Origin of the sequence: Paucihalobacter ruber, assembly GCF_006494535.1 — a bacterium.
GTDB classification, from domain to species: domain Bacteria; phylum Bacteroidota; class Bacteroidia; order Flavobacteriales; family Flavobacteriaceae; genus Paucihalobacter; species Paucihalobacter ruber.
The window spans coordinates 57672-115342 of record NZ_VHIQ01000007.1 but is presented as its reverse complement, the minus strand read 5'-3'; the positions used below and the strand labels follow the sequence as shown (position 1 = coordinate 115342).

At 37.7% G+C, this 57671-nt stretch carries 37 protein-coding genes (2 of these 37 cut by a window edge); 8 read left to right on the top strand and 29 right to left on the bottom strand.

The window, feature by feature from the left end; genetic code table 11:
• The 3 genes in view from FJ651_RS13730 to FJ651_RS13720 are tightly spaced (each overlapping or abutting the next) and all read right to left on the bottom strand, a layout consistent with a single transcriptional unit that may run on beyond the window.
• Positions 1–876: the 5' portion of a deoxyhypusine synthase family protein gene (locus FJ651_RS13730; RefSeq protein WP_140991354.1), read on the bottom strand. The gene continues 102 nt to the left of window position 1, outside the view; only the first 876 of its 978 coding nucleotides appear in the window; the start codon lies at positions 874–876; its stop codon lies off the left edge, out of view.
• Positions 863–1804 (bottom strand): agmatinase, encoded by a 942-nt coding sequence (gene speB, locus FJ651_RS13725; RefSeq protein ID WP_140991113.1) that lies wholly within the window; start codon positions 1802–1804, stop codon positions 863–865. The genes FJ651_RS13730 and speB overlap by 14 nt, the downstream gene beginning before the upstream one ends.
• Complete coding sequence (locus tag FJ651_RS13720) at positions 1794–3194, bottom strand: type III PLP-dependent enzyme domain-containing protein (protein ID WP_140991112.1); 1401 nt, start codon at positions 3192–3194, stop codon at positions 1794–1796. The genes speB and FJ651_RS13720 overlap by 11 nt, the downstream gene beginning before the upstream one ends.
• Positions 3195–3742: 548 nt before the next feature.
• Between FJ651_RS13720 and FJ651_RS13715 the strand changes: the two genes are divergently transcribed.
• Entirely contained in the window at positions 3743–4174 is a 432-nt protein-coding gene (locus tag FJ651_RS13715; RefSeq protein ID WP_140991111.1) for a carboxypeptidase-like regulatory domain-containing protein, read from the top strand.
• On the top strand, positions 4174–5187 hold the full coding sequence (locus FJ651_RS13710; protein WP_140991110.1) for a transglutaminase domain-containing protein: 1014 nt from the start codon (positions 4174–4176) through the stop codon (positions 5185–5187). The genes FJ651_RS13715 and FJ651_RS13710 overlap by 1 nt, the downstream gene beginning before the upstream one ends.
• Before the next feature lie 4 nt (positions 5188–5191).
• On the opposite strand, the gene FJ651_RS13705 is transcribed toward FJ651_RS13710, so the two are convergent.
• The 11 genes from FJ651_RS13705 to FJ651_RS13655 all read right to left on the bottom strand — a co-directional run bounded on the left by FJ651_RS13705 (position 5192) and on the right by FJ651_RS13655 (position 15452).
• Complete coding sequence (locus tag FJ651_RS13705; RefSeq protein WP_140991109.1) at positions 5192–6040, bottom strand: pseudouridine synthase; 849 nt, start codon at positions 6038–6040, stop codon at positions 5192–5194.
• A gap of 63 nt (positions 6041–6103) precedes the next feature.
• Positions 6104–7006, bottom strand: coding sequence for a hypothetical protein (locus FJ651_RS13700; RefSeq protein ID WP_140991108.1), 903 nt, complete (start codon positions 7004–7006; stop codon positions 6104–6106).
• 7 nt (positions 7007–7013) lie between these two features.
• Positions 7014–7829, bottom strand: coding sequence for a DUF2490 domain-containing protein (locus FJ651_RS13695; RefSeq protein WP_216746156.1), 816 nt, complete (start codon positions 7827–7829; stop codon positions 7014–7016).
• Between the two features lie 17 nt (positions 7830–7846).
• The gene (locus tag FJ651_RS13690) at positions 7847–9820 is read right to left on the bottom strand and encodes a hypothetical protein (protein WP_140991106.1); all 1974 of its coding nucleotides are present in this window, start codon (positions 9818–9820) and stop codon (positions 7847–7849) included.
• Positions 9821–9827: 7 nt separating this feature from the next.
• On the bottom strand, positions 9828–10415 hold the full coding sequence (locus FJ651_RS13685; RefSeq protein ID WP_216746155.1) for a porin family protein: 588 nt from the start codon (positions 10413–10415) through the stop codon (positions 9828–9830).
• Positions 10416–10598: 183 nt separating this feature from the next.
• The gene (locus tag FJ651_RS13680) at positions 10599–11504 is read right to left on the bottom strand and encodes a geranylgeranylglycerol-phosphate geranylgeranyltransferase (RefSeq protein ID WP_140991104.1); all 906 of its coding nucleotides are present in this window, start codon (positions 11502–11504) and stop codon (positions 10599–10601) included.
• A gap of 52 nt (positions 11505–11556) precedes the next feature.
• Complete coding sequence (locus tag FJ651_RS13675; RefSeq protein ID WP_140991352.1) at positions 11557–12486, bottom strand: mevalonate kinase family protein; 930 nt, start codon at positions 12484–12486, stop codon at positions 11557–11559.
• Between the two features lie 83 nt (positions 12487–12569).
• Positions 12570–13649, bottom strand: a complete 1080-nt coding sequence (locus FJ651_RS13670) for a diphosphomevalonate/mevalonate 3,5-bisphosphate decarboxylase family protein (protein ID WP_140991103.1) — start codon at positions 13647–13649, stop codon at positions 12570–12572.
• A gap of 41 nt (positions 13650–13690) precedes the next feature.
• Positions 13691–13963: a type II toxin-antitoxin system RelE/ParE family toxin gene (locus FJ651_RS13665; protein WP_140991102.1), complete on the bottom strand. Its 273-nt coding sequence runs from the start codon at positions 13961–13963 to the stop codon at positions 13691–13693.
• Positions 13947–14198, bottom strand: coding sequence for a hypothetical protein (locus FJ651_RS13660; RefSeq protein WP_140991101.1), 252 nt, complete (start codon positions 14196–14198; stop codon positions 13947–13949). The genes FJ651_RS13665 and FJ651_RS13660 overlap by 17 nt, the downstream gene beginning before the upstream one ends.
• Before the next feature lie 45 nt (positions 14199–14243).
• Positions 14244–15452: a BaiN/RdsA family NAD(P)/FAD-dependent oxidoreductase gene (locus FJ651_RS13655; protein WP_394348097.1), complete on the bottom strand. Its 1209-nt coding sequence runs from the start codon at positions 15450–15452 to the stop codon at positions 14244–14246.
• A gap of 319 nt (positions 15453–15771) precedes the next feature.
• Here FJ651_RS13655 and FJ651_RS13650 point away from each other — a divergent pair, with 319 nt between their 5' ends.
• Complete coding sequence (locus tag FJ651_RS13650) at positions 15772–24360, top strand: malectin domain-containing carbohydrate-binding protein (RefSeq protein ID WP_140991100.1); 8589 nt, start codon at positions 15772–15774, stop codon at positions 24358–24360.
• Between the two features lie 146 nt (positions 24361–24506).
• On the opposite strand, the gene FJ651_RS13645 is transcribed toward FJ651_RS13650, so the two are convergent.
• From FJ651_RS13645 to FJ651_RS13580, 14 genes are all read right to left on the bottom strand, one after another.
• Positions 24507–26069 carry a protein adenylyltransferase SelO gene (locus FJ651_RS13645; RefSeq protein ID WP_140991099.1) on the bottom strand — a complete coding sequence of 521 codons (1563 nt, stop codon included), beginning with the start codon at positions 26067–26069 and terminating at the stop codon, positions 24507–24509.
• Complete coding sequence (gene msrA, locus FJ651_RS13640) at positions 26069–26611, bottom strand: peptide-methionine (S)-S-oxide reductase MsrA (protein WP_140991098.1); 543 nt, start codon at positions 26609–26611, stop codon at positions 26069–26071. Before msrA ends, FJ651_RS13645 begins: the two co-directional genes overlap by 1 nt.
• On the bottom strand, positions 26598–27056 hold the full coding sequence (gene msrB, locus FJ651_RS13635; RefSeq protein ID WP_140991097.1) for a peptide-methionine (R)-S-oxide reductase MsrB: 459 nt from the start codon (positions 27054–27056) through the stop codon (positions 26598–26600). The genes msrA and msrB overlap by 14 nt, the downstream gene beginning before the upstream one ends.
• Before the next feature lie 69 nt (positions 27057–27125).
• On the bottom strand, positions 27126–27602 hold the full coding sequence (locus tag FJ651_RS13630; RefSeq protein WP_140991096.1) for a hypothetical protein: 477 nt from the start codon (positions 27600–27602) through the stop codon (positions 27126–27128).
• Between the two features lie 13 nt (positions 27603–27615).
• Positions 27616–29736 carry a glycoside hydrolase family 97 protein gene (locus FJ651_RS13625; RefSeq protein WP_140991095.1) on the bottom strand — a complete coding sequence of 707 codons (2121 nt, stop codon included), beginning with the start codon at positions 29734–29736 and terminating at the stop codon, positions 27616–27618.
• Between the two features lie 2 nt (positions 29737–29738).
• A complete protein-coding gene (locus FJ651_RS13620; protein ID WP_394348096.1) occupies positions 29739–31421 on the bottom strand; it encodes an alpha-amylase family glycosyl hydrolase in 1683 nt (560 codons plus the stop codon).
• 3 nt (positions 31422–31424) lie between these two features.
• Positions 31425–33320 carry an alpha-amylase family glycosyl hydrolase gene (locus tag FJ651_RS13615; protein WP_140991094.1) on the bottom strand — a complete coding sequence of 632 codons (1896 nt, stop codon included), beginning with the start codon at positions 33318–33320 and terminating at the stop codon, positions 31425–31427.
• A 12-nt stretch (positions 33321–33332) separates the two neighbouring features.
• A complete protein-coding gene (locus FJ651_RS13610; protein ID WP_140991093.1) occupies positions 33333–35756 on the bottom strand; it encodes a glycoside hydrolase family 31 protein in 2424 nt (807 codons plus the stop codon).
• Positions 35757–35821: 65 nt separating this feature from the next.
• Positions 35822–36793 (bottom strand): alpha/beta hydrolase, encoded by a 972-nt coding sequence (locus FJ651_RS13605; protein ID WP_246085373.1) that lies wholly within the window; start codon positions 36791–36793, stop codon positions 35822–35824.
• Positions 36790–38718 (bottom strand): glycoside hydrolase family 13 protein, encoded by a 1929-nt coding sequence (locus tag FJ651_RS13600; RefSeq protein WP_140991092.1) that lies wholly within the window; start codon positions 38716–38718, stop codon positions 36790–36792. Before FJ651_RS13600 ends, FJ651_RS13605 begins: the two co-directional genes overlap by 4 nt.
• 27 nt (positions 38719–38745) lie before the next feature.
• Positions 38746–41052 carry a glycoside hydrolase family 65 protein gene (locus FJ651_RS13595; RefSeq protein ID WP_140991091.1) on the bottom strand — a complete coding sequence of 769 codons (2307 nt, stop codon included), beginning with the start codon at positions 41050–41052 and terminating at the stop codon, positions 38746–38748.
• Between the two features lie 36 nt (positions 41053–41088).
• Complete coding sequence (gene pgmB, locus FJ651_RS13590; RefSeq protein WP_140991090.1) at positions 41089–41745, bottom strand: beta-phosphoglucomutase; 657 nt, start codon at positions 41743–41745, stop codon at positions 41089–41091.
• The gene (locus FJ651_RS13585) at positions 41742–43232 is read right to left on the bottom strand and encodes an MFS transporter (RefSeq protein ID WP_140991089.1); all 1491 of its coding nucleotides are present in this window, start codon (positions 43230–43232) and stop codon (positions 41742–41744) included. The genes pgmB and FJ651_RS13585 overlap by 4 nt, the downstream gene beginning before the upstream one ends.
• A gap of 659 nt (positions 43233–43891) precedes the next feature.
• Positions 43892–44938: a LacI family DNA-binding transcriptional regulator gene (locus FJ651_RS13580; RefSeq protein ID WP_140991088.1), complete on the bottom strand. Its 1047-nt coding sequence runs from the start codon at positions 44936–44938 to the stop codon at positions 43892–43894.
• Between the two features lie 304 nt (positions 44939–45242).
• Between FJ651_RS13580 and FJ651_RS13575 the strand changes: the two genes are divergently transcribed.
• The 5 genes from FJ651_RS13575 (at position 45243) to FJ651_RS13555 (ending at position 55581) form a co-directional block, all read left to right on the top strand.
• Positions 45243–48146 (top strand): SusC/RagA family TonB-linked outer membrane protein, encoded by a 2904-nt coding sequence (locus FJ651_RS13575; RefSeq protein ID WP_140991087.1) that lies wholly within the window; start codon positions 45243–45245, stop codon positions 48144–48146.
• Positions 48147–48176: 30 nt separating this feature from the next.
• Complete coding sequence (locus tag FJ651_RS13570) at positions 48177–49775, top strand: RagB/SusD family nutrient uptake outer membrane protein (protein ID WP_246085372.1); 1599 nt, start codon at positions 48177–48179, stop codon at positions 49773–49775.
• Positions 49776–49795: 20 nt separating this feature from the next.
• Positions 49796–50977 carry a SusE domain-containing protein gene (locus FJ651_RS13565; protein ID WP_140991085.1) on the top strand — a complete coding sequence of 394 codons (1182 nt, stop codon included), beginning with the start codon at positions 49796–49798 and terminating at the stop codon, positions 50975–50977.
• A gap of 71 nt (positions 50978–51048) precedes the next feature.
• Complete coding sequence (locus tag FJ651_RS13560; protein ID WP_140991084.1) at positions 51049–53958, top strand: alpha-amylase family glycosyl hydrolase; 2910 nt, start codon at positions 51049–51051, stop codon at positions 53956–53958.
• A 546-nt stretch (positions 53959–54504) separates the two neighbouring features.
• On the top strand, positions 54505–55581 hold the full coding sequence (locus FJ651_RS13555; RefSeq protein ID WP_140991083.1) for a Fic family protein: 1077 nt from the start codon (positions 54505–54507) through the stop codon (positions 55579–55581).
• Between the two features lie 200 nt (positions 55582–55781).
• On the opposite strand, the gene FJ651_RS13550 is transcribed toward FJ651_RS13555, so the two are convergent.
• On the bottom strand, positions 55782–57671 hold the 3' portion of the coding sequence (locus FJ651_RS13550; protein ID WP_140991082.1) for a glycoside hydrolase 5 family protein. 693 nt of this gene lie beyond the right edge of the window; the window shows 1890 of its 2583 coding nt (coding positions 694–2583); the start codon falls outside the window, past its right edge; the stop codon is at positions 55782–55784.

The window sequence follows — 57671 nt, the reverse complement described above, 5'->3', positions numbered from 1 at the left end:
TTTTTCGTTAGGTACAGCACCGGAATACGAACCATAACTGGTGGTTGAGTCACTAATCTGACAAAAATAGCTCCAAAAAGGCGTATCGGTACGTTCCATATCTTGGTATAACATGGGCACAACACAAATTGGGAAATCGCCCGCTATGCCGCCACCAATCTGAAAAAACCCAATACCTTTCGCTGAATTATCGGTGTACCAATCGGCTAAAAATGTCATGTATTCTATACCCGATTTCATGGTACTGGCTTTTAACTCGCCTTTAAGCACATAACTTGCGAAAATATTTCCCATGGTACTGTCTTCCCATCCCGGGACAACCATTGGCAGGTTTTTTTGAGCAGCAGCATACATCCACGAATTTTTAATGTCTATTTCGTAGTATTCTTCAAGAACACCGCTTAACAGCATTTTATACATAAATTCATGCGGAAAATAGCGTTCGCCTTTATCTTCAGCATCTTTCCAGATTTTGAAGATGTGCTTTTGTAGTCTTCTAAAAGCTTCTTCTTCCGGAATACAGGTGTCTGTAACACGATTGAGTCCTTTTTCGAGCAGATCCCATTCGTCTTGTGGTGTTAAATCTCTGTAATTTGGCACGCGCTCGTAATGTGAATGTGCTACCAAATTCATGATATCTTCTTCGAGGTTGGCACCGGTGCATGAAATAATATGCACTTTATCCTGTCGAATTATTTCTGCAAATATTTTACCAAGTTCGGCAGTACTCATGGCTCCGGCGAGTGATACCAGCATTTTTGCACCGCTATCAAGTTGCGCTTCATAAGCTTTGGCGGCATCAACAAGCGCAGCAGCATTGAAGTGCAAATAATACTTTTCTATAAAATTAGAAATGGCTCCTTTAGAGGTCGTCATCATCATTGAATTTACCGGATTTTAATCCTGAGTTATTGTTGTCTTTAAAATTACTTTCAAAATCATCATCTACATCATCATCGACAAACTTATACGATAACATTTTATAATACAACTTTGCAGCAAGAAAATCGGAAGATTTTTCGTTTGGATTAGGACAAAGTTCCATCATATCAAAACCAACTACGTTTTTTTCTTCGAAAACTTTCTTTAAAAACTCGAGTGTTTCATACCAAAACAATCCACCCGGTTCAGGTGTTCCGGTAGATGGCAGAATTGATGGATCTAAAGCGTCTAAATCAAATGTAATAAAAACATTATCGGTCATTTGATCAATAGCGCTATCCATCCAAAACTCATCAGTAGCCAATTCATGGGCAAAGTAAACTTTTTCTTCGTCCATAACCGTAGTCTCAATGGCATCCATGCTTCTAATACCAACTTGAATAAGATTGGTAGTTTGACTGGCTTCGTAAGCGGCGCAGGCGTGATTATATTTTGAACCTAAATACGATTTTCTTAGATCGGTATGAGCATCAATATGTAACACGGTTAAATTGTCGAAACATTCGTTGAAAGCTCTAATGGTTCCAATGGAAATAGAATGTTCGCCACCAAAAATGGTTACAAATTTATTGCGTTTAATAAAGGTCTTTACAGATTTGTGAACCGCATCTACCATCGCTTCGGGTGAGCTGTTTTCTGTAATGGCATCGGCCAAATATATTCCTTGTTTGTAGACTTCTGTGCGAGTTTCTACATCATACAACTCCATATTTTCTGAAGCGTGCAAGAATGCTTCCGGACCTTTATCTGAACCTTTTTGCCAGGTACTGGTACCATCGTAAGGCACAGGAATTAAAACAATTTTAGAATTGTCTAATTTGGCAAACTCTTCTGGAATGCCGGCATAAGTTTTATTGCTCATGATAACCTAAAATTTTAAGTAAGTCTTCACTTTTTTGTTGTTCTTTAAATACTGTTGTTACGAGGTTGCCCTTTTCGTCTTTATCTATTAAAAGGTGTTTGGGTGCCGGAATTAAGCAATGCTGCAATCCGCCGAAACCACCAATAGTTTCCTGATATGCACCGGTATTGAAAAAGCCAATATACAAATCTTTATCTTTGTTGTACTTGGGCAAATAAATGGCGTTCATGTGTTGCTCACTGTTGTAATAATCATCGCTATCGCAAGTTAAACCGCCTAAAAGTACACGCTCATAAGAGTCGTTCCAACGATTTACTGGCAATAAAATAAAGCGCTTATTAATAGCCCAAGTGTCTGGTAAAGTAGTAATAAACGAGGAGTTGATCATGTTCCAGGCTTCACGGTCGTTTTGTTGTTTTTGGTATAACACTTTATAAATAGCACCCCCACTTTCGCCAACGGTGTAGCTGCCAAATTCTGTGAAGATATTAGGTACAGGAACTTCTTCTTCGTCGCAAGTAAGTTTTATCTGGTTTAAGATTTCGTCAATCATGTACTGATAATCAAACTCAAAACCCAAAGAATTTTTTATAGGAAAGCCTCCACCAATATTAAGGCTATCTAGAGATGGGCAAATTCTTTTCAAACTCACATAAACTTTTAAACACTTGGCCAGTTCATTCCAGTAGTAAGCATTGTCTCTAATACCTGTATTGATAAAGAAATGAAGCATTTTAAGCTCTAATTTTCGATTATCTCTAACCTGACGATTGTAAAATGGCACAATATTTTTATAGCCAATACCGAGTCTTGAGGTATAAAATTCAAATTTTGGTTCTTCCTCAGAAGCAATACGGATGCCAATTTTAAACTTGCGTTTAACCTGCTGCGTCAACAAATCAATTTCTTCAAAATTGTCTATAACGGGAATACAATTTTTGTGACCTCCGTTGATGAGATTGGCGATGTTATTGATGTACTCATCGCGTTTAAATCCGTTGCAAATTACAAAGGTATTATTGTTGATTTTTCCTTCAGCTTTTAAAGTGTTTACAATATCTAAATCAAACGCCGAAGACGTTTCTATATGAATATCGTTTTTTAAAGCCTCATTTAAAACATGTTTAAAATGCGAACTTTTTGTGCAATAACAATAGTAGTATTTGCCTTTATATTTATTGGTTTTGCGTGCGTTTGCAAACCATTGCTTAGCGCGTTGTATGTTATTTGATATTTGTGGAAGGTAGGTGAATTTTAATGGCGTACCATATTTTTCAACCAAAGCCATTAAATCTATATCGTGAAATAAAAGGTTGTTATCTTTTAACTTAAATTCTTCCTGTGGAAAATAAAAAGTTTGATCTATTAAATCAATGTATTTAGTGTTCATTTAAATAAAATAGCGTTCGTTATAAAAAGTTGAGGCATCAAAACTGTTGCTTGAAAAAATTGAGTTCGTTTGAAATATAATTAAATAAAACGAAAATTACAACCATTGAAAAGGCTTTGTCTGTATTGAAGTTGTGTAGTGGATACTTCAAAAATATACTTCGGTATGAGTCTTTAATTTTCAACGGCGATTTTAAAAATCTGCATAATGATTAGCGGTATTCAATGTATAACAAAAATAGTTTATTTTTTTATACGCAAAACTTTACGGTATTTTTTTTGAAATAATAGTAAAGATTTGATTGTCATTTAGTTATTTTGTTTTTTAGGCTATTTAGAGCAAAATACGGTATCCTCATAACAATTTATTAACATCAGTTTTAATGATATATTCCTATTGGTAAAATTAATTGTATCTAAATAATCACACTTAAAATATGGTTAACATGTTAAAATTGTAGTTTGTCAAGGAATCTATTTGAATTAACTCACGCTAATTTTATATCTTTAACTAAGTTTCTTAATTTTCAATAGAAAAACACCAAAATCATGAAAACACTTGTACAACCCTTAGTTTTTAAAAGTATTAATTTAAAAACATTTTTTGCGCTTTTAGGCTGCATTTTATTTTCACTAAATACTACAACAGCTCAAACCAATCCGACAATTACGAGTACCAACGAAATTACTGTTAAAGGATTGGTAGTAAATGAAGATGGACCTTTACCCGGTGTGAATATACTTCTTAAAGGAACAAAAACAGGCACCGTAACAGATATGGAAGGCACCTTTACGTTTCCGGTAAAACTGAAGGTAAACGATGTTCTTGTTTTTCAATACATTGGTTACACTACTCAGGAAATTATCATTAAAGCCGACAGCTCTTTTTTAAAAATAGAATTAATGCCAGACTTAGTTGAAATTTTAGGTGCTTTAGATGTAGATAAACCATACAAATCTAAACGCAAGAATAAAAACTAATGAAGTTAGTGCCTGTTATATTATTCTTCATCTTTGTTTTTCAGGCGAATGCTCAGCGTAACGATTTTGCGAACATAAATTTTGATAAAGCCGACGCTATTGCTCTTAAGTACAAAGGTGAAGAACTATATAATTTAAATTCCTTAGTAGAAAAGTTAACCGAACATTTATCGACCGACGTAGAACGTTTTAGAGCTATCTACATGTGGGTTTGTACCAATATTAGCAACGATTACAATCTGTATACAAAAAATAGCCGAAAACGCAACCGATACTTAAACGACCCCATTTTACTGGAAACCTGGAATAATGAGTTCAAAAAAGAAATTTTTAAAAAACTAATTGAAAATAAACAAACCATTTGCACGGGTTACGCCTATTTAGTGAAAGAAATGGCTAATATCGCTAACATTGAATGTGAAATTGTTCACGGTTATGGAAAAACCAGCACCATGAATTTAGACAACATTACCGCACCAAACCACTCGTGGAATGCCGTAAAACTAAACGATAAATGGTACTTGTGCGATCCAACTTGGGCCAGCGGACTTATTGACCCAGACACTTTTCAATTTAAATTTGATTTTAAAGATGGATTGTTTTTACCAAGCCCCGATTTATTTGTGATGAATCATTACCCTATAGATGAAAAATGGATGTTGTTAGACAACAACAAACCTACTTTCGACATGTTTTTACAATCGCCTTTAATTTATAACCGGGCTTATGCTAATTTGAGCACTCACATCTTTCCGTTGGAAATGTATAATATCATCAAAAGAGATGAAACCATTGCTTTTAAGTATAAACTATCTAAAACCATTGAATTAGCCGAAGTTGTACTAATGATAGACGACGGTAATACAACCGTAGAAGTAAAACCTCTGAAAACTAGACTAAATGATGATTTGCTAACTGTTGAACACCAATTTGACAAAAAAGGTTTTTACGATGTGCATCTACTAATAAACAACGATTTGATTTCCACCTACACCTTTAGGGTAAAAAGCTAAAAAACTATAACATTTTTAAAGTATTTACCTCTTGCTGGGTTAAAAAACGCCAGTGCCCACGAGTTAAATCTTTTTTGGTTAGATGCGCTATTGACACACAATCAATTTTAATAATGTCGTAATTAAAATTCTCAAAAATAGTTCTGATAATACTGTTACCTGTGTTTTTAATCTTTAGCCCTATCTGGTTTTTTGGCAAACTTTCAATGTAACTAATTTCTTCAACCGAAATGAGTTTACCGTCAATCTTAAAGCCATCCTGTATTTTCTTAAAATCTTCGAACTTTAGATTTTTGTCAAGCTCCACCTGAAACAGTCTTGGTACTCCGTGTTTAGATTGCGTAAATTTTCTGGTAATATCATCGTCATTGGTGAACAGCAATAAGCCCGTAGAATTACGTCCTAATCTTCCAATTGGTTTAATTTTAGCGTTGGTAGCATTTGCTACTAAATCCATAACGGTTCTATCTTTGGCATTGCTTGTGGTAGTTGCAAAACCTTTGGGCTTATTTAAAAGAACATAAGTTGGTTTTTCTGGATTAACAACGGCACCATCATAGCGAACCTCATCACCGGGCTGTACTTTATAACCCATTTGGTTGATGATCTTGCCATTTACGGTTACCAACCCAATAGCAATATAATCGTCTGCTTCTCTACGCGAGCAAATGCCCGAATTTGCAATGTATTTATTTAGTCTGATACCGTTACGCTCTTCAGATTCTTTATTAGGAGCAGATACTTTTTTTATTGGCGCATTACCGCGCGCCAAATTAGCTTGCGATTTATACGAGCCACCACGACCCGACATTTTCTTTCCGCGTCTTTCATTACTGCCTTGATGTCTGCTCATATGTTAAATTACCGTATTGATTTTTGTAAAGTTAGTTGTTTTAATTTAGATGACATAAACTTTTTAGCTGGCCGAGAATTTATCGTTTTTCCATTCGCCATTAAACTTTACATTACCGTCAGGGTCGTAAAAAATACCATTACCGTGTCGTTTGTTGTTTAAAAATTCGCCTTCATAACGTTCACCACTTGGCCAATAATAAATGCCATTACCTGTTCTAATATCGTCAATAAAATCGCCGCTGTATTTTTGACCATCACTCCAGGTAAATTCGCCCTTACCGTGACGCTTATTATTTAACCATTCACCGCGATAAATAGAGCCAGTGTTCCAAATACCAACTCCGTTACCTTTAGCTTTATCTCCTTCTGTTTCACCTAAATAATGAATAAGATTACCACTGCCGTTTTTAAAGGTGATTACTTTTACAGTTTCCTTTCTGGATAATTGTATTTCCTTTTTCTTAGAAGTTGCGATTAAGCTATCTGTTTTGCGAACTGTATTTTTTTTGTAGTTAGCCAGGGTTGTATTTAAGCTATCACTGATATTTACCAATGAATCAATTATTTGACTCTTATTAAGCAATTCGGTTTGTAAATCTTGCTGAGAAAACTCATCTTCCTTTTGAGCTTTAATCAAGTTTTTAGTAAATGCAATCCTATTTTTAACAACATCATTCAAATTATTGTCGTCGATAGTGGATGCAAAAGATTCTAATTTGTCAAGAATATTTTGACGATCTCCATTAGCCAGAAGCTGTTGGTCTAATTTCAAAATTTCGTGGGCTATTCCAAAATCTTCAGCTAGTTTATTGTGCTCTTCCATCGATACAAAACCTTCTTGTTGTTGCCCTTTGTTTTTAGAAACATTCACGATAAAAATTGTCACTACGGCAACACTTGTTATTAAAAAAAACAGCGATAGTGACTTATATAATTTTAGTTTTTTAGTGATTTCTGTACTCATAAATTTGTTAATCGTAAAAATTAGTTTCCGGAATTTTTTGTTCTCCTTTTCTAAAATCGAAATTTAAATAAACATTAAACCTCAAAATCCACCGCTCACGGTAGATATAGCCGGCTTCTTCCGTTTGACCGGTAGTGTACATTAAACCCGCTGAATACGTCACTCTTGGGCTTGCAATATATGCAAATGTCGGAAAAATACGCAAGTCCTCAAGTGTGTTATCACTAATGGTTTTACCCGATTGCATGATTAGCTCCACATCTGGACTAAAATAAAAAGCACCCGGTTGTAAATTGGGTTTATTAAGGGGTATTTTCATTAAAAACTTATATCGCCAGCGATTTCTAAAGCGCCAATCTGAATTTTCAGCAAAACCTCTGCTCCATCTGTGTTCAAATCTTAACCTGTGATAAATTCGTAGGTGTTCATAAGGCATGGTCCAAATATATTCATGCCAAAGTCTGGGCTCTAAAATCATACTTTCAAAGCCATCTTCTGCATTGGGATTAAAGTCAAATCTTAAAACACCACCAAAGGTGGCACTAAAATTTTTAGTAGGCACATATTTAATACCATGTCTATTGTAAATTTGAGCCATTTGGCCATAAAACAAGGTGTTAGCAGATTCGCGCCTTCTGTAATGCAATTCGGCATGCCAATAAAATTTGTCGCTCAACCTAAATGTGCCATAATTTCCAATCCATGTAAGTGTAGTTTGCGGATTGACCAATGAAGCTTCAGGCTCTGTATTTTGTCCATACGACGATAACCAAACCAGACAATACAAAGGAAGAACGGAAAAATGAATGTAAATTTTCTTCAAGGATGATTTTGTTTGGATTAGTTAATATCGAGCTCTATGATGCCAAATACTTCTAAAGCATCTTTTACACGTCTAAGTTGCCGCTCTTTTACAGCCGTATCTTCATCTCTGAGTTGAGACATTTTATTGATTAAATTTTTAATGTTTTCGGTGTTAAGATCTATGTTTTCACATTCAAATTCATTCTTCATTTTATCTAATAAATAAGGCAAAGCAATGTCAATGTAAGCGTTGTAAAGTCGCTCTTTTATGCGCTCGTCCATATCAACCATCAGGTATGGATTAAACGTAGTTCGTATGTAAGTTTCATCAAGTCGGTTAATTTTTATTTGCAAATCGGCCAGAAAATCATAGAGGTTCAATACGTCCTCAAAACAAGCTAAATAATCATCAATTCGTTGTTTTTTATCGTCTAAACTCAAAGCTGCATAAGATTTGAACTGTTGTTCTGAAAATGCTTGAACAACATCCTTAAAATCTATATGAAAATTGTTGTAGTATTCGTCGTTTTCGGAATTATTAAAGCGATTTTGAATTTCATTTCTTTTTTGCACAAATGATGTCTCTAAATCGGACAAATCTTCCATTTTTTGCAAATCGTTCAAAACAACGGCCGCTTCTTTATACACCGAACTTAAATCTTGTTGAATAGATTTGAAAAATTGATGGGCAGATTCCATATTAAAAGCGTCTTTTAAAGGCACCGTTGGGAAATTATGATTCTCTGAATACGTATCTTCCTTGAAGCTATATGTAATGCTGTCACCTAAATTAAAATTAGGCGCAATACTTTTTACGAAAGTGCTTCTATCTAAATACTCGAGAGCCGGATTGGAAATTTTTTCGGCCAGAGCATCAATTTCTTTTAAATGGTTTTTATAGACTTCCAAAACAGCATAGCATCTATTTAAAGATTCGAAATTGAGTCTACCTAATTCAATCTGTGGATTATTAAAAAATTGTTTGAGAGTCTTAGAAATATTGCTGCTGTAGGAAATGATATCGGCAACTATTTGTTTTTCATTTTTGGTGTATGGATATTTTCTCACTTTAAATTTACCAAATTCAATTTCTTGTTCATTTGTGATGTTATTCCATATATTAAAATTATTTTTTAAAGCAAAAGATGTGATTGATCTTTCCATAAAGTCGTTTGCGGTGTGTGTTAAACGCTTTACATCGTTTACTTCTGGCAGATTTGAATTGCCTTTAAAACCAATGTTACTTAATTCAAAAATGTTGAAATATTGATTTCTTACATCAATAATTTCCCAGTTTGCTTCATCTTCATCTTTAGTAGTACCTAAACCAAAGTGTTCTATTTGATGGGTTTCTCCCTTATAACTCAAAAAATGATTTTTAAAAACCCCGTTCTCATAAACTCTTCTTTCTTCTATAATTTTATCATCAAGGTTATGAAGAATTACCCAGGTGCCATTAGCCATACCGTCATTATCAAACAGACCATCTAAGCTCATTTTTTGGGATTTAGCCCTTAATTCATTAATCATTTTACCATTTTCAAATACCGCATTTGCCGAAAAAATAGTATCTAATGGAGTGGCATCTTTAAAGTTTTGTTCGATAACGACCCAATCTCCCCAAGCCTTGCCATCTTTAAATTGGCCTTGAACGCGATATTCAAATCCACTGGCAGTATAGCTGATTTGATAATCTGAAATATTTAAGGAGTCTGATTTAACAAGGTTTTTTGAAGAAAATATCCATTGTCCGGTTTTTTTATTCTCATCAAAATTCCCTTGATAGCTGAGGGTTCTAAATACCTCATTAAACTTTTTTGAATAATTAAATTTAAAGGCTCCTACAAAAATGCTGGTATTATTTTTTGTTGCATAGTTGTATTCGGCATGCCCGAAAATGGTGTCGGTAAGCTGAAAATTACCTTTGAAGGTTTCTTGAGCCTTTAAAGTAACTATACTTCCAAAACAGAAAATACAGAGTAAGAAATATTTTATCTTATTGTAAATCAAAGCGTTTTTATTTTATTCGATAACTCATATATAATTGTAAAACCGAATTTCTTTCTACAAGCGTATATGCTAGTGGTTCTTTTAATACATTGGTAAAACCCCAATTATATCTTAACCCCACGTTAAAACCCCAATCGGTTTTATATCCCGCTCCAAAAATCATACCTACATCTGTATTTTTATAATTGTCATTAACATTTTGCTGGTTAGAATCTGTTCCAACGGTTTCCTGAAGTTGAGCTCTTAACAAAAATCCTAATTGCATCCCTGAGCTTATATATAAGCCATCTTTTAAGTAATAGTTTGCAAATATTGGAATGTTTAAATAATCTAAGGCTAAGATATTATCAAATTTAACGCCTTCTTCGGTACGACCTCTGCGCACATTACCTTGTCTTGAGTAAAGCAATTCTGTTTGCAAACTCCATTTGCTGCTGAGTTGTTGCTCGGCTTCAAAACCAAAATGAAAGGTAGATCTTGGGCTTAAGGTATTTTCATCTGTTCGCATATCTGCGAGATTAACTCCAAATTTTAAACCAAATTCAGGTTTTATCTGCGCATTCAACAACTCAAAACTAATTAAAACTAGAAACAAAAAGAGGAATTTTATTTTCAAAAATGTGAAATTTAGATTAGGTTAATTGATTGTATAATTTAGATACGATTACTTTTTAAATTTAGATTATAAACAGCTTAAATTCCTGCAAAAATAAAGGTTTAAAAGAATTTAACGGCTTTTAATTTATTAAGTAAATCTTAATATTTATCTGTAATTAAATTATATAATCTTTTTAAGTAGCGCATCGATATCAATCAAAACAATACAAAGCACACCCAAAACAATTACAAATTTTAAGAGGTTGTGTAACCACCAGAACTGCTGTTTTGAATTAGACATCCACAACACAATTAAGGCTATAACCAACAGCACCATACTCAAATAAAAATAGACATACATATAACCTAAATTATAACTGGTTATAAGAATAACCGCTGGGATTATGGTTAAAAAAACAAAAATTGAAATGATGCTTTTTGAAACCCTAACGCCAAATTTCACAGGTATTGTTTGATAGTTTTGGGTAAAATCGCCTTGAAGATTCTCTAAATCTTTTACCATTTCTCTAATACTTAACAGTAAAAACAAAAAAGTAGCATGAAAAAAAATGTCTTCGTTAAAATTGCGGTAATAAATAAAAATGGCAAAAAACGGGGTCACGGTTAGTAACGCCGAAAAAATATTTCCAAGCAATGGAATCTTTTTTAATTTATGAGAATACAACCAAATTGAAAAAATATAAAACGCAAAAAATACAACGGCTCTAAACGATACATAACTAGCAAAAACAACGGCTAAAAAATTGAGAATAAAATAAAAAGACAACTTGGTGTTTTGACTTACCAACCTATCTATCATGGTTTTTTGTGGCCTGTTTATTAAATCTTTTTCTGAGTCGTAAAAACTGTTAATAATATAGCCTGCCGCTATTGAAGCCGATGAAGCTAATACTAGCATTAATAAGTTTATATCAAATATAACAGTGGAAATGGGCAAGTCTGAGGCAAAAATATAAATAGAGGCTAGGTACTGCGCAACAACAACTACAAGAATATTGTAGCCTCTTACTACCGAGAACAGACTAAAAAACTTAATAAGTATATGTTTTTGACTGCGAGATAGCATGGTGAATTATTTTTTAGCAGGACCTAAAAGAGTCTGCCTTGATATAGCTCGATTAGAAGTTATAAACTACTTCAATTTTATGACCTTCTAACGATATTTTGGCTTTCTCAATATTCTCGGTGAATCCTAATATATAACCACCACCGCCAGAACCACAAAGTTTTAAATAGTAGTCGTTGGTTTCTATGCCTTTTTGCCACAACTCATGAAACTGTTGTGGAATCATGGGCTTAAAGTTATTTAAAACTACCTTAGACAGTTGCTTGGTGTTTTTAAAAAGCGACTTTACATCACCTTTCAGAAAATCGTCAACACAGGCATCGGTATATTTGATAAACTGGTCTTTGAGCATATTTCTAAAACCTTCTTGCTTCATATTTTCCATAAAGATCCCAACCATTGGTGCTGTTTCACCAACAATGCCACTATCTAATAAAAATACTGCTCCTTTCCCTGATGATTTTTGATAGGGAATACCGGTAGCTTCAATATTATCTTTTGAATTGATTAAAATTGGAAGACTTAAATAACTGTTTAATGGGTCTAATCCGGACGACTTACCGTGGAAAAACGATTCCATTTCAGAAAAAATCTGCTTAAGTTCTAATAACTTTTCACGGGTGAGATTTTCTAAAACTGTAATTTTATCAAGCGCATATTTATCGTAAATAGCAGCCACCAAAGCACCGCTACTACCAACTCCGTAACCTTGCGGAATAGATGAGTCAAAGTACATTCCGGAATCAACGTCGGTCTTTAATGCCTCTATATCAAAACGCACTAGACTCTTATCTAGATTGGTGATATAATGTGTGAATTTTTTTAGGCTTTCATTTGATTTCAAAGCCTTCTCAGATGTATTACCATCCATTTTTAAGGCGCCATTATAGAAGTTGTATGGAATGGATAAACCTTTAGAATCTTTAATAATACCATACTCTCCAAAGAGTAAGATTTTAGAATAAAACAACGGACCTTTCATAGGCAATGAGTCTGATAAGCGATACAAATCTAATAATTAAAGTGATACAAACTATTTGAATGCCGTTTTTTAAGTATAATTTATCAAATTAAAGCAAATGCTCCGTTACCAACCTGGTCGTTAATATATTTTTTGTTTTCACAAAAGGAAGCCAATTCATTCGTAATAAAGTATCTCACTTGTTCTTTTTCGGCATTGGGATACAACACATGAACATTGGCGCCGGCATCTAAGGTAAAACAGACTTTGCTGCCTGATTGTCTTCTAAATTCCCAGATCTTATTAATAATGCTCAAAGTATTGGGCTTCATTAAAATAAAATAAGGATGACTGGTCATCATCATGGCATGTAAGCTGAGCGCTTCACTTTCAACTATTTCCATAAAACTATCTAAATCACCCGATTTTAAAACCTCAATGATTTTTTCAAAATTATGATTAGCCTGACTAAAACGCTGTTCGGCAAAAGGGTGTTTGTGCATTAAATTATGACCAACAGTACTCGACACCACTTTTTCGCCTTCATCTACCAGTAAGATGGTGTCGCAATAATCTTTAAAATTACTGTGAAGTTCAAAAGGTAAAGTGGTACCAACTAAATTGCTGCTTCCGGGTAAAACCGAGTGTTCACCCCAAACCACCAACGGACCTTGAATACTTCTGCAGGCACTACCCGAACCTAATCTTGCCAAAAACGACGCTTTAGCATAAAAATACTCGTCTGTGATATCCGAATTTACAAGTCTTTCTAAATTCATTAAACACAATGCCAAAGCACTCATGCCACTGGCCGAAGACGCAATACCACTGCTATGCGGAAAACTATTGGTGGTTTCTATTTTATACTTGAACTGTTTTAAAAACGGCATATAAACTTCAATGCGTTCAAAAAACTTTAAAATTTTGGGTTCAAAACTTTCAGCGCGTTGGCCGTCAAGATAAACCTCGAATTCAAATGTATTAGAGTTAGAAGGTGTATAATTCAACTTGGTTTTGGTATGGCAATTACTCAGAGTAAAACTTATAGATGTGTTTTTAGGCAATTGCTCACCATACTTCCCCCAGTATTTCACCAAGGCAATATTACTGGGCGATTGCCATGAAACGCTCCCAGCTGTTAATGTTGAATTACTATGTTTTGGAATAAAGTGTTCTGTTGTCATGCGGGGCAAAGATACTAAGTATTTGGTTTTGGAAATTGAAATTAAAAATCTTGTTTTTGATTGATTATATGATAGATGGTGATTTTTCCATTTAATTGAAGTCTATAATGAATAGAGTAGTCAAATCTGTCAAATTGAACAATTCGAATACTTTTATATCTTACTTGAAAAGCCTCAGGCATATTTTGAATAATGTTTAATTGATTTATTAAATCATCCAAAAACTCTTCCTCTCTACCAATCAATTTAAAATAACACCTCGCTCTAAAAAGCTCTGATTTAGCTTCGGCAGAAAATTCAAAGTTTTCTTCCATACTGCTTTAAAACTTCTGATACAGGAAACGTTTCAAGGGTTCCTTCGTCATGACGCTTTATCATATCATCCATCATCGCCTTGTAGGCATCGGAAGGTTCACTAAAACGCGCCGCGGTATCTTCAAGAGTGAATTCAATGTAATTTTTTAGTGAGCGCTTTTGAAGTTTGGCTTGCTGCTCAAGAATTTTAATGGCTTTATCGTCTAATTCGATTAATTTCTTTGTCTTTCCCATGATATACAATTTTAATATATCAAATATATACTTTTTATATGAATCTTATATATTTTTAGAAAGAATAAAAGCCGAAGTCCAGCAATTTTGAAAATTAAATCCGCCCGTTACGGCATCAATATTTAAGACTTCACCGGCTAAATAAAGATGATTGTGAAGTTTACTTTCAAACGTTTTAAAATTAACTTCCTTTAGGTCAACACCACCGGCAGTAACAAATTCTTCTTTAAAGGTGCTTTTGCCATTCACCTCAAATAAGGCTTTGGTAAGCTGAGTAGCCAAAGCTTCTAACTGCTCCAAATTTAAATCGGCCCAAGTTTTATTTTCAGAAATTTGAGAGGCCTTAACCAGATTTTGCCACAAGCGCTTTGGTAACTCAAAGCGGCTGTATTTACCCACTTGTTTTTTGGCTTCAGTAAGTTTGAAGTTTTTTAACAATGTGAGACATTCGTCATAACCAATGCTTATGAAATTAATTTCAATTTTGAATTGATAATTGCATTCAGCCAATTCTAAGGCGCCAAATGCCGATAATTTTAAAATAGCCGGTGCACTTAAACCCCAATGAGTAACCAGCAAAGCACCTTCGGAAGTTAGTTTACTGTCTAACACTTTTACCTGCACGTGAGGCACCGATACACCCGGAATATCCTGAATGCGCTTATCTTTAATATTAAAAGTAAACAACGACGGTACCGGCTTAACGATGGTATGACCCAGTTGTTCCAATAAATTCCATATTTTGGGATTGCTGCCGGTGGCTATAATTAGTTTTTCGCAGGTAAAAACATCTTTTTTAGTGCTTATTTTCCAGAGCGTTTCATTTTCTTCAAACCCAACTACCGATTGGTTATACAGTACCTTCACACCTAATCTTTCGGCCTCATTTAAAAAAAAATCTACAATTGTTTTTGATGAATCAGTTTCAGGAAACATGCGTCCGTCTTCCTCTATTTTTAAAGGGATACCGCGCTTTTCAAACCATTCAATGGTATCGCCGGTCATAAACTGATGAAACGGCCCCAATAATTCTTTCTCACCTCTTGGGTAATTTTTCACCAATTCCTGCGGAATAAATTCAGCGTGGGTAACATTACATCGGCCACCTCCCGATATTTTTACCTTTTGGAGTCCTTCGCTTCCTCGCTCTAAAATGGAAACTTTTAAATGCGGATGTTTTTCGGCAATATTGATTGCTGCAAAAAATCCGGCGGCACCACCACCAATAATGATAACATTGTAATAATCGATCAATTCTTTATTAGTTTAAAACAAATTTAAAACTATTTGATACAAACATTCGCCGGAAAAAATTTATAAGTTAAGATCATCAATAATAGCCGGCCATTTCAATCTTAATTTTAACTCTATTCTACTTGATTATTTACTATAATCAATTTTCTTTTTTTTTGACAACGTCCTTATTTCATTAGAAATCACAATATCTAAGGAGTTGGGATATTAAAAAAACAGTTGAACGATAAATTTATTATTTTAAACGAATAACCTGTTAATAATCAAAATATTTTAAGATTGAACATGTACTTTTACCTTTTAAAAATTTCATAATTCAATGAATACAATTAAAACAAACAGCCCGTTAAATCTACTTATCCTTACCCTATTTTTATTTTTGGCACTAACTCAATTTTCAAAAGCCCAAATAAATTTTGCCCAAAGTAATTTAAATTTTAATGGTAACGGTAATGTTTCGGCAGTTACGGGTATGACATTTGGTCCGGACTCTCGCCTCTATGTGGTAGAATATACCGGTGCTGTTAAAATTTTGACCATTGAACGCAATGGCCCAACAGACTATGTGGTAACCAATAACGAAGTACTTGATGGTATTTTAACCATCAAAGATCATGATGACGATGGTGTAACTAGAAGTGATCCTGCCGCAAGAGAAACAATTGGTATTGCTGTAGGTGGAACCGCTACAAATCCGGTATTTTACGTAAGTTCGAGCGACATTAGAATAGGAGCCGGTTCAGGAGGTGGCTCTCAAGACGTTGGATTAGATACCAACTCGGGAATCATTACACGATTTTCGTGGAATGGTGCTTCTTGGGATGTTGTAGATATTGTTAGAGGACTACCGCGATCTGAAGAAAATCATGCTACTAACGGACTAGAATTAGCAACCATAAATGGCACCAACTACCTGATTGCGGCTAGTGGTGGCCATACCAATGGCGGAGCGCCATCTATTAATTTCGTGTTTACTTGTGAGTACGCATTATCGGGAGCAGTGTTAGCCATTAATTTAGACATGCTAGAAGCCATGCCCATCTTAAATGACGATGGCCGTGATTATATTTACGATTTACCAACCTTAGACGATCCAACAAGACCTAATGTGAATGGTATTACAGACCCTGATGACCCGGGTTATGACGGTATAGACATTGGTGATCCGTTTGGTGGTAATGACGGTCTTAATATGGCCATTATAGACCCGGATGGTCCTGTGCAAATTTTATCTCCCGGTTATCGAAATGCCTACGATTTGGTAGTTACCGAAAGTGGCGCACTTTATGTTACCGACAACGGTGCCAATCAAGGTTGGGGCGGCTTACCTGAAAATCAAGGGACTGCCAATGCAACAAATAACTACATTCCCGGAGAACCAGGTAGCACAGCCTCTAATCCTGCTGCAAGTGGAGAATTTGTTGATAATGTAGATCATCTTCAGCTGGTAACAACCAATTTAAACACCTATACTTTTAACAGTCTTTACGGTGGTCATCCCAACCCTGTTAGAGCCAATCCGCAAGGCGCCGGACTCTACACAGACAATACCAGCGCACTGGGTACTTTTGGCTCACCTATATGGCGTACTCAAATTTATGATCCCGACGGCTCAAGACCAAACTCAACAACCAATCCAAATCAAGGTCTTCCTGCAAACTGGCCACCGGTACAAATAGCCAACCCTGTAGAAGGTGATTGGCGAGGCCCAACTATATTTAATCCAGACGGGCCTCAAGATAATCCTGTGGTTACTTGGGGAACCAATACCAATTCAATCGCCGAATACACAGCCAGTAATTTTAATGGCGCTTTAAAGGGCAATCTATTAGCCGGCCATAGTGGCGGAAATATTAGAAGAGTCATCCTGTCTCAAGATGGCACCACCGGTACACTGGACGAGAATTTTTTCTCAGGTCTCGGCGGTAATGTGCTTGGTTTAACTAGTAATGGCGACAACGACATATTTCCCGGAACTGTTTGGGGAGGTACCTTTAATGGCAATATAGTGGTGCTAGAGCCTCAGGATGCAATAAATTGTATAGCTCCTGACGATCCGGAATTCGAGCCATTAGCAGACTATGACGGTGATGGCTACACCAACCAAGACGAGATTGACAACGGTACAGATTATTGTAATGGAGGATCTCAACCCTCAGATTTTGACAAAATTCTTGGACCACCTTTTATTTCAGACCTCAACGATCCTGATGATGATGGAGACGGCATTCCTGATGCAGAAGACCCGTTTCAATTAGGAAACCCGCTTAAACCCGCTAATGAACAGGCGTTTACTATACCTATCGCAAATGACCTTTTTAACGATCAACAAGGCCTAGGTGGTATTTTTGGGCTGGGAATGACCGGACTTATGAATAACGGCGATACAGGACCCAATTGGCTCAATTGGATAGACCGCAGAGACGACCCTAATGATCCAAATCCTAACGACGTATTAGGCGGCGCGCCGGGAATCATGACCTCGCATATGACCTCGGGTACAGCTAATGGCAGCATCAACAATCAAGAAAAAGGCTATCAGTACGGTGTAAAAGTCGATGCCAATACTTCACCCTTTTCAGTTATTGGCGGGATGAATGGTTTTGATGGCAGTAATTTGAGATTGTACGGAAATACAGCTGCTATTGGTGGCGAACTAGGCTTTTTTATTGGGGATGGCACGCAAAGTAATTTTATCAAATTTATGGTAACGGTAGATGGTTTTACCGTACAGCAAGAAATTGACGATATACCACAAACACCTACTAATGTAGTTATTCCGGTTGAAGACCGAACCACTGATAAAATTAGATTTTATTTTGTTGTTAATCCGGCAAACGGAGAGGTAAGCTTTTCTTACAGAATTGATTCAAATCCTAAAGTTGATATAACCACACTAACTGCTCAAGGTAAAATATTAGAAGTCCTCCAAGATATCGATAAAGATCTAGCAGTGGGCTTTATAGGCACTTCCGGTGTAGATGGTGTGGAGTTAGAAGGCTCATGGGATTTCTTAAATGTTTTAGACAGCCAGCCATTTGTTAATCTACCTATACCAAATATAGATAGATTGGTAGGTTCCCCAACCGAAGAAATAAACCTCAATAATTATTTTACAGACGACGGCGATATTGAAGAATTAACCTTTACCGTTACAGCAAACACAGACAGTTCAATTGGAGCAATCATAGTTGATAATACACTAAGTTTAACATTTCCGGCTTTGCCTGCATTATCAAATATTACCATAAGAGCTACAGATGCCGACGAAAATTTTGTTGAACAAAGCTTTACCGTAATCGTTACAGAAGAGCCTACAGTTCTATATCGAGTTAATACCGGCGGACCTGAAATCACGGCTATAGACGATGCAGGTGTTAATTGGTCAGCCGATACGGTAGCTAATAATAACGAATACCTTCAAGAGCCTGGTTCAAATACTACTTTTAGTACAACTATCAACTCAACAACTAATGTCAATACAGACAAAGTACCTGTCGCTATTTTTACAACCGAACGATTTGATAGTAATCCCGGCCCGCCAAATTTAACCTATGCTTTTCCCGTTGCTGAAAACGGAAATTATGAAGTGCGTTTATATCTGATGAATGGTTTTGACGGCACCTCTCAACCCGGTCAGCGTATTTTTAATGTTACAATTGAAGGTAATCCTTATCCTCAATTAAGTGGAGTAGATTTATCTGATAGATTCGGTCATAAGGTTGGTAGTGTGATATCAACCGTTGTGCCTGTAAATGATGGTGAAATCAATATTTCATTTTTGCATGATACTGAAAACCCATTAATAAATGGTATAGAAATTTTAGAAGCAACTTCCTTAGATACCCCTATATACGTTGGTGTCATTCCTGATCAAATTAGTTTTCCTGGTGAAGCATTAGATGGAAGTCTTGGAGTTGTGGCCATTGGTGGCGATGGCAATCTTCAATTTAGTGCTGCCGGTTTACCTCCAGGAGTTGTAATAGAACCTACCAATGGTCAGATTGGAGGCACTTTGGGGCCTGATTCTGCAGATAATAGTCCATATTTAGTAACAATTACAATTGACGATAGTGATGCCATTTCTACAGATGCGGTTACCATACAGTTTCTTTGGACTGTTGAGATTATACCACTTGAAATTGTAGCTATTGAAGATTTTATTTCTGAAGTTGAAGACAACATAAATATTCCCATAATCACTTTTGGAGGCTTCCCACTAGAAACAATAACCTACAGCATTGAAGGGCAACCAAACGGCATTACCATTGATTCAGAAACCGGAATCATTACAGGAATTATCCCTGAAGGTGCCGAAATTGGCGGACCTAATAATGATGGTATTTATAATGTTACCATTACCGCAACCGGAACTGAATCAGGGCCTATTATCTCAAATTTCATATGGACCGTTAAACAAAAATCCCTGGTGGTCTTTAGAGTCAACGCCGGTGGCGCTGCATTTACAGCAACCGACGGTGAATTAGACTGGGTAGCCAATAATACTATAGGTGCGGTTAACGGTGAAGGCTATAACGTTAATACCGGTAATATTGCTGTTGGAAATTTAATTTATGCCAATAGAGATAGCTCAATCCCGGATTATATAGACGAAGCAACTTATACCGCAATTTTCGCCCAAGAGCGCTGGGATCAACCGGCAGCACCTGAAATGCAGTTCGATATTCCCTTACCTAACGGTGATTATATCGTTAATCTGTATATGGGTAACAGCTTTAGCGGAACTTCAGCAATTGGCAGTCGTGTCTTCAATATTTCTGTGGAAGGAATACTTGCCGCTGATAATTTAGATTTGGTTGAGAGATTTGGAAATCAGGTAGGCGGTATGATTTCGGTTCCGGTTACTCTTAATGACGAAGTATTAAATATCTTATTTGAACACGTTGTAGAAAATCCATTGATTAATGCCATTGAAATTTTAAACGTTGCTGCTCCAAATGCACCAATTTTAGTTAATAATATAAACGATCAAACAAATTTCGTTGGAGACGAAATAAATCCAGGTTTTGGTGTTGAAGCTTTTGGAGGTACCGGTGATCTTCAGTACACTGCGGTTGGATTACCACCCGGAATTAGTTTAAACCCTAATACGGGCGAATTTTCAGGAACCATTGAACTAAATGCCGAACAAAATAGCCCATACAATGTTATTGTTACGGTAGATGATAGTGATGCCATTACAACCGATGCCATTTCAGTAGAATTTATTTGGACCATTAAAGAAGCTCCATTAGTAGTGTTTAGAGTCAACGCCGGTGGCGCTGCATTTACAGCAACCGACGGTGAATTAGACTGGGTAGCCAATAATACTATAGGTGCGGTTAACGGTGAAGGCTATAACGTTAATACCGGTAATATTGCTGTTGGAAATTTAATTTATGCCAATAGAGATAGCTCAATCCCGGCTTATATAGACGAAGCAACTTATACCGCAATTTTCGCCCAAGAGCGATGGGACCCTCCGGCACTGCCGGAAATGCAGTTTGATATCCCGTTACCTAATGGTGATTATATTGTTAATCTATATCTGGGTAACAGCTTTAGCGGAACTTCAACAATTGGCAGCCGTGTCTTCAATATTTCTGTGGAAGGAATACTTGCCGCTGATAATTTAGATTTGGTTGAGAGATTTGGAAATCAGGTAGGCGGTATGATTTCGGTTCCGGTAAGTCTTACCGATGAAGTCTTAAATGTTTTATTCGAACGTGTGGTAGAAAACCCTTTAATCAATGCTATAGAAATTTTAAATGCTGCATCTTTCATTCCTCCAATCATTGTAAATAATATTGAAAATCAGTTTAGTTTTCCCGGTGAAACCTTAGAATCCGGTTTTGGTGTTATTGCCTCGGGTGGAGACGGAAACCTTCAATATAGCGCCATAGACCTGCCACCGGGCATATCAATTAATACAACGAATGGACAAATTACGGGTACGATTGGCTTAAACGCTGATGCCAACAGCCCATATAACGTGAGCATAACAGTTGACGATAGCGATCCCTCATCAAATAATGCCGTTACAATAAGTTTTATTTGGGTTGTTACTAATAATTTCTGGTTTGATAAAAATGAAAATGAAAATTACACCGGCCGTCACGAATGCTCTTTTGTTCAAGCAGGAGATAAATTCTATTTATTTGGAGGTAGAGAGAATGCACAAAGTATAGATATCTATGATTATACAACAAATACGTGGAATACTTTAGCAAATTCTGCACCTTTCGAGTTTAACCATTTTCAAGCTATTGAATATGAAGGTTTAATTTGGGTTATTGGAGCGTATAAAACCAATAGCTTTCCTTCTGAAACTCCGGCAGATTTTATTTGGACTTTCAACCCGGCAACCCTTGAATGGGTGCAGGGACCAGAAATACCAGCCAGTAGAAAAAGAGGTTCAGCAGGATTGGTTGTTCACAACGATAAATTTTATGTTTTAGCGGGTAATACCAATGGGCATAGTGGTGGCTACGTGAGCTGGTTCGACGAATACGACCCACATACCGGAATATGGACTGAACTCACTGACGCTCCAAGAGCTCGTGACCACTTTCACTCTGCCGTTATCAATGGAAAATTATATGCCGCCTCAGGACGACTCTCTGGTGGGCCGGAAGGAGTTTTTAGCCCAGTGATATCAGAGATTGATGTTTATGATTTTGCTACTGAAAGTTGGAGTACCTTGCCTAATGCCCTAGACATTCCAACGCCAAGAGCCGGTGCTGTAGTGGCTAATTTTGAAGATAAACTTATTGTTGCCGGTGGGGAATCATTAGCAAGTACAGATGCCTTTAATATTACTGAAATTTATGATCCGGTTTCTCAGTCTTGGTCCCTTGGAGCTCCATTAATCAATCGAAGACACGGAACCCAGGGAATTGTTTCGGGTGGCGGACTATTCGTGGCAGGTGGTTCTCCATTAAGAGGGCCAAGCAATCAGAAAAATATGGAATTCTATGGACAAGATAATCCCATAGGGACAGCGAGTGCTGTGAGTATCCTTTCATCTGAAACTACCATAAATTTTGAAATTGGTGAAACCAAGACAATTTCAATCTCCAACAGCGACGGTAACGTAGGTGCCATACTCAAAGACATAACTATAACTGGGGACGATGCTGCCGAGTTTAGTTTAGACTCGGGTAATATTCCATTTAAATTAATTGGAGCAAATGCTTCTCACGATCTCATAGTTTCATATTTAGGTACAGACCTTGACGAAAAAAATGCAATACTTACCATCAATTACAATAACTCAGATAGCCTAATAATTACTCTAAGTGCTACAGGTTATAACTTAATTTATGACGGAACCAGCTGGAGTCCTAATGCTCCAAGCGAAACAACTGTATCAGATAACGCAATCATTCTTAGTGGTGAGTATACAGTAGATTCTGACATTGCGCTCAATATTCTAAACATTAGACAGAACACATCCGTAAAAGTTGAAGCCGGGAACTCTATTACAACACAAGGCGACATAAAAGGTAACGGTACTTTAGAGCTTCTATCTACTTCTACGTCGTATTCCAGCCTTATACCTAACGGCACTGTAGATGGAAATATTCTATACAAACGACATGTAAACAGAACAGCCAATCCGGGCGAATCTGACGCTAATGATTTAATTTCAGCGCCACTTACAGGTCAGTCATTTGTTGAATTTTTATCTAACAATGACAATATTGTAAGTAATAGTACCAACACGCTGTATCTTTTTGGTCCGTTTAATAAAGAAACCGGTGCTTATGTTGTTTATTCAGAAGCTGAAACAGCCACACTAGACCCTGCTATTGGTTATAGAGCCGCTTCTACAAACACAAGTACCTTCACCTTTACCGGCACAGTAAATACAGGCCCTATTTCAGTACCTATTAGCAATTCCGGTCCTGCTTTCCAAATTTGGAATTTAATAGGAAATCCATATCCGTCGTACATTAAGGTAGGAGACTTTTTAACCGAAAATAATTCGGAGTTTGCCAATAATAGTGCCGCAATTTACGGATATGACGGTAATGCAAGTGATGGTTGGACTGTTTGGAACTTAGCTTATGCCGCACAAAATCCTGACGCTTTAATTACTCCGGGACAAGGTTTCTTTGTGTCTTCAAAACCGGAAGGTGGCACTGTTAACTTTTTACCCTCTATGAGAGAAAAAGGAACTTCAGATGACTTTATTCTTGGAAGAAGTACCTCAACCACTTCGAGTTATTTAAGACTAAATCTAAGTCAAAGCGATAAATCATACCATACCGATTTTTATTTTAACGCTAATTCTAGCAGAGGTTTAGATAAGGGGTATGACGCCCAAATCTGGGGTGGAACGGCTCCTAACTTTTCGATTTTCTCTTATTTAGCAGAAGGAAATACCGGCTTACCGTTGGCAATTCAATCGGTTGATGAAACAGATTATAGCGATCTCACAATTCCGTTAGGCGTTAAAGCAAGTATTGGTCAGCAACTTAAAATTAGTATTGCAGAGAATACATTACCTAGTAATATTGGTGTGTATTTAGAAGATGCGCTAACACAAACTTCAGTATTGATAAACAATAACGATTACGTGTTAACCCCTAGCAGCACACTTAATGCATTTGGGCGCTTCTATCTAGCATTTAGAGATAATGCTTTGTCATTAAACAACTCTGAATTTAATAAATTAAAAGTATTTAGCAATTTTGAATCGCAATCTATTATAATTTATGGCTTAATTACAGAACCAACGGTGGCTAAACTGTACGATGCCCAAGGAAGATTGGTTATTTCAAGACCTTTAAGTTTAGATATCATGCAACAAAGTTTTTACACAAATCAATTAGAAAAAGGTGTTTATATTATAAGTCTTGAAAGCAATTCAGCTAAAATGACTCAAAAAGTAATTATTAAATAAACTGATCTTTTGTAAAAAATAAAACTTTTTACTTACACTTTTAGTTATCAGGATGGTTTCTCTTCAAATAAGAATGAGAAACCATCTTTGTTTCGATACAGTTATAGTGATTAAAAATAATGAATTGTTAACAGTTAGAGTCTACACTAAGAACTACAAGATAACATAGAACAGCCCACCTTATGCCTTGCCCACTCCGGTCGTTTAGCAAACCACTTGGTGTTTTCAGGTTGCTCATCATATGGTTTTTTGAGAAGTTGAAACAATTCGTCAATCATATGATAATTACCCTTATTGGCATCGTCTATAGCTAGCTGTGCCATGTAATTTCTAAGCACATATTTTGGATTAACGCGCTTCATGGTTTCGCTGCGTTGTACATTGCCGGCAGGCTCCATTTGAAGTCTTTCGTTGTAATCCTCAATCCATTTTAACCATGTCATTTTTAAAGTTTCGGGAAAGTTGTCATCATCATAAAAGGCTTCTTTTATCAAATCAAAACCTTCTGATATCTTTCCTTTTTGGTAGCTACACAACTTTCTGAAAAATATGGTCATATCTGTTTCGTGCTTCAACAACAATGCTTCTAACCTCGCTATCAAATCGGCATCGGTTTCAAGTTGCTGCACTAAACCAATTTTACTGCGCATCATATTGAGATAGTCCACTTCAAAATCTATTTTATACTGATTTAAGATTTTTTCAAATGGTGCGGTTTCTTCAACTAAAGGATACAAGGCATTGGCCAATTGCAGCAAATTCCATAAGGCTGTGTTAGGCTGATTGCCGTAACGGTAGCGTTTATTTTCGGCATCGGTGGTATTGGGTGTCCAGTTGTATTCAAAGCCCTCGAGCCAGCCATACGGACCGTAGTCAATAGTGAGCCCCAGGATGGACATATTGTCGGTATTCATCACCCCATGGACAAAGCCTACACGTTGCCAATCTATTATCATTTTGAGTGTGCGTTGGGTAACTTCCTGGAAAAATTGAATGTAGACAACCTTTGAAGGTTGACCCAAATGCGGATAGAAATATTTAATAGTGTAATCTGTTAATTTCTTTAAATTATCATAATCTTGTCTGGCAGCAAACAATTCAAAATTCCCAAATCTTAAAAAACTTGGCGCAACACGGCAAACAATAGCGCCTTTTTCATATTCGGCATTACCGTTATACAGCATATCTCTTAATACATCCTCACCAGATTCTATAAGACACAAGGCGCGGGTGGTTGGCACACCTAAATGGTACATAGCTTCGCTACAAAGGTATTCTCTTACAGAAGAGCGCAACACCGCCAGTCCGTCGCCCTGACGAGAATAAGGTGTACGTCCGGCACCTTTTAACTGAAAGGCCCAACGTTTGTTGTTCTGCCAAACTTCAAATAAATTTATGGCGCGACCATCGCCCAATTGTCCGGCCCAAACTCCAAATTGGTGTCCGGCATAAGCCATGGCGTATGGTTTTGTATTTTGATAAACAGACGTTCCTGAAAATACTTCCAAAAATTGTTTTGAATTGGCATCTTCAAGATTTAAACCAACAGCTTCAATCATTTCCGGAGACACATGAAGTAATTTAGGCTGTTTCGGAACTTTAGGATTAACATACGAATAAGCCGCCTCAAACACCTGCCGAACATGGTTGTCTGTGACATCGTCTGCCGGCAGTTCTTCTATAAAGCTATTATCAATGTGAAGTTGCATTAGGCTTTTAAATATTGAGCGTGTTGCGATTTTAGTTTTTGAATTTTAGGGGAAATTACAAAACTACAGTAACCTTGTTCCTGATTTTGGTTATAATAATTTTGATGGTAATCTTCGGCTTCAAAAAACTTGGTCAAAGGCGAAATTTCGGTAACTATCGGATTGCTAAAATAACTTGCTAATTCTGAAACCACCTGATGTGCTATCTCCTTTTGGATATCATTATGATAAAAGATTACCGAGCGGTATTGTGTACCAACATCGGCGCCCTGACGATTGAGTGTGGTTGGATCGTGAGTGGTCATAAAAATCTCCAAAATAATTTGATAAGATATGATTTCAGGATTAAAACTTACCTGAATAACTTCGGCATGTCCGGTTAATCCGGAGCAAATTTCACGATAAGTAGGTTTCCCGGGAACAGTTCCGCCCGAATAACCCGACACCACTTTTTCTACACCATTAATACGTTGAAAAACCGCCTCTGTACACCAAAAGCAACCGCCGCCTATGGTAGCCATTTCTAAATTAGTTGCGCTCATGTTGGGTTTGTAAAGTTATAGATTCTGAATTCACACAATAACGCAATCCGCTAGGTTCAGGACCATCGGGAAATACGTGACCCAAATGCGCATCGCAGGTATTACACATAATTTCAACCCTTACCATTCCGAACGAACTATCCTTTTCGTACTTCACCGAATTGGGTTTGTAAGGTTGGGTAAAACTAGGCCACCCTGATTTTGAATCGAATTTTATGGTGGAGTCGAACAAAGTTGTACCACAGCAAATACAATTGTACAATCCGGGTTCGTGGGCGTGACAAAGTGCACCGGTAAAAGGTGCTTCGGTGCCTTTCTTTCGGGTGATTCTATACTGATCATCGGTGAGCTGTTCTCGCCATTCTTGCTCAGTTTTGGTAACAATTCGGTCTGGTTTGGGGTTACCGTTAACCGCGAAATTGATAATATCTTTCCAAGTAAGCATTGTTCTTTTTTTACTGTAAAGATACAATCTATAAAATGAAGATATTGGAAAGAAATGTTAAGGAATGAACTAAAGACCAAGACGTCCGTATGTCCAATTATTACCATCACTAATAAATATTAACGTTTTGGTAATATCACCGCCGTTATTATCAGCATCGGGAGCCATTATGACACGTGGTGTCAAATCTGTAACAGAAATTGTAGTCGCTAACCTGCTATCACCTGAAAAAAAACCACCATCAAAACTGTAAATTTCAGCATTTAAATTATTGGTGATATTTCTTAAAATATAAATTCTTCCAGGAACAGCATCTGCGTCCGGCAAAATAAACTCCAAATTATTCACTGTAGGAATAAGATTGATATAAATACCATCGTTTATCGGTGTGGCATTATTTTGCGATCCACCATTTAAAGTAACCACCTTTAAAGACAAATTCCCATTAATATCCAGCATACTCAATGGTGTATCGGTATTAATACCTACTTGCGAAAAACCACAAAAGGTTACAAAAAACAGCAGAACTGAGATTGTTGTTTTCATAATTTTCAGGATTTTAATTTTTGATTAAACTTATGGCAAAACCACCACCTTCGGCCAAGTTAATCACCAATTCGGTTTGGGCATCTATGGTTGTGGTTGTTGTGATTTCTAAATCCAGCGGATTCTCATCCCAATGGGCGTTAACACCATCTTTATAAATGGTGGCAGTATAATTGGCATCAGCATCGAGAAAACTAAAATCGAGGGTTAAGGTTCTGGAATTCTCATCGGTGATGCCGCCCACAAACCAGTTGCCGGAATTTCGTTCTTTTCTTGCAATGGTAACGTAATCGCCTACTACACCATTTATAACCTTGGTGGTTTCCCAATCTACACCAACGTCTTTAATAAATTGAAACGCTTCGGGATTGGCTTCATAATGCTCCACCAAATCGGCTGCCATTTGCACCGGACTGTAAATAACCACATACAAAGCTAATTGCTGCGCCAGTGTGGTATTTACCTGATTGTTCTTCTTATATTCATCGAATTTAATGTTGAAAATACCGGGTGTAAAATCGATGGGGCCGGCCAACATTCTTGTAAAGGCTACAATGGGCAGATGCTCGGGTGGATTGCCGCCGTCTTCAGCCCAGGCGTTAAATTCTTGTCCGCGTAAACCTTCGCGCGAAATGGTATTGGGATAGGTTCGGCGTAATCCCGTAGCCTTGATAGGTTCGTGAGCGTTAATGGCGACCTGATATTTGGCAGCCTTTTCAACCGTATTATTGTAGTGATTCACCATATACTGACCGTGATGGTATTCACCCTTAGGTAAAATTTTACCAACGTAGCCGGTTTTTACAGCGTTCATGCCGTAATGTTGCATGAGTGCAAAAGCGGTATCTTGTTGCTTGGTGTAGGTTTCTGTAGCCGCCGATGTCTCGTGATGCATGATAATTTGTACGCCTTTTTCTTTGGCATAGCGAGTTACTTCGTCAATATCGTAATCGGGATAGGGTGTGATAAAATCAAAAACCCCTTCACGGTCTTCAAAACCAATCCAGCGTTCCCATCCGGTATTCCAACCTTCTACCAAAACACCGCCAATATTGTTTTCGGCTGAAAAATCGATAAATCGCTTCACGTTTTCGGTGGTAGCACCGTGACGCCTATGGGCTTTTCCGGTGTCTTTCCATTGGCCATCAACCAATTCCATACCGTAATCCCAAGACGATTTATCTAAATGCATTTCCCACCAAACTCCCGTATATTTCATGGGTTTAAACCAAGACACATCACCTAACTTGTTAGGTTCGTTTAAATTTACAATTAAATTGGACTCAATTAAAGCCGGCGCGTTATCGGTTATTTGAACCGTACGCCAAGGTGTGTGAAATGGCAGCGTTCTTCTAACCTTATATTCGGTGTTTTCTGAGCCTACCAAGTTGCTCGTGAAACTCAGGTTTTCAGTATCAACCTTTAAAGTCATATCTGAATAATCCACCAAAGCGGCTTCGTGAAAACTTAAATGAATACCATTGTCGCCAACCAAAGTTACCGGTGTATTCACAGCATTTTCGGGAATATAGGTTTGTGCCAGATTTACGTGACCCACATAGCTTAGCGCGTTAATTTCAGACAATTTTGTGGTGCTGTACAAATGCTCGTAAATATCCCAATCGCCGGGTTGCCAAAAAGCCTTATAATCTTGTGTTAGGTTGAATTGCGTGTGCTCATCTGCAATCAAGGCTTCGGTAAAATTCTCCTGTTCCGGAAACTCATATCTAAAACCAATGCCATCGTTATAAACTTTAAAAACTATGTTGAATTTTCGGTTGGGCGACTTGCTTTCTTGTAATTCAATCTTTAATTCGTTGTAGTTATTTACAACATCTAGTTGTTCACCCCATGGCATTTGCCAGGTGTCATTAAAAGTAGAAATCTGTGAATTAAGAATTTTTAAGTCGTTTTTTAATGGTGAAGCGTTGGTGAATTCAAAACCTAAGTACGAGGTATCTATCACCACTTCGCTTTTAAAATTAGTGATATAGAATGCTTGTGCCTCTTTATCTAAATTAAACTGCACCGAAATATCTGAATTGGGCGAAGTCGCTTCTAAAACAAACTCTTTCGAAGTACAAGCACTAACTATAAGGGCAACAAAAGTTAAAGATAAAATACGAAACTTCATTATTATAATTTTTCTAATAAAACGATATCAAACGGACTATCAATGGTAACCTTACCATTTTGTACGATAGCCTTTTCTCCAGAATAGGCATCTTGCAATTGGTCGCCTTCTTGAAATACCTTGGACACATCAATAAGCTTTCCGCCTTTATGAACTCCCAAACCTATTACCACTAAATCTTTGTAATCGCCCTTAGTAAAACTTCTGTAGAAATAGTAAGGCTGTTGGGTTATCATTTGGTGAATTCCTGCACCAACGGCAGGATGTTTGGCTCTAAACTGACCCAATTTTCGCCAGTGTTCTAAAATTTGTGAGGTTTCTGCGTTATTTGAAATGTCATCCCAATTCATAAACGAACGTAGGGTAGCATCTCCCTCTGTGTCTTCTATAATCAATGGTCTGGCCAATTCATCGCCGTAATATACTTGCGAAGCACCCGGCGATAATAATAATTTGGTAGCGGTTTCCATCGCTTTTTTTCTTTCTGAATCGAATGGCTGACCATCATCGTGAGAACTCAAATAATTCAATACGCTGTAACCTTTTAAATCAGAAGATAACGCATCGTAATATTTTTTGAAGAGTGCTTCGTAGTTCATTTGTGCAGCATCCCATTTAAATTCAAAATTAATTTGGCTGCTGAACATGTTATCAAAATAATTCACCTTTTTATCTCCAAAGTCAAAGGCTTTTCCGGCAGATATTCCGTAATTATAAACTTCACCCACCAAATAAAACGGGGTATTATCCAAAACTTTATCAGGATTATTCTTTTTAAATTCTTCAAAAGAATAATCACATTCTTTTTTAAATTCTTCCCAAACATAGGGTTCGGTATGTTTTACGGTATCGCATCTATAACCGTCAATTCCGAATTCGGTGATATAATCGGTGAGCCATTTCATGATATAGAAACGCGGTGCTCTTGGGTAACCGGTGCGCTGAAAAAAAGCGTCTAACTCGGCTATTTCTTGCTCGTATCGACCTTCAGCTTTCCATTTTTCAACCAATTGTGGTGGTAAATCTACGTTGTCATTACTTTCGGTTCTAATATCGGGCAGGTTTTTAACAAGCGTACAACTTACCGTGTTTTCGTAATTATCATAAGAACATTGCACATCGGTGCGCACCCATTCGGCCGGCCAAACCGGATCTTTTTCGGTAACCGGACCGGTATGATTAATAACAGCATCGAGTAAAATTCTAATGCCATTTCTATGAGCCGCATCTACCAATGCTTTTAAATCTTCGGTCGTGCCAAAATTAGGATCTATAGCAGTCCAATCTTTAGTCCAGTAACCGTGATAACCATAGGTTAACCCCGTGCCTTCGTCGGTACCGCCATGTATTTGTTCAACTATGGGCGTCATCCAAATGGCATTAATGCCTAACTTGTTAAAATAACCTTCTTCAATTTTTTGGGTGATGCCTTTTAAATCGCCTCCTTCAAAACCTCTTAATTTGCCGGTTTCCAAATTTCTATTGAAATTGATATCGTTCGTTGGATCGCCGTTATTAAATCTATCGGTTAATAAAAAATACACATTGGCAGCCTCCCAAACAAAAGGCGTATTAGTTTTTACTTCAGTAACATTTTGTGTCTTTGTTTCCTTCTTATCAGTCGTTATCATACCGTCGCAACCGGTTAGTAGTAATAGTGTTGTAATAATTCTTAAAGCTCGCATAGTTTAATTATTTATTTTAAATATTAGCGACTCCAATGGTTTTAAGTTAATGGTCATTTCACCATTGCCATCTTCTATATTAAGTGTTGATCTCACATCTTTGTATAACATATCAACACATTCAAAAGAGCCGTCAAGCAATTGCATTTTCTCGACAAGGGCTTTGGGTAATTTTAAGTTGAATCGATACCTGTTTTCTGGATCAAAATTTGAAATAATAATGAGTTGTTCGTTATCAGTCCATCGTACAAAAGACATGACCTTATCGTTATAATTATCGGTATTCTCACGATTAAATTGATGTAAACTAAAGTAATCGCCCATCAAGGCTTCGCTATTAATGGTGAAATTCAACAAGCGTTTATAAAAATCCCGAAGCTCCAATTCGTGAACCGTAGATTTCCCACCATCAAAAGTTTTGTTATTTACCCAACGTTGGTAAGTTGGCACACCAATATAGTCGAAAATTGAGGTTCTGGATGGTTTTCCAAATCCGGCATCTTCAGCTCCAGGCTCGCCTAATTCTTGCCCAAAATAGATGAGTGTTGGGGAGGTACTAATAGTGGCCGAAACCACCATAGCAGGCATTCCTTTTTTGGCATCACCGGCAAACTCCGGACTTGCAATACGTTGTTCATCGTGATTTTCAAGGAAATGCAGCATGTGGTGTTCAATATCCTTTAAATCGTCTTGAATTGGAGGAATGTTATCGGTTTTACCATGACCTTGCATCACGTTTTTAATAGTGTCGTACAGTTGCACCTTGTCATATAGATAGTCCATTTTACCTTTTTTGATGTATTCGCGATACAATTGAGGCTGATACACTTCGGCCAATAAAAAAGCTTCCGGGTTTTTCATTTTTACAGCCGAATTCATATAACTCCAAAACTCAACGGGTACCATTTCTGCCATATCATATCTAAAACCATCTACACCTTTGTCAATCCAGTAAAGTGCAATGTCTTTAAATTTTATCCATGAATCGGGTACTATTTTATCCTGCCATAATTTAAAATGGGCTTTGTAATCCTCGTTGTCAAAACCATCGGGTAAATCGTCAAAATCCTTTTGGCCATCCGGACTAATACCATAATTAATTTTAACCGTTTCGTACCAGTCGTTCATATCGGGTTGCGATAATCTGGAGCCGTTGCCGGTCCATTTTGCCGGATTTTCATCAAATTTGCCATCAGCCAACGGGTGATTTTCACCACCAAGCGGTAAATAACCGTCGCGCCACTGGGGTACTTTAAAAGCTTCGCCGGGATTGTAATAAAAATTATTGTTAACATGGTAAGTAACCGAAGTATCATCATTTGCTCCAAAGTCTGAGATGCCTTCAGGATTAGTTAAACTTTGGTAATTTCGCGCCACGTGATTAGGTACAATATCAATTAACACTTTCATGCCTGCGTTATGAGTGCGTTCGATCAGGGCTTCAAACTCTTGTAAACGGTTGTTGACATCTACAGCCAAATCAGGGTTAACATTGTAATAATCCTTAACGGCATAGGGCGACCCTGCTCGGCCTTTTACCACATCGGGATCGTCGTTTGAAATCCCGTATTGCGTGTAATCGGTAATGACGTCATGGTGTGGTACACCGGTATACCAAATGTGTGTTACGCCCAAGTCTTTAATTTCTTGAAGTGCCTGGTTTGTGAAATCGTTAAACTTGCCAACACCGTTTTCTTCCAGCGTTCCCCAAGGTTTGTTTTTAGAATTGGTATTGCCGAATAAACGGGTAAAAACTTGATAAACGACTTCCTTTTGCTTCATAGGTTTTTTTAAATCTTGGGTTTGGGTAACGGTTGGTTCTTCGGGTTTGGGGTCGTTTTTGCATGCAAGAACACCCAAAATGGCCATTGTTAATATGATATTTTTATAGTTTTTCATTTTGAATCGTTATTAAAGTTTGATTCTTATTTCTTTCTCTTCGGAAATATTCCAAAGTGTATAAATGCTTAAAGTTTTTTCATTTGAATTATAGATACCATTTACTTTTTCGCCCTTAATTTTGATGCGCTTTGGCATCCTTTCTAAATTGTGAATTACTAATTTGATGCGTTTGTCTTCACTTTTAAAATTTATTCCTATTTCAGCCTCCATTTCAATTTCAAGCCATTTGCCGTCTTTTTCGGCTTCAAATTCTAAAATTTCGAAAGCTTCTTTTTCAAAGGCGTTGGCAGTTTTGCCATCGTCGTTGTAAAATTGGCGCTCTGATTCATCTAATTCAGAATGATAATAAAAATGAACCGATAAATCATTGGGGTTATAGGCCTCGGTAGAACTCATAGGCTGTGCCATAGGAATAAAGGCACCGGCACGTATAAAGGTTGGAATATTAGTATCAACCAATTGAACAGTTTGAGTGGTGCCACCTTTATAGATATCGCCCGAATAGAAATCAACCCAATCACTGCCGGAAGGAAAATACACTTCCTGTTGGGTTAATCCTGCTTCCAAAACAGGCGATACCAAAATGTCTTCGCCCCATAAATAGGATTTTGAATACGTTAACAAAACTTCATTGTTATCTTCAAAAAACAGCGGTCGCATTAAGGGTGTTCCGTTTTGATTATTTTCAAAAACAAGATTATAATTGTAAGGCAGTAATTGGTAACGCAGTTCGATAGCTTGTTTGGCCAATGCTTTGGCTTTTTCGCTTCTAAAAACAGGTTCGCTGGGCACATCTTCTTGGGCATGTGGCCTGTAGACCGGTTGAAAAACGCCATATTGTAACCACCGCACATATAACTCATCGTCGAGATTGGCACCGGCAAAGCCTCCCAAATCGCTATGCATATAGGCCAGGCCTTGCATACCCATTTGAAGGGATATTTCGGGTTGACTTTGCAATCCGCCCCAGGTTCTGTTAACATCTCCCGACCAAGGAATAAGTCCGTAACGCTGCGACCCCGAATAGCCGGCACGCATTAAAATAAACGGACGAACCTCAGGGAAATCTCTTTGGTATCCTTCAAACACCAAACGCGCCCAGTCATGACCGTAGGTATTATGAACTTCATCGGCTGTACCAGTATGGTGAATTAAGCCTGAGGGATGCACTTCCGGTTCACCCAAATCGCCCCAAACGCCTGCCACACCATTATTGGCTAAATCTTTGTAAATATTCCAGAACCATTGCTCAGCTTCGGGTTTGTAAACATCTATTAACCCTGTGTTGCCAAAATAAAAATCGTAGGTAAATGGCTGACCTATGGAATCTTTCGCCAAAACATCTTTGTCAACGGCTTCCTGCCAGCGCTTTGATGTGGTTAATACAAATGGTTCGGTAATGGGAATGGTTTTTACACCTTGCTGTTTCAGTCTGTTGACCATGCCTTCAAAATCGGGGAACGAATCACGGTCAACTTCCAAATTACCCATGGTACCTTGTACCTCTTTCCCGAACCAATACAAATCAAGAATAATGGCATCAACAGGAATTTCGGCATCCTTAAAAGCTTTAATGGTTGCTTCTGTTTCATACTGGGAACGGTAACCAAATCTGCTTGAAAAGTTCCCCAAGGCCCAGCGCGGTGGCATGGGCTGTTTCCCGGTTAATTTCGTGTAATTTTCAACGACTTCATACCAGGTATCACCGGCAATGATCTGGTAGGTTTTTCGCCCTGAAATAGTCTCGTACACGAGCGTATTATTTCCTTTACTGTCTAAATCCAAATATCCAATAGGTGCATTCTCAAAGTGAATCATGTATTGCTTTGATGACAGTACAATTGGCAAGGTAAAGTTCATGAGTTCGCTTTTGGTTTCGTAACCATAGTGTGCTCTGTTGTAAAGCGGTAATCTAAAACCACGTCTGTTCATCCCCAAAGCTCTGGCGCCTGCACCGTATAAAACTTCATCTTTAGTGAGGTTGAACTCTATTTTTTCGGTGGAATCGGCTACAATATTACCCTGAACCATTTCCATGGGTTCATGTGAACTTTTAAAATAGCCTTGTTTTTCGGAAATTAATGCTTTACCATTGTAGTAGTAACTGATTTGAAACGGCGATTTTGTGATTATAACCGATATATTAGGTGTTGAAAAGTTTATGTTGTTTTCTTCGTCAGAATAATTAACATTAACAGCGGTTGGGTCTAATATAACGGCATGAGAATTTTGGTTAAAAGTTTCGTTTGAAGGAACAAAGGTGGTCTCAATTATTTCTGAAGAATAGGGTTTAAACAAATACCTACCGTCATTCACTTCGACCGTTAAATGGGTTCCGTCAAAGGCCGCACTTTTATAATCACGGTTTGCATTTTGTCCATAAAGCGCAGAACAGGTGAAAATTAGTGTGATGTATAAAATGTTTAATTTCATTTAATTCAATTTTAAAGACCTCACAGGTTTTAAAAACCTGTGAGGTCTGACATCTTGCTAGTAATCTATTGTTTCCCTAACAAAAAAGTTAGCGGCACATCCAATCTTTTATTCCATGAATTTTCTGAATGGTCAGTTCCTTCAAAAAATAAATTCCTGGCATCTGTGTCGGTATAACCTTTTTGGGCTAAAATATCATCTAATCGCGGGGCGTATTGCGGATAATGTATATCTAAAGTTTGATTGCCGTAATCAAAATACAATTTATGATGTCCTGCTTGTGGTAATTTGGCCTCTACGTATTTAAAAATAGCATCGGGAAACAGACTGTCATCACTTGGTATGGCACCGGGCCAATGCGTCGATAAACAAGCGGCTCCACTAAATACTTCAGGATATTCTGAAATAGCATACATACTCATTAAACCACCCATACTGGAACCGGCGATAAAAGTATTTTCAGCATTGGTATACACTGAATAGTTACTATCGATATACGGTTTCAAATCTTCTACAATAAACTTAAGATAATTATCACCATTGAGTGAAACATTTTTCATGTTGTTCATACCATTTTCAAGCAGTTCTTGACGTTTTGATGCTTCAATATTTAAAAAAGCTTTTTCAGGAAACAAATCCAGCCATCTAATCTCCGGTATGTTGTGTACAGCTACGACAATAAAGGGCTTTGTTTGGTTTTGACTCATGAGTTTTGAAGCCCATTCGTCTACCTTCCACTCTTGCTGATTCCAGGTAGTGGTAGAATCGAATAACATTTGTCCGTCGTGCATATAGAGCACTGCGCATTTTTCAGCATTGGAATAATTATCAGGCAGCCAAATATCTACCGGTCTTGGTTGAATGTAATCAGTAGGAAAGGCTTCAATTCTGTATAATTTCCCCGAAGATAAAACGGCCTCTTGAAGCAAGCCGACTTCAATTTTTGAAGATTCGGTGGCCGATTCGACTGTTTTTGGTTCGTTTTTACAACTAACAAAAATAAAGGTTAATATTAATAATGTTATTACTCTCATCATAACCTGGTGCTAAAAATATAACTGCCTTTTTGCTCTAATTTCAAGGTATCTTTCCATTCTACCGAATAACCTTCTATGATGTTTCTAAACCGTTTGCCTTCCAAACCTAATTCTTTAAATCTGCTAAGATCTAAATCAACCGGTGATTCGTTTTTGTTTAAAATGTGAACCACTACCTCAGCATCCAGTATTCTAAACAACACATACATATTGTTTTCAGGTGCAAAATGAACTGTTTTTCCTTCGTGAATTGCCTTTGATAACTTTCTATAGTTTAATAGTTTTTTTAGGTATTCCTGCATATCTAAGGCTTCGGCTGATAGACCTTCTCCGGTAAAGGCATTCATGGCATCGCCTTGCCAACCTCCCGGAAAATCGGTTCTAATTAAGCCGTGATCTCCCGGTTTGGCGGTGTTTTGCATTAAGATCTCCGTGCCGTAATAAATTTGCGGAATACGCGGTAACATGAGCATATAACTCAAGGCCATTTTGGTGTTAGTAATATCTTCATCAAACTGTGTAAAAACCCTATCCATATCGTGATTATCGGGAAACACCAATAAATTTTCGGGTGACGGATAGTGGAAGTCATTGGACAAGCCGTCGTAGATTTTTACCAATCCGGTACCCCAGGTTTCAGGTTCTTTAAGTCCGGCAACTAAATGATCTTTCATGGCAAAATCCATGGTAGATTTTAAGTTAGACTCATAACCGTCTTTATTTTTTGCGCCCTGTTGCCAGTAGGCAATCAATAACGGATTGTTACTCCATTCTTCACCTACAATATTGAAGTTTGGATATTCGTTCATAATGGCACCGGCCCAATCAGACATGAATGCTTTATCAGGATAAGGATAAGTGTCCTGACGAATGCCGCCAAGCGCTAAGGTTTCAACCCACCAAATACTGTTTTGAATAAGATAAGTCGCCAAAAATGGATTTTGCTGATTTAAATCGGGCATACTGCTAACAAACCAGCCTTTGCTCATTAAAGCTGTGTCTGCTTTGCTGGCATAATCATCTTGATTAACTGTTCTGCGGTGGTTGGAGGTGATTAGTTTTTCACCTTTTAAAAATTCATCTTGAAAGTTGAGCCAATCTTTAAAAGGCAAATCTTCCATCCACCAATGATAGCTGCCACAATGATTGGCTACTTGATCCATCACCAGTTTGATGCCTCTTTTTTTAGCTTCTGAAGCCAAGGTTTTATAGTCTTCCAAAGTTCCGAAACGTGGGTCAACTTCATAAAAATCGGTCATGGCATAACCGTGATAGGATGCTTGAGGCATATCGTTGGTTAATAGCGGACTTGGCCAAATGGCGGTAAAGCCCATTTTTTCAATGTAATCTAAATGTTGAGTAATACCGGCAATATCGCCGCCATGTCGAGCGTAATCGTTGGTGCGATCTACTGCAGTTTCGTGCAGGCCTTCAACGCTGTCGTTTTCAGGATTGGCATTGGCAAATCGGTCGGGTGTGATGAGGTACATCACATCGCTACTGTTGAAACCTATAAAATCTTCTGCGGCTTGTTGACGCTCTTTTAGAGTATAGGTTTGTTTCAGTTCGGTTTGATCATCAAAGGTGAAAACTAAATTAAAATTGCCCGCCTTAGCATTTGGTTCGATATTTAAATCTAAAAACAAATAATTGGGACTATCAGCTTTATGAACTTCAACAAGTGAAATGCCATTGGCCTTTACCGATGGTGTTGCAGTACCAATATTGTCGTGTTGTACCAACAATTGTAGCTTATTAGACTTAAACCCGGTCCACCAGTTGGGCGGCTCCACACGATTGATGTCGTTATAAATTTCGACTTCGGCTGAAACCTCATCAATTGCTGTGTTTTGGGATGTTTCGTTTTTACAAGACCATCCCAAAAAAAGGATTAAAAAAAGAATATGAAACTTTAGTTTATTCATGGTTATTATTTTTGAGATGGTCTGTTTTTAAACTGCTATTAATTGATGTGGTATGATGTGCACTTCTCTATTGTTAACCAAGATTTTTAAATCTTGTTCACCGTCTACTTCAAATCTCGTCTCTTTTTGTGTGACCATCACTTTTAATACTTGATGACGGAAATTCACTTTAAACGAATAGGCTTCCCACTGACTCGGAATTCTGGGTTCAAAACACAATTGGTTATTTCTAACACGCATACCGCCAAAACCTTCAACAATACTCATCCAGGTTCCTGCCATTGAGGTAATGTGTAAACCTTCGTGTACTTCGTGATTGTAGTCGTCTAAATCGAGTCTGGATGTTCTTAGATAGAAGGTGTAAGCCTGATCCATCTGACCCAGCTTGGCAGCCTGAATACTGTGTACACAAGGCGACAGTGAACTTTCATGAACCGTAAATGGCTCATAATAATCGAAATGACGTTTTAATTCCTCTGTAGTGAAATGGTCTTCGAAGAAATAAAATCCTTGAAGCGTATCGGCTTGTTTGATATAAGGCGAACGCAAAATACGATCCCAACTCCATTTTTGGTTGATGGGGCGCTGCGACTTATCTAAATTTGCTACCGTCACCAAATGCTTGTCTAAAAAGCCATCCTGTTGCAGATACACTTGGTGTTCTTCAGAATATGGAAAATACATATTATTGGCGACCTCTTGCCACTGACTGATTTCGGCTTTAGACAACTTGGTTTTATTCATAATTCGGGTGAAATCTGAAGCAAATTCAGCTTCAACCTTTTCGATATTTTCAACTGCATAATTGATACACCATTTAGCGATGTAATTGGTGTAAAAGTTGTTGTTCACGTTGTTTTCGTATTCATTGGGTCCGGTAACACCTAAAATAACATACTGATTTTTTTGGGTTGAATAGCTGGCGCGCTGGTGCCAAAATCTGGCAATACCAATCAACACTTCTAATCCTTTTTGAGGGATATAACTATAATCGCCCGTAAAGCGGTGATAGTTATAAATAGCGAAGGCAATAGCGCCATTTCTATGAATTTCCTCGAAGGTAATTTCCCATTCGTTATGACATTCCTCGCCATTCATGGTCACCATTGGATACAAGGCCGCTCCATTTGAAAAACCGAGTTTCTCAGCATTTTCAATCGCTTTTTGAAGGTGGTTATAACGGTACGCTAATAAATTCCTGGCCACACTTTGGTCTTTGGTAGCCATATAAAACGGTATGCAATAAGCCTCCGTATCCCAATAAGTACTTCCGCCGTATTTTTCACCTGTAAAACCTTTTGGACCAATATTAAGTCTGGCATCAGTTCCTAAATATGTTTGGTTGAGCTGATAAATATTAAATCTAATGCCCTGTTGAGCTTTCACATCACCGTCTATGGTGATGTCTGCCATTTCCCAGATGTTTGCCCAGGCTTGTTTTTGCATGTCGAGCAAGGTCTCAAAGCCTATGTCTTTAGCCTTTTTAAGGGTTGCCTTGGCTGCTTTCACCAAGTCTTCTTTGGCATGATTTCTATCGACAGTATAACCGCCAAACTTGCAAATGGTATAGGTTTCGTTTTGTTTAACCGCATGTGCATATGAAAAGGTTGTTTTGGTGGCATCGGCCGTGTTTTTAGCTTCAATCAACAATTTTTTATCGTTAATAAAAACTTCCGATTCCATAAAAGCACACACATGAAAATGGGTTTTCATCGTTTTACATTGAATAAATGCCTGATGATTGTCGTGACTTACATTTAAAGTATCCCAAAATTTATCGTCCCAGTTAGAATCTTCGTTTGTAATACCACTATCCAGATAAGGTTCAAAAGCGATGTTAGCATGGGTATTTAGAGGCGTAATTTGGAACTTTATGGCACCAACTTCATCTAAGTCCAAGCTTAAAAATCTTTTAACTTTAACAGCTATTTCTACGTCGTTGGGTAAGGTTGCTTTAAAACTTCTACTTAACCAACCTTCTTTCATGTTGAGCTCTCTTCTAAAATTCTCAACTTTTTTGCAAGTGTTTAAATCGAAGGCTGTACCGTTTATGTTAACATTAATACCAATCCAATTAGGTGCGTTGAGTACTTTGGCAAAATATTCGGGATAGCCGTTTTTCCACCAACCCACACGGGTTTTATCTGGATAATAAACGCCGGCAATATAGCTGCCCTGAAAGGTGGCACCGGTGTAGGTTTCTTCAAAATTGGCGCGCTGACCCATGGCACCATTTCCAAGGCTAAAAATACTTTCAGAAGATTTAACCAACTCGGGGTTAAAACCTTCTTCTATAATAGACCAATTGTTAGGTATGATATAATCTAAGTTCATTTGTAATATGTTTTACAGTTTTTGACTGTGTAATTTTTATTGATTTATAAGTTGTAAGATAAAATCGTTAGAGATTTCGGTAAAGTCTTTAAAAACAAAATTGGCATGACTTAAAACATTTTTACTGCCAATTCCTATTGATATCATTTGTGCTGCATTGGCTGCTTCAACACCGGCAACGGCATCTTCAAACACAATACAATTGTCAGGTTTGATTTCAAGCGCGTTAGCGGCGTTCAGAAACACTTCGGGATCGGGTTTTGCTTTGGTAACGCTGTTACCATCTACCACAACCTCGAAATAGTCCAGCAAGTTGACTTTCTCTAAAATAAGTTTTGCATTTTTGCTGGCCGAACCTAGGGCGATTCCTTGATGATGTTCTTTTAATAAATTGAGAACGCGATGAACGTCCGGCAAAATTTCAGAAGCATCCATTTTGTAGATATAACTCAGATAGTCTTCGTTTTTTTCGGCCATTAAGCGATTAAACTCGCCTTGAGAAACCTCTTTATTGCCCCAGTTTAAAATTTTTTCGAGCGATTTAACACGGCTCACCCCTTTAAGTTGTTCGTTTTGAACTTCGGTGAAATCAATCCCTAAAGAATTAGCCAATTTGCGCCAAGCTAAAAAATGATACTTGGCCGTATCAACAATGACGCCGTCTAAATCGAATATGAATCCTTTTTTACTCATTCTTCTGAAGTTTCATTAATGGGTTTTGGGATAGTTTCCTTCACAATAAACACAAATGCGGCGGCTAATAGCATGGACACGCCGGCCACCACAATCATATAAATAGGTTTTTCACCCAATAATTTCAAGATAAAACTACCAAATAAACCGGCAATGATTTGCGGACCGGCAATGGTAAAATTGAAAATTCCCATATAAATTCCCATCTTTTGCGGAGGCAAGGCATTCGATAAAATAGCATATGGCATGGCTAAAATGGCTGCCCAGGCTATTCCAACACCAATCATAGGTATGATGAGCATGACTGCGCCTTTAGGCACTTCAAATGAAGCTATTAATAAGTTAACTTGGATAATTTCAGGATCTTTAAACAGTAAAAATGCCACATAACTCAAACCTCCCAATAATAAGGACACAGCATAAGTAGGTTTTCTTCCGAAGGTATTGGCAATTTTTATCATCACTACCGAAAATATCGCTGCAAATAGCGAATAACCGGCAAATAAAATCCCAACCCAATCGCCTGCGGCGCCTTTGGCTGCTCTAAAATTTTCGATGGTGCTAATGGGTACATCACCCGGAATTTTAGAAATATCACCATATAAATACTGTGGCACATCCCAAATGTACTGACCAATGGCCGGTGTGGTATACACCCACATTAAAAAAAGCGCAAACCAAGAGAAAAATTGAACTACTGCCAACTGCTTCATTGTTTTTGGCATATTAACGACAAGGCCAATAAAACCGCTTGCCTTTTGAGAAAACGACCTTTTAGCATCGGCTTCGCGCTGTGCCTTTATCTCTTCGGGGTCAATACCTTCGTTGGCATAGTATACTTCGGGCGGATATTCTTTGGTTTTAAAAACCGTCCAAAGTACCGAGCCTAATAAAATGGTAGCACCAATATAAAATGCCCAGGTAACGCTGGCCGAAACCTGACCTTTCTCGGCAATATTACTCAAACCAATCACGTTGGTAAGAATAAATGGCAAAGCCGAACCGATGACCGCACCAATATTAATAAGTAATGACTGTATGGAATAGCCTTTATTTCTTTGACTTTCCGGAAGCATATCGGCTACCAGCGCTCGAAACGGCTGCATAGTAACGTTAAAACTACCATCCATCAAGGCCAACATGAGTCCGCCAAAAAACATGGCCGGCATGAGTTTAACAAACAATGGCGAATTGGGCATTAAATACATTCCCAAAGCCGCAAAGAAAGCACCACCTAAAATAAAAGGACCTCGCCGACCAAAACGTTTGTTCCATGTTAAATCGGAAGCACCACCCACAATAGGTTGCACAATCAATCCCATTACTGGGGCTGCTAACCAAAAGAACGAAAGTGAATGGACGTCTGCGCCCAAATTTTCGAGCACATTACTAATGTTTGCATTTTGCAGCGCAAAACCAAACTGAACTCCCATGAAACCGAAACTAACGTTCCAAATCTCCCAGAAGCTTAATTGTCTTTTTTTCATTAGTTATCGTAAATTATATTACGATAAGCCGACATTAGCTTATCAAAACTTATTTGTAGAAGTGAAAATATAAGCTTTGAAAGGTGTAAAGATAGGAAAGATTTTAAATATTATATTAGCTTGAGCTAAAAAATGCCACGAATGCACGAATTTATTTCATTACTAAAGTATTGACAGAAAACTACAACCACTTAACATTACTCCCCTAAAAGTCTAGAAATGCGACTCTTCTTGCCGAGCTAAACATATGTATACAGAGCTCTTAGCGAAGTTTTATGTTGATTTCGTATAAGAATTTGAAATCAAAAGAGACAATCCAGCTCAGAAAATTCTCGACTTATAACAACCTATTTATATGTTACTTATTGCAGACTGAACTTCCCTGATTAGAGTTGACCGTTATTAAACATTAATTTTTCAAATTTTTGTTAATTAGGTTTTACACCCCTATGGTCCCCTCGAGGGGACAATTAGTTCCATGTATTTACGATAAGTATTCAGCCTATATAATGGACGTACAGACTTTTAACTTTTAATATTTAACTTTTATTCTGTGCAACCACAAAAGCACTCACCTATCTCCTACGCTATCGCTTTGGCGGACAGGCTCACCACTCAATAACTCAATAACTCAATAACTTAATAACTTAATAACCCCGCTATTTCGTCGAATCGCGTTCTACAACATCGGTCTTTACAATAACGGTTTTCCAGCCATCTTCTTCTAGATCTTCGTCTTTTTCTAAACGCTCAATCAGTAAGTATGCCGATTGTTCTCCAATCTGCTGGGCATGCTGACTAACAGTGGTAAGACTTGGTGTGGCATACTTTGACAAAACCCCGTTGGTAAAGCCAATAACCTGCATTTGTTCGGGTATTTTAATCCCCCGTTCGTGAGCAACTTTCATGGCAATCAATGCAAATAGTTCGTTAACCGCAAAAACGCCATCCATTTGTGGGTTGTTATCAAATAACGACTGAATGGTTTTGTACAATTTATCTGAGTTTTCTTCAGTGTCTAAACCGTCTTCTACTTTCAAAACAAGCTCATCTGAAGCCGTAATTCCGCTAAGTTGTAAAGCGCTTAAATAGCCGTTGGTTCTAAGGCTTCCAACACTTACATAATCTTTGGTGGTAATAATTCCTATGTGTTTACTGCCACCGTCTATCATAATCTTTACGGCATTTTTGGCGCCGTCAAAATCGTCTACAATCACCTTATCGCAGTTAATTTCATTAACCACCCTGTCAAACATGACAATAGGCATTCCCTGATTGATGGTTTCTCTAAAATGGTGATAGTCTTTGAGCATTAGTGTTTCTTTTGAAATAGACAAAATAAATCCGTCAATACTGCCATTGGCAAGCATTTCCATATTTAGAACCTCTTTATCAAATGATTCATTCGACAAGGCCACAATTACATTATAACCGTGCTTATTAGCAACCTTCTCGATGCCTTTAATGACGTTTGAGAAAAAATGATGTACAATCTCAGGAATAATAACCCCTATTTTCTTGGTTCGTCGGTTTTTAAGACTTAAAGCAATGTTATTAGGTTTATAATTGTACAGTTTGGCAAAAGCCTGAACTTTTTCAATGGTATCTGCGCTAATTTCTTCGCTGTTTCGCAACGCTTTTGATACTGTTGAAATAGATACATCTAATTCTCTAGCAATTTGTTTAAGAGTAATTTTACGTTTCATAAAGGCGCTTTAGATATAACATTTTTATGACATTCATCATAAATTTGGTAGCTAAGATACGCTAATTTTAGCATTTGTATTTCCACTTTTAACAATGATACAAAGACTCTATTGTGAATATGATAATTTTTAGCTATTTTTGAAAGCAAAAGTGCTATTCTATAAAAGTTTTCAACACGAAAACGTTTTCGGTCATGTCAAAAAGATGCTTAACTAAAAAGTTACCTTTTTTTTACATAGTTTTAACGTTTAGAAGTGAAAATATACAAATCAACTTAATCAATTTAACAATTAAAAACATTGTATGAGAACATTTTTTAATAGCTTGCTTTTACTAGTTTTTTTGATACCTGCAACGCTTTTTGCGCAAACCAGTGTATCGGGTACGGTAACAGATGAAGCTAACGGACTTCCGCTTCCCGGTGTGAACGTCTTGGTGAAGGGAACAACTACCGGTGCGTCTACAGATTTTGATGGCAATTACTCATTATCATTAAACAATGGCGACGTAGTGGTATTTTCTTATTTAGGTTACAAATCAAAGGAGGTTATTTACAGCGGTGGTAGCAGGTTAGATGTTACCCTAAACGAAGATGCCGCTCAATTAGACGAAGTGGTACTAATTGGTTACGGTGCCACCACCAAACAAGATGCCACAGGTGCCGTTGAAAAAATTAACGACGAACGTTTTAACAAAGGTGCCATTGTATCTCCTGAAACACTTTTAGCAGGTAAATCTGCCGGGGTAAGAGTTACCTCAGGCGGTGGTGCTGCCGGTGAAGGTTCGGAAATTAGAATTAGAGGTGGTGCATCGCTTTCTGCTAACAACAGTCCTTTGATAGTTATAGATGGATTACCACTAGATCAACGCGGTGGTGCTCAAGGTACCAGAAATTCACTTTCTGCTATTAACCCTGACGATATTGAAGATTTTGTGGTGTTAAAAGACGCCTCAGCTACGGCTATCTATGGATCAAGAGCTTCTAACGGCGTTATTTTAATCACAACCAAGAAAGGTTCGGCTAACGCACCTTTAACTGTAGAATACGATTTAAAGGCTTCTGCAGCCAGTAATATAAATGAACTTGATGTTCTAACGGCAGATCAGTATAGAGGTTTATCATCAATTAGCAGCGAATTTAATCCGGCGTTGTTGGGTGATGCCAATACAAACTGGCAAGATCAGATTTATCAAACAGCCATTGGTGCTATTCATAACTTAACCGTTTCTAAAGGTTATGAAAACTTTAATTTTAGAGTAAATTACAACCACGTTTCGCAACAAGGTACCTTATTACGCGATTTGTACGAGCGAAATGCACTAAACGCATCTTTTGTACAACGTTTGTTCGATAATGATTTAAAATTAACTTTAACAACAAGAGGTATTTTAGACGAATTCTTCTTTACAGATCAAGGTGCCATTGGTGCTGCGGCTCAATTCGATCCAACGCAACCGGTTAGAAATCCTGACGGGTCTTTATTTCAGTACAGCCAAATAGGAAATGCCAATTTAGCTCCTGTAAACCCGCTAACCTTATTATTAGAAAATCAAAACAGAAGTAATATTAAGCGTTTTATTTCTAATTTTAATATTGATTACAGATTTAGATTTTTGCCTGACTTGAAATTCAACTTAAATGCAGGTATTGATTATGCCGAAAATGACGGTGCGCAATTTAATGTGGCAAATCCTAACAATCCGGGTGCCTTCGCTTTCCAGAATTTTTATTCAGGTTTAAACCGAAACACGTTGCTGGATTTTTATTTTAACTACAAAACAAATGTTGAATCAATCAATACAATTGTAGATTTAACTGCTGGTCACTCGTACCAAGAGTTTTATATCAGATCTGATAGAACTGCCACCGGTGCCGGAGGTGTACTAAACACTTTCCCAACGGTTATTAACAGAAATGCCTTAGAATCATATTTTGCAAGAGCCAGTTTTGATATTTCAGACCGTTATTTAATTTCTGCAACTTTCAGACGTGATGGTTCTTCAAGATTTAGTCCAGCTGGTCGATGGGGTAATTTCCCCGGTGTATCGGTAGGTTGGAAAATTATGAATGAGCCTTTTATGGCCAATTCTTTCTTCTCTAACTTAAAATTACGCGGCGGTTGGGGTGTAACCGGTCAGCAAGAGATTGGACCTAATTACGGTTACTTAGGCGTTTATACGCCTGCCTTAAATGATCAAGTAAGTGCGCAATTTGGAAATCAATTTGTTGATCCACTAAGACCTGAAGCTTTCGACGAAAATCTAACCTGGGAATCAACAACCCAATACAACGTAGGTCTTGATTTCGGATTATTCAATAACAGATTAACAGGTTCTATTGACGGATACTACAGAGAAACAGAGGATTTATTAGCAACCATACCGGTGGCAGCAGGATCTAACCTTTCAGATTTCTTAACAACTAACGTAGGAGCAACTACTTCTAAAGGTTTAGAATTAAGTTTAAATGGTGTTCTTGCGAAATCAGAAAACCTGAACTGGGATGTGAATTTTAACTTCACATTACAAGAAAATGAAATCACTAAGCTTAATCTAAGCGGTGATCCTAACTTCTTTATCCCTCAAGGCGGTATTGCCGGTGGTGTTGGTAACACCATCCAATTATGGAGACCGGGCCTAGATCCACTTACTTTCTTTGTTTGGAGACAGGTTTATAACAACCAAAATAATCCAATAGAAGGCGCTTATGTCGATACTAATGCCGATAATCAAATTACAGAGGCAGACAGACAGGCTTATAAAAAAGCGACACCTGATGCATTTATCGGACTTACAAATAACTTCCAATACAAAAATTTTGATTTAAGTTTTACCTTCAGAGGCAGTTTTGGCAACTATGTGTATAATAACGTAGCCTCAGATAGAGGTAATCTTGCTGTAGTTCTTGATGCTCCCGGAGATTTTCAACCGAATGCTCACCAGAGCGTTTTAGCTACTAATTTTAGAAGTCAAAATCTTTTTTCAGACTACTACTTACAAAGAGCAGATTTCTTGAGACTTGACAACGCTACCATAGGTTATAACATCCCTATGGAAAAAGTTAACTTAAGAGTATCTTTAACAGGAACCAACTTATTTGTTATTACTGAATACGATGGTTTAGATCCTGAAATCGCTAATGGTATCGATAATAATTTCTACCCAAGAGCCAGAACCTTTGTGCTAGGATTGAATTTTAAATTTTAAATGATGAATAAATTTATAAATATCAAAGCTATGTTAAGAACAATTAAAACCCTTGTAGTTGCCTTTTCGGTGCTGGCATTTTTCCAGTCCTGCGAAAGCAATTTAGACTTGCAACCAGAAGACAATCGTCTTGTGGGAGACGCCGCATTTGAAAATCCGGAGTCGTACAGACAATTCCTCGCTAAAATTTATGTAGGTATATCCGTAAGTGGCCAAGAAGGTCCTGCAGGAGCCCCGGATTTGGTAGGATTGGATGAAGGTTTTTCCAATTACATGCGTTTGTATTGGAAAATGCAGGAATTAACCACCGATGAAGCCTTGATAGGCTGGAACGATGGTACCATTCAAGATTTACATGCACAAACCTGGACATCGGGTAATGAATTTATCAGAACCATGTACAGTAGAATTTTCTATCAGGTTGCCTTAACCAATGAATTTTTACGTCAAACTACCCCGGAAAAACTTGATGGCAGAGGTGTTGACGGTAATTTAAGAGCAGAAGTTGAGACCTACAGAGCAGAAGTAAGATTCATGCGTGCTTTAACGTACTGGCACGCGCTTGATTTATATGGCAATGTGCCATTTGTTACAGAGAATGACCCAATTGGAGCCTTCTTACCTCAACAAATTAGCCGTGAAGATTTATTTACCTATGTTGAGTCTGAATTACTGGATATCTTGGACGATATGGTAGCACCACGTCAAAATGAGTACGGACGTGCCGACAGAGCCGCTGCCTGGATGTTACTTGCGAAGCTGTATTTAAATGCAGAAGTATATACCGGTACACCTCGCTACAGCGAAGTGATCACTTACACCAATAATGTAATTGGTGCAGGGTATGTCATTCCAAATATTCCTTATTTCCACTCTTTCTTGGCCGATAATGATTCTAATGGAGCACAAAATGAGGTAGTATTCACCATTCCATTTGACGGTTTAAGAACACAAGGATTTGGTGGTATGACTTTCTTATTACACGCGCCTGTTGGTGGTTCAATGAATCCTGCTGCTTTTGGTATCAACGGTGGCTGGTTTGGTATTAGAACCACACCTACCTTTGTTGAAATGTTCCCGGGCGAAGAAAATTCAGCCGATGGAAGGGCTTTATTTTACACTCAGGGACAAAGTAAAGATATCAACCAAGTTGGACCGTTCAACCAAGGATTTGCTATTACGAAATATCGCAATGTGGATGTAAATGGTGTAGCGGGGTCTGACCCAACAGGTGATTTTCCGGATACAGATTTCCCTATGTTTAGATTGGCCGATGCTTATTTAATGTACGCCGAGGCAGCTTTAAGAGGCGGCGGTGGAAACGTTGGAACAGCAGTAGGTTATATTAACCAGCTTAGAGAACGTGCTTATGGTGACACCAGTGGCAACATTACTTCGGGCAATTTAACACTCGATTTTATTATCGACGAACGCGCCAGAGAATTATACTGGGAAATGCACAGACGAACAGACTTGATTAGATTTGGACAATTCTCAGATCAAGGTATTTGGCAATGGAAAGGTAACGTACCTCAAGGTACCACCACCGAATCTTTTAGAGATTTAATGCCATTACCGGCCACCGATTTAGGTATCAACACCAATTTAACTCAAAATACAGGATATTAATTAACAACATCTTTTTAAACATGAAAAAATTATCAATCTTAGGCCTTTTCATCTTTGCCTTAATAAGTTTTAACAGCTGTGAAACCGAAGATGACGTGGTTTTTATAGCGAATCAAGCTGACTTCGCATTTACCAATTCGTTCTCAGCACAATATGTATTGACACCAATAGCCGCTCAAAATTTAGGCGAGCGCTTTACTTGGAATACACCAGATGTTGGTGTACCCACAAATATTACCTATCAGTTACAAAGATCTATCGCGGGAGACTTTTCTGACGCTGTGACTGTTGGCGCAACTTCATCAAATGAAATTGCAATTACCATTGGAGATATGTTGGTAATAGCCGCTCAAGCCGGGCTAGACAGCGATCCAAATACTGAAAATCCGAACACAGGTCAGGTTTCATTTAGAGTTCGCTCTACAGTTGGCGACGGTGGTTTAGAAACATATTCTAATACTGCAGTACTAACTTTAGTACTACCGGAAGACACAACAACAGCTCCTGCTGTATGCGATCACGATCAATTATTTTTAGTAGGTGCCGGTGTTAAGTTTGCCGGATGGAGCTGGGATACTCCCCAAGTAATTAACTGCTCAGGTAATGGTGTTTACACAGGTAATGTGGCCTTTACTAATAACGTTGATGGTGATGGTAATTTCAGATTCTTCTCGACTGCAACAGATTGGGGTTCAGGAACCAATTTCCCCGGATATGCCAACGACGGTTATACCATCGATTCAAGATTTGAAGATGCTCAGGATGGTGATAATAACTTCTTATTTACAGGAGCTTCAGGATTATACTTCCTAACTATTGATGATATCAATAAAACAATTACATTGGATGATCCAACACCAACAGGTTCTTGCGACCTTGACCAGTTATGGGCGGTAGGAGCAGGTTTACCTGATGCAGGCTGGAGCTGGGATACCCCTATTCAATTTATGTGCGAAGGTAATGGCGTGTATCAAGGTTGGGTGAATTTATCACCTGAAAACGATGGTAACTTTAGATTCTTTAACACCGCTACCGACTGGGGTTCTGGAACTAATTATCCTGGATTTATAAGCCAAGGTTACACGATCGATAATCGTTTCCAAGATGCTCAGGATGGTGATAATAACTTCCAATTTATTGGAACTGCGGGTCAATATTTCTTAAAAATTGACACCATTAACAAAACAATCACCTTAGAATAATAAATTTAATTATAAAGTCAATAAAAAGGCTATGCTAATCACATAGCCTTTTTTTTAAACTATTTTAAGCTATGAAGAAATTTACATTACTAACTTTTTTAATTTTTTGTGGGCTTGGAACAATTTTTTCACAAGTAACAATTGACCCGGGAGCCATAGAGGTTGACCAACCGGTTACCATTACGGTTGATTTAAACAGTAACGAAACTAACTGTAACGGCATTAACAATCCACAGAAAGTCTATATGCACTCTGGTATTGGAAATAACAACAACGCTTTTGGGTTTAGCGTCATCGGAAACTGGGGACAAGATGACGGCGTTGGCGAAATGACCAACAATGGCGATGGAACATGGAGTATTACCATTGTGCCTCAGGATTATTATGGCTTAACACAACAGCAGGCAGCGGAAGCCACAAGAATTGGTATCGTTTTTAGAAATCCTGATGGCACTCAAGAATTAAAAGCAACAGGTTGCCAGGACTTTATTCTTCTAGTTGGTGCTGTACAAATTACTATCACTGCTCCATCAACTAGACCTGCAATCATTACATCTGGAAGCAACCTTACCGTATCAGCAACAATTGCCTTTCAGGGTAGCACAACAGTTCAAGGTACTTATGAAATTTTTTACAACAACTTGTCTGTCGCTACTGGCACCTGTGGTTTCCCGGCTTGTAACAGGACGTTAACAAATATAACAAATAGTGGTACCGTACGATTTGTTGGATCACCACCTGGTACTAGCGAAACGGGTGAAGCAAGTTTTGAAGTTTTTGTTATAGATACTGCCATTGAAGAACCAATTCCTAGTGGGTTAGTAGATGGTATTAATTACTCTACCACCGATCCAACAAAAGCTACATTGGTTTTGACTGCTCCTGGAAAAGATTATGTTCAAGTAGCAGGTAGTTTTAATAATTACAACCCAACTCAGGATTATGCTATGAAACGCGATCCGGTTAACGGTAAATTCTGGCTAGAGTTAAACGGATTAACTTCAGGAAATATTGAAACTTATCAATATTGGGTTTTTGACTCAAATCCGATTTCAGGCTCTCCGGCTTTAGTTAAAACAGCTGATCCATTTTCAACATTAGTACTATCGCCTTTTGATGATCCTTTTATTCCGTCAACCACCTATCCAAACCTTCCAGCCTATCCGGCAGGACAGCAAAGAGAAGTGACTGTTTTGCAAACCGGACAAACACCATACAATTGGCAGGTTGAAAACTTTGAGAAACCAAAGATGGAAGACCTAATTATTTACGAAGTACTGGTAAGAGATTTTGATGCCGATAGAAACTATCAGGATTTAATCGATAAAATTGATTATTTTAAAAGTTTAAATATCAATGCCATTCATTTAATGCCGGTAATGGAATTTGAAGGCAACGAAAGCTGGGGTTACAATACTTCTTTCCACATGGCACTTGATAAATTTTACGGCACTGAAGATAAGCTGAAAGAGTTTATTGACGTGTGTCATCAAAATGGTATTGCCATAATTTTAGACGTTGTTTTAAATCATGCCTTTGGCAGGAACCCATTGGTTCGTATGTGGATGGATGATCCCGACGGTGATGGTTGGGGCGGACCTGCAGACGACAGTCCGTATTTCAACAAATTCCCTACACACTCATTCAACGTTGGTAACGACTTCAACCACCAACAGCCATTAGTGCAGGAATATACAAGACGCGTCATCGAACACTGGATTACAGAATTCAAAATTGATGGCTTTAGATGGGATTTAACCAAAGGATTTACTCAAAATTGTGGCAACGGTACCTTTGATGGAGACTTTGGTTGTACTCAAAATTATCAGCAAGATCGTATTGATGTACTTAAAGAATATGCTGACTACTCTTGGTCTTTAGATAACACCCACTATGTAATTTTTGAACACTTGGGTAGTGATAACGAAGAACAACAATGGGCCAACTACCGCATCAACGAAGGCAAAGGAATCATGCTTTGGGGTAAAATGACCGATGAGTATAACGAGCTTACCATGGGGCAAAACGGCAATAAAAACTTTAACCGTATGGGCCACAAAAGTAGAGGGTTCACTCAACCACGTCTTCTTGGCTACGCCGAAAGTCATGACGAAGAACGCCTGATGTATAAAAATTTACAATTCGGAAATTCTACAAACTCGAACCACGATGTTAAAAATCTTAACGTGGCCTTGTCGAGAATGTCGGCATTGGGAGCTGTAACACTAACCATCCCGGGACCAAAAATGATTTGGCACTTTGGCGAGTTAGGTATGGAACAATCTATTTTTACCTGTAACAATGGTACCGTTAATTTACCCGGTGGTGGTGGCGATTGTAAATTAGATACAAAACCACAACCGCAATGGGCGAATAACTGGCCTAACGACCCTATTAGAAGTCAGATTTATAATGATTGGGCACGTATGAACGCTTTAAAAATAAACGAACCAGTGTTTGAGGGTGATTATACAATTAACTCAGGTGGATTTACCCCAAAAATCTTCATCTTTGATACAAGTATCCCAACCGATCAATTACGCAACGTTATTGTATATGCCAACTTTGGTGTTAACAATGCCACCGTTTCAACCGATTTCCCATACGGTGGTACATGGTACGATTTAATGGACGAATCTAACAGTACTACCATAGACGGCGCAACAGCAAATATTACCTTACAACCCGGTGAATTTAGAATTTTAGGTAATGCACCACCGGCCACACTAAGCATTGATAATGTTAATGCTTTCGATAAACTCACTATTTACCCTAATCCTGCCAATACTGAGTTTAGTTTAAACACACAAACAACCGAAGTATCTGTTATTGATATTACAGGTAAGCAGGTAAAACAATTTAAAGGTGATTTCAACGCCGGAAAGATTTTTGACATTTCCGATTTAAACACCGGAATCTATATTGTAAAAGCCTCAAACAACAATGGTCAATCTTCGACCAGCAAGTTAGTCAAGCTCTAATTTAAATGTATTAGGCAATTAAAAGCTCCTCGGGTTCGGGGAGCTTTTTTTTATCCTGAGATGAACCTTATTTAGATGTCCATCTAGCAAATGCAGGGTCAAATTGTCTAAAAGTTATTGCATACGAATTTAACCCCAGCGCTATTTCAGGCTGAGTTGCAGTATACATAAACTTAGATGCAACACTATTAACGCTTGCAGTCACAACATGATTGTAACCTTTATATTTTAAACCAAAGGAGTCATACCGTGTTAACCAAAAATAGCTTTATACAATTTTTGAGTTTTTACTTCATCAGTACATGAAAGAACTTAATATTAAACTATGACTTTATGTTATATTCTTAGCATTAAAGATTCATACTATCAGTAGCGAGTATTACCAGTTTAAAGTGCATTATTTCAAAGATAATTGCTGGTTATTGTTCTTGTTTATCCCTATTGTTTTTAGACGCCTTTTGTTTAATTAGATAAAATTGGATAAAAAATGGATATATCTGATACTATTAATGTATATCTTTGTAATCAGATAAAATTGGATACAAAATGGATATATTTCACAAAATAGCATTTCAACCTGCCATATTTCAGGAAATCATACAGAAATTGAGTCAGATAGATTTGTTTAAGGGCAAGTGGGATCTTATAGAGAACAAAGAGAAGCGATATCTCAAAGAGCTGCGTGAAATTGCTACAATTCAAAGTATAGGGTCATCCACTAGGATAGAGGGAGCTACACTTACCGATGATGAAGTAAAACAGCTTCTTAAATCCCTTCATATCAATAATCTAGACAAACGCGAAGAACAAGAAGTTGTAGGCTACTACGAAGCACTAGAGTTGATATTGGAAAACTATAATGAGATAGACCTATCTGAGCGGTATTTACACCAACTGCACTCTATTCTCTTAAAATACAGCAGTAAAGATCAACGACACAAAGGTCAATATAAGAGCCTATCCAATCAGGTAGTAGCCAATTATCCTGATGGTGGGCAAAAGATAATCTTTAAAACCACAGAACCTCATTTGACCGCTGGTGAGATGCAAGAACTAATAGAATGGACCAATCATCAATTGGAGGAAAAGAAACTCCATCCTGCATTTATAACGGCCATATTCGTATATGAGTTCCTATCCATACACCCTTATCAAGATGGTAATGGTAGATTATCAAGGTTACTAACCACATTATTACTATTAAAGCAAGGTTATAACTTTATAGCGTATGTGTCGTTTGAGCATGAGGTTGAGAATAGAAAGGATATGTATTATCGTGTTCTTATGGAGACCCAAAAGCATAGGGAAACAGATGAAGAGCTATTAGACAAGTGGGTTATATTCTTTTTGGATTGTCTAATTAATCTAACCGGTAAACTTAACGCTAAATACGAAATCTATAACAACCTCAAGGTTGGCACAAATGATAGACAAAAAGAGGTTATAGAATATATTAATGAGCAAAGAACCATACAAATAATGGATTTAGCCAAGGATTTACCACAATATTCCAGAAATACCTTGAAAAAAGACTTACAATATCTAGTGAAAGAGGGTTTGATTTTGACCACTGGTTTAGGAAGAGGCGTAAGATATCATGCCATTGAAGGACTGCAAAACTGACAAAGTATAATCCCTCAGGATTATGACCCGATACGACAGTCGAACTGACAAAGTAAATTTATAATTCCTGCTCATGCCATAAAATTACTTATTTGTTTAATTAACAGTAATTAAAGCAAATTTAAAAACAAGTAACTAAGCTTGGCACATACCATGCAATCGTACGATAGCGAGGGCTCCACGAGTTCAGGCAGCCTTTTTTATTCCAATCTCAAATGCACAATTCCAACACCATGCGGTTCTTTTAACTGAGCAGAATCAATCTCCGGACCAATAGAAAACTGAATGCTTTCAATTGCCTCAATATCAAAATTTGTTTGATTGTTGTGCTCAAAATAATAAGGGAGAAAGGTTGGATAAGGTCTTGGTAGCGTCACCGTTTTTACGGGTTGTAATTCTGATAAATCAATGTTATAGTCGCTTATTTCAGGACTTATTTCAATCACTTTACCAAATGCAGAACCGTCTTTCATCACCAATGCGACTTGTAATTTAACGGGTTTATCGTATAACGACTTCCCTTTTAGAACAAGACTATTTTTACCCGAAAGATTGTTAAGTCCTTTAATTTTATCTATCACAAAATGCTTAAAACTGTAGTCGTAAATGGGCTCGGCATTTAGGTTTTCAATATCCTCAATCCAAAGCTTATCTATGTTGATGTTATAAATAGCTTCATTAGGGTTGGCAGTTGGCAAAAGCTTAAACGGACCTCTCCATGGTGCCACCAATAATGGAGCATCTTCGATCGCGTTGAATAAATATATCGGATTTGAAGCTGAAACAACCGTAGATTTATAAGGCTCCCGCTTGTAAAAATCCCAATCTGTGGGTTGCCCCGATGTACCGGACGGATAGGTTGTAAATTCGTCATCTTCATTTTCAACGATGATGTAATATTCAAAAAAACCTTCTTTTAAAACACCAGCAGGAATGGTTGCTTTATATTGATAAGCAGAAGCCCTATTTAATTCGAATTCAACTCTTTTACCATCTGAAAACCCAGAGAGTTTGATACTTTTAGGCATCGTAGGTGCGATGTATTTTAAGGAAATTTCAATCTGAGTACCTTCAACAATTGTTGTTTTGGGCTCATGCTCTAACCATGCCTTTGTTATTGTTGCTTCAGGGGCGAAAAAACTATTGAGTTGATGTGTTTTAAAATCGTCAGTGGCGTTCCAATTGTAAGAACTTGAGCTATTCGAAAGTATATAGGTACCCGGCCCAATTTGGAACACTGACCCTTCGGAATTTGATTTGTAATCATTGCCTTTATTAATACCTTGAATTATAAAATTGCTACCCAAATCCTTTAAATCAACGGCCATATTGTGAGTTTCCCAATTGATAACCCCAACCGTTTTGTTGAGGCTGTTTCTTCCGAAGGGATTATCTACCACAAGGGCGTCGGGCAAAACTTCCAAACGCCATAATCCATCCTCTAATTTATCAAAAAAATAAGCTCCGGTTCCGGTATAGTTTACCAATGTAGAGTTTCCAAAACCTGCCATTTCTTTCAGTTTATTGTGGTCTTTTGGACCTTCTGTATGGGTATTGGTATAAAAGAATTTTTCTTCGGAATTATAAATGGCCAAATTCGATTCATAATCAACTTTGAAATTCCCAAACGAAGTATTTTCAGGATAGGTCCCGAAATCTGAGTACATGGGAATTTCTCTGAATACCTCAGCACAAATCTTCAAAGCCAATGCCTTTTGGGGCGTATAAACCAAGTTCATATAATGCGTGTTATACTCGGTATTGGCATAGGCTAAAAATGTTGGATCATAGGCAAAATGCGTGGCGATTTGAATGCCTGCCGTTCTAAAACTTCTGGCCATGGCAGGATAGATGTAGGATTTGTTGACATCGGCGGCATCAAACTCATACACCAATTTGGCGCCTTTAAATTTTTTAAAACTTCCCTCAAATGGTATGCGATAATCGTTCACATTTGGCAATAGATTCCCCGGAATTTCGCGTTGGTAACCTAAGCCGGTGGGATACCACTGAAAAGTGCCACCCTGAACACCTCCTTTAAAATAATCTTCCGCAAAATGAACGCCATGACTCATATTATAAAAAATGGG

Excerpts from the sequence above, each read along its gene's own strand:
- FJ651_RS13660 (WP_140991101.1), bottom strand. The coding sequence starts at position 14,198 with ATGGGAAAGACAAAGAAATTAATCGAATTAGACGATAAAGCCATTAAA.
- FJ651_RS13645 (WP_140991099.1), bottom strand. The coding sequence starts at position 26,069 with ATGCAACTTCACATTGATAATAGCTTTATAGAAGAACTGCCGGCAGAC.
- FJ651_RS13700 (WP_140991108.1), bottom strand. The coding sequence starts at position 7,006 with ATGAGTACAGAAATCACTAAAAAACTAAAATTATATAAGTCACTATCG.
- FJ651_RS13605 (WP_246085373.1), bottom strand. The coding sequence starts at position 36,793 with ATGATGAGAGTAATAACATTATTAATATTAACCTTTATTTTTGTTAGT.
- FJ651_RS13715 (WP_140991111.1), top strand. The coding sequence starts at position 3,743 with ATGAAAACACTTGTACAACCCTTAGTTTTTAAAAGTATTAATTTAAAA.
- FJ651_RS13625 (WP_140991095.1), bottom strand. The coding sequence starts at position 29,736 with ATGAAGTTTCGTATTTTATCTTTAACTTTTGTTGCCCTTATAGTTAGT.
- msrA (WP_140991098.1), bottom strand. The coding sequence starts at position 26,611 with ATGAGCGCAACTAATTTAGAAATGGCTACCATAGGCGGCGGTTGCTTT.
- FJ651_RS13600 (WP_140991092.1), bottom strand. The coding sequence starts at position 38,718 with ATGAATAAACTAAAGTTTCATATTCTTTTTTTAATCCTTTTTTTGGGA.
- FJ651_RS13585 (WP_140991089.1), bottom strand. The coding sequence starts at position 43,232 with ATGAAAAAAAGACAATTAAGCTTCTGGGAGATTTGGAACGTTAGTTTC.
- FJ651_RS13675 (WP_140991352.1), bottom strand. The coding sequence starts at position 12,486 with ATGAAAGGTCCGTTGTTTTATTCTAAAATCTTACTCTTTGGAGAGTAT.
- FJ651_RS13575 (WP_140991087.1), top strand. The coding sequence starts at position 45,243 with ATGAGAACATTTTTTAATAGCTTGCTTTTACTAGTTTTTTTGATACCT.
- FJ651_RS13620 (WP_394348096.1), bottom strand. The coding sequence starts at position 31,421 with ATGCGAGCTTTAAGAATTATTACAACACTATTACTACTAACCGGTTGC.
- FJ651_RS13595 (WP_140991091.1), bottom strand. The coding sequence starts at position 41,052 with ATGAACTTAGATTATATCATACCTAACAATTGGTCTATTATAGAAGAA.
- FJ651_RS13555 (WP_140991083.1), top strand. The coding sequence starts at position 54,505 with ATGGATATATTTCACAAAATAGCATTTCAACCTGCCATATTTCAGGAA.
- FJ651_RS13665 (WP_140991102.1), bottom strand. The coding sequence starts at position 13,963 with ATGGAAGAAAACTTTGAATTTTCTGCCGAAGCTAAATCAGAGCTTTTT.
- FJ651_RS13670 (WP_140991103.1), bottom strand. The coding sequence starts at position 13,649 with ATGACAACAGAACACTTTATTCCAAAACATAGTAATTCAACATTAACA.
- pgmB (WP_140991090.1), bottom strand. The coding sequence starts at position 41,745 with ATGAGTAAAAAAGGATTCATATTCGATTTAGACGGCGTCATTGTTGAT.
- FJ651_RS13615 (WP_140991094.1), bottom strand. The coding sequence starts at position 33,320 with ATGAAAAACTATAAAAATATCATATTAACAATGGCCATTTTGGGTGTT.
- FJ651_RS13720 (WP_140991112.1), bottom strand. The coding sequence starts at position 3,194 with ATGAACACTAAATACATTGATTTAATAGATCAAACTTTTTATTTTCCA.
- FJ651_RS13705 (WP_140991109.1), bottom strand. The coding sequence starts at position 6,040 with ATGAGCAGACATCAAGGCAGTAATGAAAGACGCGGAAAGAAAATGTCG.
- FJ651_RS13610 (WP_140991093.1), bottom strand. The coding sequence starts at position 35,756 with ATGAAATTAAACATTTTATACATCACACTAATTTTCACCTGTTCTGCG.
- FJ651_RS13710 (WP_140991110.1), top strand. The coding sequence starts at position 4,174 with ATGAAGTTAGTGCCTGTTATATTATTCTTCATCTTTGTTTTTCAGGCG.
- FJ651_RS13580 (WP_140991088.1), bottom strand. The coding sequence starts at position 44,938 with ATGAAACGTAAAATTACTCTTAAACAAATTGCTAGAGAATTAGATGTA.
- msrB (WP_140991097.1), bottom strand. The coding sequence starts at position 27,056 with ATGCTTACTTGGAAAGATATTATCAATTTCGCGGTTAACGGTAACCCC.
- FJ651_RS13630 (WP_140991096.1), bottom strand. The coding sequence starts at position 27,602 with ATGAAAACAACAATCTCAGTTCTGCTGTTTTTTGTAACCTTTTGTGGT.
- FJ651_RS13565 (WP_140991085.1), top strand. The coding sequence starts at position 49,796 with ATGAAAAAATTATCAATCTTAGGCCTTTTCATCTTTGCCTTAATAAGT.
- FJ651_RS13570 (WP_246085372.1), top strand. The coding sequence starts at position 48,177 with ATGTTAAGAACAATTAAAACCCTTGTAGTTGCCTTTTCGGTGCTGGCA.
- FJ651_RS13560 (WP_140991084.1), top strand. The coding sequence starts at position 51,049 with ATGAAGAAATTTACATTACTAACTTTTTTAATTTTTTGTGGGCTTGGA.
- speB (WP_140991113.1), bottom strand. The coding sequence starts at position 1,804 with ATGAGCAATAAAACTTATGCCGGCATTCCAGAAGAGTTTGCCAAATTA.
- FJ651_RS13680 (WP_140991104.1), bottom strand. The coding sequence starts at position 11,504 with ATGCTATCTCGCAGTCAAAAACATATACTTATTAAGTTTTTTAGTCTG.
- FJ651_RS13650 (WP_140991100.1), top strand. The coding sequence starts at position 15,772 with ATGAATACAATTAAAACAAACAGCCCGTTAAATCTACTTATCCTTACC.